The organism is Streptococcus sp. 544 (genome assembly GCF_013277385.1).
In the GTDB taxonomy this organism is placed as follows: domain Bacteria; phylum Bacillota; class Bacilli; order Lactobacillales; family Streptococcaceae; genus Streptococcus; species Streptococcus mitis_BA.
Window position 1 is genome coordinate 1 of the sequence record NZ_VMMU01000016.1, and the last position, 57671, is coordinate 57671.

At 40.2% G+C, this 57671-nt stretch carries 51 protein-coding genes (1 of these 51 running past the window's edge); 40 read left to right on the forward strand and 11 right to left on the reverse strand.

Annotated elements, in window-relative coordinates:
- Nucleotides 1-461: 461 nt before the first annotated feature.
- From HT728_RS07400 to HT728_RS07475, 17 genes are all read left to right on the forward strand, one after another.
- The gene (locus tag HT728_RS07400; RefSeq protein WP_173234597.1) at nucleotides 462-914 is read left to right on the forward strand and encodes a YhcH/YjgK/YiaL family protein; all 453 of its coding nucleotides are present in this window, start codon (nucleotides 462-464) and stop codon (nucleotides 912-914) included.
- A gap of 18 nt (nucleotides 915-932) precedes the next feature.
- Entirely contained in the window at nucleotides 933-2270 is a 1338-nt protein-coding gene (locus HT728_RS07405) for a sugar ABC transporter substrate-binding protein (protein ID WP_000738775.1), read from the forward strand.
- Between the two features lie 78 nt (nucleotides 2271-2348).
- The gene (locus HT728_RS07410; RefSeq protein WP_000237985.1) at nucleotides 2349-3233 is read left to right on the forward strand and encodes a sugar ABC transporter permease; all 885 of its coding nucleotides are present in this window, start codon (nucleotides 2349-2351) and stop codon (nucleotides 3231-3233) included.
- Entirely contained in the window at nucleotides 3233-4066 is an 834-nt protein-coding gene (locus tag HT728_RS07415) for a carbohydrate ABC transporter permease (RefSeq protein WP_000730331.1), read from the forward strand. The genes HT728_RS07410 and HT728_RS07415 overlap by 1 nt, the downstream gene beginning before the upstream one ends.
- Nucleotides 4067-4139: 73 nt before the next feature.
- Nucleotides 4140-4412: a hypothetical protein gene (locus HT728_RS07420; protein WP_173234593.1), complete on the forward strand. Its 273-nt coding sequence runs from the start codon at nucleotides 4140-4142 to the stop codon at nucleotides 4410-4412.
- On the forward strand, nucleotides 4364-5467 hold the full coding sequence (locus HT728_RS07425) for a Gfo/Idh/MocA family oxidoreductase (RefSeq protein ID WP_173234598.1): 1104 nt from the start codon (nucleotides 4364-4366) through the stop codon (nucleotides 5465-5467). Before HT728_RS07420 ends, HT728_RS07425 begins: the two co-directional genes overlap by 49 nt.
- A gap of 179 nt (nucleotides 5468-5646) precedes the next feature.
- Nucleotides 5647-6345, forward strand: coding sequence for an N-acetylmannosamine-6-phosphate 2-epimerase (locus tag HT728_RS07430; RefSeq protein WP_001135655.1), 699 nt, complete (start codon nucleotides 5647-5649; stop codon nucleotides 6343-6345).
- A gap of 20 nt (nucleotides 6346-6365) precedes the next feature.
- Nucleotides 6366-7883 carry a PTS transporter subunit EIIC gene (locus HT728_RS07435; protein ID WP_025172073.1) on the forward strand — a complete coding sequence of 506 codons (1518 nt, stop codon included), beginning with the start codon at nucleotides 6366-6368 and terminating at the stop codon, nucleotides 7881-7883.
- A gap of 124 nt (nucleotides 7884-8007) precedes the next feature.
- Nucleotides 8008-9336 carry an ABC transporter substrate-binding protein gene (locus HT728_RS07440; RefSeq protein WP_173234600.1) on the forward strand — a complete coding sequence of 443 codons (1329 nt, stop codon included), beginning with the start codon at nucleotides 8008-8010 and terminating at the stop codon, nucleotides 9334-9336.
- A 253-nt stretch (nucleotides 9337-9589) separates the two neighbouring features.
- On the forward strand, nucleotides 9590-10456 hold the full coding sequence (locus HT728_RS07445) for a sugar ABC transporter permease (protein WP_162278974.1): 867 nt from the start codon (nucleotides 9590-9592) through the stop codon (nucleotides 10454-10456).
- Between the two features lie 15 nt (nucleotides 10457-10471).
- Nucleotides 10472-11311, forward strand: a complete 840-nt coding sequence (locus tag HT728_RS07450; protein ID WP_001192006.1) for a carbohydrate ABC transporter permease — start codon at nucleotides 10472-10474, stop codon at nucleotides 11309-11311.
- Nucleotides 11312-11538: 227 nt separating this feature from the next.
- The gene (locus HT728_RS07455) at nucleotides 11539-11991 is read left to right on the forward strand and encodes a YhcH/YjgK/YiaL family protein (RefSeq protein WP_173225697.1); all 453 of its coding nucleotides are present in this window, start codon (nucleotides 11539-11541) and stop codon (nucleotides 11989-11991) included.
- A gap of 85 nt (nucleotides 11992-12076) precedes the next feature.
- Nucleotides 12077-12241 (forward strand): hypothetical protein, encoded by a 165-nt coding sequence (locus HT728_RS07460; protein WP_173234595.1) that lies wholly within the window; start codon nucleotides 12077-12079, stop codon nucleotides 12239-12241.
- Between the two features lie 9 nt (nucleotides 12242-12250).
- A complete protein-coding gene (locus HT728_RS10685) occupies nucleotides 12251-12445 on the forward strand; it encodes a hypothetical protein (protein WP_001810112.1) in 195 nt (64 codons plus the stop codon).
- An 82-nt stretch (nucleotides 12446-12527) separates the two neighbouring features.
- A complete protein-coding gene (locus HT728_RS07465; RefSeq protein WP_173234602.1) occupies nucleotides 12528-13172 on the forward strand; it encodes a YesL family protein in 645 nt (214 codons plus the stop codon).
- Between the two features lie 173 nt (nucleotides 13173-13345).
- Nucleotides 13346-14263: a dihydrodipicolinate synthase family protein gene (locus tag HT728_RS07470; RefSeq protein ID WP_173234604.1), complete on the forward strand. Its 918-nt coding sequence runs from the start codon at nucleotides 13346-13348 to the stop codon at nucleotides 14261-14263.
- 17 nt (nucleotides 14264-14280) lie between these two features.
- Nucleotides 14281-15165, forward strand: a complete 885-nt coding sequence (locus tag HT728_RS07475; protein WP_173234606.1) for an ROK family protein — start codon at nucleotides 14281-14283, stop codon at nucleotides 15163-15165.
- A 15-nt stretch (nucleotides 15166-15180) separates the two neighbouring features.
- Here the strand turns inward: HT728_RS07475 and HT728_RS07480 are convergent, their stop codons facing one another.
- Nucleotides 15181-16032, reverse strand: a complete 852-nt coding sequence (locus tag HT728_RS07480) for a MurR/RpiR family transcriptional regulator (RefSeq protein WP_173234608.1) — start codon at nucleotides 16030-16032, stop codon at nucleotides 15181-15183.
- Between the two features lie 193 nt (nucleotides 16033-16225).
- Between HT728_RS07480 and pbp2b the strand changes: the two genes are divergently transcribed.
- The 18 genes from pbp2b to HT728_RS07570 all read left to right on the forward strand — a co-directional run bounded on the left by pbp2b (nucleotide 16226) and on the right by HT728_RS07570 (nucleotide 44512).
- Nucleotides 16226-18283 (forward strand): penicillin-binding protein 2B, encoded by a 2058-nt coding sequence (gene pbp2b, locus HT728_RS07485; RefSeq protein WP_173234610.1) that lies wholly within the window; start codon nucleotides 16226-16228, stop codon nucleotides 18281-18283.
- 10 nt (nucleotides 18284-18293) lie between these two features.
- Nucleotides 18294-18890: a recombination mediator RecR gene (recR, locus tag HT728_RS07490; protein ID WP_000966762.1), complete on the forward strand. Its 597-nt coding sequence runs from the start codon at nucleotides 18294-18296 to the stop codon at nucleotides 18888-18890.
- A gap of 176 nt (nucleotides 18891-19066) precedes the next feature.
- On the forward strand, nucleotides 19067-20110 hold the full coding sequence (locus tag HT728_RS07495) for a D-alanine--D-alanine ligase (protein ID WP_173234612.1): 1044 nt from the start codon (nucleotides 19067-19069) through the stop codon (nucleotides 20108-20110).
- A gap of 84 nt (nucleotides 20111-20194) precedes the next feature.
- The gene (gene murF / locus HT728_RS07500) at nucleotides 20195-21565 is read left to right on the forward strand and encodes a UDP-N-acetylmuramoyl-tripeptide--D-alanyl-D-alanine ligase (RefSeq protein ID WP_173234614.1); all 1371 of its coding nucleotides are present in this window, start codon (nucleotides 20195-20197) and stop codon (nucleotides 21563-21565) included.
- A gap of 97 nt (nucleotides 21566-21662) precedes the next feature.
- On the forward strand, nucleotides 21663-22367 hold the full coding sequence (locus tag HT728_RS07505) for a TIGR02206 family membrane protein (RefSeq protein ID WP_173220112.1): 705 nt from the start codon (nucleotides 21663-21665) through the stop codon (nucleotides 22365-22367).
- Nucleotides 22368-22585: 218 nt separating this feature from the next.
- Nucleotides 22586-23959, forward strand: a complete 1374-nt coding sequence (gene ftsA, locus HT728_RS07510) for a cell division protein FtsA (protein ID WP_000090393.1) — start codon at nucleotides 22586-22588, stop codon at nucleotides 23957-23959.
- A 16-nt stretch (nucleotides 23960-23975) separates the two neighbouring features.
- Nucleotides 23976-25235, forward strand: coding sequence for a cell division protein FtsZ (gene ftsZ, locus HT728_RS07515; RefSeq protein ID WP_173234616.1), 1260 nt, complete (start codon nucleotides 23976-23978; stop codon nucleotides 25233-25235).
- A gap of 4 nt (nucleotides 25236-25239) precedes the next feature.
- Nucleotides 25240-25911 carry a YggS family pyridoxal phosphate-dependent enzyme gene (locus HT728_RS07520; RefSeq protein ID WP_173234618.1) on the forward strand — a complete coding sequence of 224 codons (672 nt, stop codon included), beginning with the start codon at nucleotides 25240-25242 and terminating at the stop codon, nucleotides 25909-25911.
- 9 nt (nucleotides 25912-25920) lie between these two features.
- A complete protein-coding gene (locus HT728_RS07525; RefSeq protein ID WP_173234620.1) occupies nucleotides 25921-26460 on the forward strand; it encodes a cell division protein SepF in 540 nt (179 codons plus the stop codon).
- Nucleotides 26460-26723, forward strand: a complete 264-nt coding sequence (locus tag HT728_RS07530; RefSeq protein WP_101776779.1) for a YggT family protein — start codon at nucleotides 26460-26462, stop codon at nucleotides 26721-26723. Before HT728_RS07525 ends, HT728_RS07530 begins: the two co-directional genes overlap by 1 nt.
- Before the next feature lie 4 nt (nucleotides 26724-26727).
- Nucleotides 26728-27513, forward strand: coding sequence for an RNA-binding protein (locus tag HT728_RS07535; protein WP_173234622.1), 786 nt, complete (start codon nucleotides 26728-26730; stop codon nucleotides 27511-27513).
- 8 nt (nucleotides 27514-27521) lie between these two features.
- Nucleotides 27522-28403, forward strand: a complete 882-nt coding sequence (locus tag HT728_RS07540; protein WP_345789491.1) for a DivIVA domain-containing protein — start codon at nucleotides 27522-27524, stop codon at nucleotides 28401-28403.
- A gap of 252 nt (nucleotides 28404-28655) precedes the next feature.
- Nucleotides 28656-31448: an isoleucine--tRNA ligase gene (gene ileS / locus HT728_RS07545; protein WP_173234624.1), complete on the forward strand. Its 2793-nt coding sequence runs from the start codon at nucleotides 28656-28658 to the stop codon at nucleotides 31446-31448.
- 183 nt (nucleotides 31449-31631) lie between these two features.
- A complete protein-coding gene (locus HT728_RS07550) occupies nucleotides 31632-37670 on the forward strand; it encodes a ZmpA/ZmpB/ZmpC family metallo-endopeptidase (RefSeq protein ID WP_173234626.1) in 6039 nt (2012 codons plus the stop codon).
- Nucleotides 37671-37814: 144 nt separating this feature from the next.
- Entirely contained in the window at nucleotides 37815-38507 is a 693-nt protein-coding gene (locus HT728_RS07555) for a phosphoglycerate mutase (protein WP_000240129.1), read from the forward strand.
- A 52-nt stretch (nucleotides 38508-38559) separates the two neighbouring features.
- Nucleotides 38560-40971 carry a glycoside hydrolase family 95 protein gene (locus HT728_RS07560; RefSeq protein ID WP_173234628.1) on the forward strand — a complete coding sequence of 804 codons (2412 nt, stop codon included), beginning with the start codon at nucleotides 38560-38562 and terminating at the stop codon, nucleotides 40969-40971.
- A 129-nt stretch (nucleotides 40972-41100) separates the two neighbouring features.
- The gene (locus HT728_RS07565) at nucleotides 41101-41802 is read left to right on the forward strand and encodes an ABC transporter ATP-binding protein (protein WP_173234630.1); all 702 of its coding nucleotides are present in this window, start codon (nucleotides 41101-41103) and stop codon (nucleotides 41800-41802) included.
- 1 nt (nucleotide 41803) lies between these two features.
- Entirely contained in the window at nucleotides 41804-44512 is a 2709-nt protein-coding gene (locus HT728_RS07570; RefSeq protein ID WP_173234632.1) for an FtsX-like permease family protein, read from the forward strand.
- Nucleotides 44513-44721: 209 nt separating this feature from the next.
- Here HT728_RS07570 and tpx read toward each other — a convergent pair whose 3' ends face one another.
- The 4 genes from tpx to HT728_RS07590 all read right to left on the reverse strand — a co-directional run bounded on the left by tpx (nucleotide 44722) and on the right by HT728_RS07590 (nucleotide 47864).
- Complete coding sequence (gene tpx, locus HT728_RS07575) at nucleotides 44722-45213, reverse strand: thiol peroxidase (protein WP_061366224.1); 492 nt, start codon at nucleotides 45211-45213, stop codon at nucleotides 44722-44724.
- 122 nt (nucleotides 45214-45335) lie between these two features.
- Entirely contained in the window at nucleotides 45336-46265 is a 930-nt protein-coding gene (gene psaA, locus HT728_RS07580; RefSeq protein WP_023933209.1) for a metal ABC transporter substrate-binding lipoprotein/adhesin PsaA, read from the reverse strand.
- 31 nt (nucleotides 46266-46296) lie between these two features.
- Entirely contained in the window at nucleotides 46297-47145 is an 849-nt protein-coding gene (locus HT728_RS07585; RefSeq protein WP_000559787.1) for a metal ABC transporter permease, read from the reverse strand.
- Entirely contained in the window at nucleotides 47142-47864 is a 723-nt protein-coding gene (locus HT728_RS07590; protein ID WP_000619152.1) for a metal ABC transporter ATP-binding protein, read from the reverse strand. Before HT728_RS07590 ends, HT728_RS07585 begins: the two co-directional genes overlap by 4 nt.
- A gap of 177 nt (nucleotides 47865-48041) precedes the next feature.
- Between HT728_RS07590 and pepO the strand changes: the two genes are divergently transcribed.
- On the forward strand, nucleotides 48042-49934 hold the full coding sequence (gene pepO, locus HT728_RS07595; protein ID WP_173234634.1) for an endopeptidase PepO: 1893 nt from the start codon (nucleotides 48042-48044) through the stop codon (nucleotides 49932-49934).
- Between the two features lie 129 nt (nucleotides 49935-50063).
- On the opposite strand, the gene HT728_RS07600 is transcribed toward pepO, so the two are convergent.
- The 3 genes from HT728_RS07600 to HT728_RS07610 all read right to left on the reverse strand — a co-directional run bounded on the left by HT728_RS07600 (nucleotide 50064) and on the right by HT728_RS07610 (nucleotide 51444).
- Nucleotides 50064-50693, reverse strand: coding sequence for an MBL fold metallo-hydrolase (locus tag HT728_RS07600; protein ID WP_173234636.1), 630 nt, complete (start codon nucleotides 50691-50693; stop codon nucleotides 50064-50066).
- A 126-nt stretch (nucleotides 50694-50819) separates the two neighbouring features.
- Nucleotides 50820-51044 (reverse strand): hypothetical protein, encoded by a 225-nt coding sequence (locus tag HT728_RS07605; protein WP_308410031.1) that lies wholly within the window; start codon nucleotides 51042-51044, stop codon nucleotides 50820-50822.
- Between the two features lie 85 nt (nucleotides 51045-51129).
- Nucleotides 51130-51444: a hypothetical protein gene (locus HT728_RS07610; RefSeq protein ID WP_016397434.1), complete on the reverse strand. Its 315-nt coding sequence runs from the start codon at nucleotides 51442-51444 to the stop codon at nucleotides 51130-51132.
- A 279-nt stretch (nucleotides 51445-51723) separates the two neighbouring features.
- Here HT728_RS07610 and HT728_RS07615 point away from each other — a divergent pair, with 279 nt between their 5' ends.
- Entirely contained in the window at nucleotides 51724-53946 is a 2223-nt protein-coding gene (locus HT728_RS07615; RefSeq protein ID WP_016397433.1) for a bifunctional (p)ppGpp synthetase/guanosine-3',5'-bis(diphosphate) 3'-pyrophosphohydrolase, read from the forward strand.
- A 29-nt stretch (nucleotides 53947-53975) separates the two neighbouring features.
- The gene (dtd, locus tag HT728_RS07620) at nucleotides 53976-54419 is read left to right on the forward strand and encodes a D-aminoacyl-tRNA deacylase (RefSeq protein ID WP_016397432.1); all 444 of its coding nucleotides are present in this window, start codon (nucleotides 53976-53978) and stop codon (nucleotides 54417-54419) included.
- A 38-nt stretch (nucleotides 54420-54457) separates the two neighbouring features.
- On the opposite strand, the gene HT728_RS07625 is transcribed toward dtd, so the two are convergent.
- Nucleotides 54458-54871, reverse strand: a complete 414-nt coding sequence (locus HT728_RS07625) for a hypothetical protein (RefSeq protein WP_078465556.1) — start codon at nucleotides 54869-54871, stop codon at nucleotides 54458-54460.
- 163 nt (nucleotides 54872-55034) lie between these two features.
- On the reverse strand, nucleotides 55035-55685 hold the full coding sequence (locus HT728_RS07630) for a metal-dependent transcriptional regulator (RefSeq protein ID WP_000188509.1): 651 nt from the start codon (nucleotides 55683-55685) through the stop codon (nucleotides 55035-55037).
- A gap of 111 nt (nucleotides 55686-55796) precedes the next feature.
- Here HT728_RS07630 and HT728_RS07635 point away from each other — a divergent pair, with 111 nt between their 5' ends.
- Together HT728_RS07635 and HT728_RS07640 are read left to right on the forward strand one after the other, a co-directional pair.
- Entirely contained in the window at nucleotides 55797-56639 is an 843-nt protein-coding gene (locus HT728_RS07635; RefSeq protein WP_173234638.1) for a metallophosphoesterase family protein, read from the forward strand.
- A 75-nt stretch (nucleotides 56640-56714) separates the two neighbouring features.
- Nucleotides 56715-57152: an Rrf2 family transcriptional regulator gene (locus tag HT728_RS07640; protein WP_173234640.1), complete on the forward strand. Its 438-nt coding sequence runs from the start codon at nucleotides 56715-56717 to the stop codon at nucleotides 57150-57152.
- Between the two features lie 55 nt (nucleotides 57153-57207).
- On the opposite strand, the gene HT728_RS07645 is transcribed toward HT728_RS07640, so the two are convergent.
- On the reverse strand, nucleotides 57208-57671 hold the end of the coding sequence (locus HT728_RS07645) for a DUF2974 domain-containing protein (RefSeq protein WP_173234642.1). 610 nt of this gene lie beyond the right edge of the window; 464 of the gene's 1074 nt are visible here — the last part of the coding sequence; its start codon lies off the right edge, out of view; the stop codon is at nucleotides 57208-57210.

The following is a 57671-nucleotide window of genomic DNA, read 5'->3' on the forward strand; positions in this document are numbered from 1 at the left end:
GACGTTGACGCAGTTTGAAGAGATTTTCGAAGAGTATAAGTGAGCAGCTTATAAATTCAATTCCCCAAATAGATTCATACTAGTATCTTTTGCAAAAAATAAAGGGCGACTTTCTTCATGAGTATCAATTTCATCTATAAGGAAGGTAGCTAATTGAACTAATTTATTTGTTCTGTTTGTCGCTAGAAAAATCAGACCTCCTTGTGAAGATTGAGGAGATACTGAATGAAAATCAAAGAAGAAACTAGCAAGCTAGTAGCAGATTGCCCAAAATACCGCTTTAAGGTTGTAGATAAGACTGACCTATATAATCCAAGGTGAAGCGACTGTGGTTTGAAGAGATTTTCAAAGAGTATAGGCTAGAGAGTGTTGTGTTTTTATGTCCTTCTAGTAGAAAATGCTAGACAGAAGAATGGGGAACTTGGATAGGAAAAATAGATTGAGAAAGGAGGTTAGAAGAGATGATTATTACAAAAATTAGTCGTTTAGGAACTTATGTGGGAGTAAATCCACATTTTGCAACATTGATAGATTTTCTAGAAAAAACAGGACTAGAAAATTTAACAGAAGGTCCGATTGCTATCGATGGTAATCGATTGTTTGGGAGTTGCTTTACTTATCTAGCAGATGGTCAAGCAGGAGCCTTCTTTGAAACCCACCAAAAATATTTGGATATTCATTTAGTTTTGGAAAACGAAGAAGCCATGGCTGTTACGTCGCCAGAAAATGTAAGCGTTACCCAAGAGTATGATGAAGAGAAGGATATTGAATTATACACAGGGAAAGTGGAACAGTTGGTTCATTTGAGAGCTGGCGAATGTCTCATCACTTTTCCAGAAGATTTACATCAACCCAAGGTTCGTATAAATGATGAACCTGTGAAAAAAGTTGTCTTTAAAGTTGCGATTTCTTAATGTAGAAAGGGAAGAACGATGAAAAAAATGAGAAAGTTTTTATGTCTAGCTGGAGTTGCGCTAGCAGCTGTTGCCTTGGTAGCTTGTTCAGGAAAAAAAGAAGCTACAACTAGTACTGAACCACCGACAGAATTATCTGGTGAGATTACAATGTGGCACTCCTTTACTCAAGGACCCCGTTTAGAAAGTATTCAAAAATCAGCAGATGCTTTCATGCAAAAGCATCCGAAAACGAAAATCAAGATTGAAACATTCTCTTGGAATGACTTCTATACTAAATGGACTACAGGTTTAGCAAATGGGAATGTGCCAGATATCAGTACAGCTCTTCCTAACCAAGTAATGGAAATGGTCAACTCAGATGCTTTGGTTCCGCTAAATGATTCTATCAAGCGTATTGGACAGGATAAATTTAACGAAACTGCCTTAAATGAAGCAAAAATCGGAGATGATTACTACTCTGTTCCTCTTTATTCACATGCACAAGTTATGTGGGTTAGAACTGATTTGTTAAAAGAACATAATATTGAGGTTCCTAAAACTTGGGATCAACTCTATGAAGCTTCTAAAAAATTGAAAGAAGCTGGAGTTTATGGCTTGTCTGTTCCGTTTGGAACAAATGACTTAATGGCAACACGTTTCTTGAACTTCTACGTACGTAGTGGTGGTGGAAGCCTCTTAACAAAAGATCTTAAAGCAGACTTGACAAGCCAACTTGCTCAAGATGGTATTAAATACTGGGTTAAAATGTATAAAGAAATTTCACCTCAAGATTCTTTGAACTTTAATGTCCTTCAACAAGCTACCTTGTTCTATCAAGGAAAAACAGCATTTGACTTTAACTCTGGCTTCCATATTGGAGGAATCAATGCCAACAGTCCTCAATTGATTGATTCGATTGATGCTTATCCTATTCCAAAAATCAAAGAATCTGATAAGGACCAAGGAATTGAAACCTCAAACATTCCAATGGTTGTTTGGAAAAATTCAAAACACCCAGAAGTTGCTAAAGCATTCTTAGAATCACTTTATAATGAAGAAGACTACGTTAAATTCCTTGATTCAACTCCAGTAGGTATGTTGCCAACTATTAAGGGGATTAGCGATTCTGCAGCCTATAAAGAAAATGAAACTCGTAAGAAATTTAAACATGCTGAAGAAGTGATTACTGAAGCTGTTAAAAAAGGTACTGCTATTGGTTATGAAAATGGACCAAGTGTACAAGCTGGTATGTTGACTAACCAACACATTATTGAACAAATGTTCCAAGATATCATTACAAATGGAACAGATCCTATGAAAGCAGCAAAAGAAGCAGAAAAACAATTAAACGATTTATTTGAGGCTGTTCAGTAGGTGTAAAAGACTAGAAAATAGGTGGGCTAGTGAGCTGAAAAGCCCTAGCCCAATCTTGTAAAAGAAGGGAGAAGGAGAATGGTTAAAGAACGTAATTTAACTCGCTGGATATTTGTTTTGCCAGCTATGATTATCGTAGGATTACTCTTTGTTTATCCGTTTTTCTCGAGTATTTTTTATAGCTTTACCAATAAGCATTTGATTATGCCCAATTATAAATTTGTTGGTTTAGCTAACTATAAAGCTGTGCTATCAGATCCCAACTTCTTTAATGCGTTCTTTAATTCAATTAAGTGGACCATTTTCTCATTAGTTGGTCAAGTTTTAGTAGGGTTTGTATTGGCTTTAGCTCTTCACAGAGTACGCCACTTCAAGAAATTATATAGGACCTTATTGATTGTTCCTTGGGCATTTCCTACAATCGTTATTGCCTTCTCTTGGCAATGGATTCTAAACGGGGTTTATGGCTATTTACCTAATCTAATCGTAAAATTAGGTTTAATGGAACATACGCCTGCATTTTTGACAGATAGTACATGGGCATTCCTATGTTTGGTGTTTATCAACATTTGGTTTGGAGCGCCGATGATTATGGTTAATGTACTTTCAGCTTTGCAAACAGTACCCGAAGAACAATTTGAGGCTGCTAAGATAGATGGTGCTTCAAGTTGGCAAGTGTTCAAATTTATCGTCTTTCCACATATTAAAGTGGTTGTAGGGCTTCTAGTTGTTTTGAGAACTGTATGGATCTTTAATAACTTTGACATTATCTACCTAATTACAGGTGGTGGACCAGCCAATGCTACAACGACGCTTCCAATTTTTGCCTACAACCTAGGTTGGGGAACTAAATTGTTGGGTCGTGCTTCAGCAGTTACAGTATTGCTCTTTATCTTCTTGGTGGCAATTTGCTTTATCTACTTTGCTATCATCAGTAAGTGGGAAAAGGAGGGTAGAAAATAATGAAGAAGAAATCCGGTATTTATTTAGATATTCTCTCACATGTACTCTTGATTGGTGCGACCATTGTTGCAATTTTCCCATTGGTATGGATTATCATATCTTCTGTCAAAGGGAAAGGGGAATTAACTCAGTATCCAACACGATTTTGGCCTGAACAGTTTACATTGGATTATTTCACTCATGTTATCAACGATTTGCACTTTATTGATAACATTCGAAACAGTTTAATCATTGCCTTAGCTACAACCCTTATTGCGATTATTATTTCTGCTATGGCAGCCTATGGTATTGTTCGATTCTTCCCTAAATTGGGAGCAATCATGTCGAGACTACTCGTCATTACCTATATTTTCCCACCAATTCTGTTAGCAATTCCCTATTCAATTGCCATTGCTAAAGTTGGATTAACAAATAGTTTATTTGGCTTGATGATGGTTTATCTATCTTTTAGTGTTCCATATGCAGTTTGGCTCTTAGTTGGATTTTTCCAAACAGTTCCAATTGGAATTGAAGAAGCAGCTCGAATTGATGGTGCAAATAAATTTGTTACGTTTTATAAAGTTGTACTACCGATTGTAGCACCAGGTATTGTAGCAACAGCTATTTATACATTTATCAATGCTTGGAATGAATTCTTGTATGCTTTGATTTTGATTAACAATACAGGAAAGATGACAGTAGCAGTAGCCCTTCGTTCGCTTAATGGTTCAGAAATACTAGACTGGGGAGATATGATGGCAGCATCTGTTATTGTAGTTCTTCCATCAATCATTTTCTTCTCTATCATCCAAAATAAAATTGCAAGTGGATTGTCAGAAGGATCTGTGAAGTAATACTCAATGAAAATCAAAGAGCAAACTAGGAAACTAGCCGCAGGCTGCTCAAAGTACAGCTTTGAGGTTGCAGATGAAACTGACGAAGTCAGCTCAAAACATGTTTTTGAGGTTGCAGATAAAACTGACGAAGTCAGCTCAAAACACGTTTTTGAGGGTTGTAGATGAAGCTGACGAAGTTAGCTCAAAACATGTTTTTGAGGCTGTAGATGAAGCGACGTTGACGCGGTTTGAAGAGATTTTCGAAGAGTATAAGTTAAAATTAGAAAGTTTATTCAATAATAAAGGAGAAAAAACATGGTTAAATATGGTGTTGTTGGAACAGGATATTTTGGAGCTGAGTTAGCTCGTTATATGCAAAAGAATGATGGAGCAGAGATTACTCTTCTCTATGACCCAGATAATGCAGAGGCAATTGCAGAAGAATTGGGAGCGAAAGTAGCAAGTTCCTTAGATGAGTTGGTTTCTAGCGATGAAGTAGATTGTGTTATTGTCGCAACTCCAAATAATCTTCATAAGGAACCAGTTATTAAGGCTGCACAGCATGGTAAAAATGTTTTCTGTGAAAAACCAATTGCGCTTTCTTATCAAGATTGTCGCGAGATGGTCGATGCATGTAAAGAAAACAATGTAACCTTTATGGCAGGACATATTATGAATTTCTTTAATGGTGTTCATCATGCAAAAGAACTCATTAATCAAGGAGTTATCGGAGACGTTCTATATTGTCACACTGCTCGTAATGGTTGGGAAGAACAACAACCGTCCGTATCATGGAAAAAAATTCGTGAAAAATCAGGTGGTCACTTGTATCACCACATCCATGAGTTGGATTGTGTTCAATTCCTTATGGGTGGCATGCCTGAAACTGTAACTATGACAGGTGGAAATGTAGCCCATGAAGGTGAACATTTCGGTGATGAAGATGATATGATTTTTGTCAATATGGAATTTTCTAGTAAGCGTTTTGCCTTGTTAGAATGGGGTTCAGCTTATCGTTGGGGTGAACATTATGTCTTAATCCAAGGAACCAAAGGTGCCATTCGCTTAGACTTATTCAACTGTAAAGGAACTCTTAAGCTAGATGGACAAGAAAGTTATTTCTTGATTCACGAATCGCAAGAAGAAGATGATGATCGGACTCGTATCTATCATAGTACAGAGATGGATGGAGCAATTGCTTATGGTAAACCAGGTAAACGTACTCCATTATGGCTATCATCTGTCATTGATAAAGAAATGCGCTATCTGCATGAGATTATGCAAGGAGCTCCAGTATCAGAAGAATTTGCAAAACTTTTGACAGGTGAAGCTGCCCTAGAAGCAATTGCTACTGCAGATGCTTGTACCCAGTCTATGTTTGAAGATCGCAAAGTAAAATTGTCAGAAATTGTAAACTAAATTTTGGTATTCTCCTATTATAGGTCGACTTGCTCCTCTGAAAGTACTTTTAGAGGAGCTGTTTGACTTGGCTAGTTTTTGAAACTGAAATCTATTATACTACAAACTCTTGAAAGCGTTTTAATTTTAAGGTATAATAATCTCATAGAAATAAAGAAAAAAGAAAGGGAGGAAAGAAGATGCCACAGATTAGTAAAGAAGCCTTGATTGAACAAATCAAAGATGGAATCATCGTTTCTTGTCAGGCTCTTCCTCATGAACCGCTTTATACAGAAGCGGGAGGGGTGATTCCCTTGCTGGTCAAAGCGGCTGAGCAAGGTGGAGCAGTCGGTATCCGAGCCAATAGTGTTCGCGATATCAAGGAAATTAAGGAAGTCACCAAACTTCCGATTATTGGGATAATCAAACGAGATTATCCGCCACAAGAACCCTTCATCACGGCTACTATGAAAGAAGTTGATGAATTGGCAGAACTGGACATCGAGGTGATTGCTCTGGATTGTACCAAGCGTGAACGCTACGATGGTTTGGAAATTCAAGAGTTCATTCGTCAGGTCAAGGAGAAATATCCTAACCAGCTCTTGATGGCGGACACCAGTACTTTTGAAGAAGGATTGGCAGCGGTCGAAGCAGGAATTGACTTTGTCGGAACAACCTTATCAGGCTACACATCCTACAGTCCAAAAGTGGATGGTCCAGATTTTGAACTCATCAAAAAACTCTGTGATGCCGGTGTAGATGTCATTGCAGAAGGAAAAATTCATACACCAGAACAAGCCAAACAAATCCTTGAATACGGAGTGCGAGGCATCGTTGTTGGTGGCGCTATTACTAGACCAAAAGAGATTACAGAACGCTTCGTTGCTGGTCTTAAATAAGATGTGAGGGGGGGAGTTTTATATTTAAAGTTTTACAAAAAGTTGGAAAAGCTTTTATGTTACCTATAGCTATACTTCCTGCAGCAGGTCTACTTTTGGGGATTGGTGGTGCACTTTCAAACCCAACCACGATAGCAACTTATCCAATACTAGACAATAGTATTTTTCAATCGATATTCCAAGTAATGAGCTCTGCAGGAGAGGTTGTATTCAGTAACTTGTCACTACTTCTCTGTGTGGGATTATGTATTGGCTTAGCGAAACGAGATAAAGGAACCGCTGCGTTAGCAGGAGTAACTGGTTACTTAGTTATGACTGCAACGATCAAAGCTCTGGTAAAACTTTTTATGGCAGAAGGATCTGCAATTGATACTGGAGTTATTGGAGCATTAGTTGTCGGAATAGTTGCCGTATATTTGCACAACCGATATAGCAATATTCAATTACCTTCCGCTTTAGGATTCTTTGGAGGTTCACGCTTCGTTCCTATTGTTACATCGTTCTCTTCTATCTTAATTGGCTTTGTCTTCTTTGTTATTTGGCCACCTTTCCAACAACTTCTTGTTTCTACAGGTGGATATATTTCTCAGGCAGGTCCAATTGGAACTTTTCTATATGGATTTTTAATGAGACTTTCTGGAGCAGTAGGCTTACATCATATGATTTATCCTATGTTTTGGTATACTGAACTTGGTGGTGTTGAAACTGTTGCAGGACAAACAGTGGTTGGAGCTCAAAAAATATTTTTTGCTCAATTAGCCGATCCGGCTCATTCTGGATTATTTACAGAAGGAACAAGGTTTTTTGCAGGTCGTTTCTCAACAATGATGTTCGGTTTACCGGCTGCCTGTTTAGCGATGTACCATAGTGTTCCTAAGAATCGTCGTAAAAAATACGCGGGTTTGTTTTTTGGAGTTGCTTTAACATCTTTTATTACCGGTATTACAGAACCAATTGAATTTATGTTTCTATTCGTCAGTCCGGTTCTATATGTTGTTCACGCATTCCTTGATGGTGTCAGCTTCTTTATTGCAGACATCTTAAATATTTCAATAGGAAACACATTTTCAGGAGGTGTAATCGATTTCACTTTATTTGGAATTTTGCAGGGGAACGCTAAGACGAATTGGGTTCTTCAGATTCCATTTGGACTTATTTGGAGTGTTTTGTATTATATTATTTTTAGATGGTTCATTACTCAATTCAACGTTCTAACGCTAGGAAGAGGAGAAGAAGTAGATTCTAAAGAAGTTTCTGAATCCGCAGATTCAACTTCAAATACTGCGGATCATTTAAAACAGGATAGCCTACAAATTATCAGAGCCTTGGGTGGATCAAATAATATAGAAGATGTAGATGCTTGTGTGACACGTTTACGTGTAGCTGTAAAAGAAGTTAATCAAGTTGATAAAGCACTTTTAAAACAAATTGGTGCAGTTGATGTCTTAGAAGTGAAGGGTGGCATTCAAGCAATCTATGGAGCAAAAGCAATCTTATATAAAAATAGTATTAATGAAATTTTAGGTGTAGATGATTAAGTACTTACTGACTTAATAAAAAATAGAGGAGAGTGATTGATGAGTAGGATGGAATGAAATCGCATACAAGGAATAAAGAACTCATTATCCAAGTTGGATACGCTTATAAAATAGGAGAATACAAATGAAATTTAGAAAATTAGCTTGTACAGTACTTGCAAGTGCTGCGGTTCTTGGTCTTGCTGCTTGTGGCAATTCTGGCGGAAGTAAAGAAGCTGCCAAATCAGGTGGTGACGGTGCCAAAACAGAAATCACTTGGTGGGCATTCCCAGTATTTACCCAAGAAAAAACTGGTGACGGTGTTGGAACTTATGAAAAATCAATCATCGAAGCGTTTGAAAAGGCCAATCCAGATGTAAAAGTGAAATTGGAAACCATTGACTTCAAGTCAGGTCCTGAAAAAATCACAACAGCTATCGAAGCTGGAACAGCTCCAGACGTACTCTTTGATGCACCAGGACGTATCATCCAATACGGTAAAAACGGTAAATTGGCTGAGTTGAACGACCTCTTCACAGATGACTTTGTTAAAGATGTCAACAATGAAAACATCGTACAAGCAAGTAAAGCTGGAGACAAGGCTTATATGTATCCAATTAGTTCTGCCCCATTCTACATGGCAATGAACAAGAAAATGTTAGAAGATGCTGGAGTTGCAAACCTTGTAAAAGAAGGTTGGACAACTGATGATTTTGAAAAAGTATTGAAAGCACTCAAAGACAAGGGTTACACACCAGGTTCATTGTTCAGTTCTGGTCAAGGGGGAGACCAAGGAACACGTGCCTTTATCTCTAACCTTTATAGCGGTTCTGTAACAGATGAAAAAGTTAGCAAATATACAACTGATGATCCTAAATTCGTCAAAGGTCTTGAAAAAGCAACTGGCTGGATTAAAGACAATTTGCTCAATAATGGTTCACAATTTGACGGTGGAGCAGATATCCAAAACTTTGCCAATGGTCAAACATCTTACACAATCCTTTGGGCACCAGCTCAAAATGGTATCCAAGCTAAACTGTTAGAAGCAAGTAAGGTAGAAGTGGTAGAAGTACCATTCCCATCAGACGAAGGTAAACCAGCTCTTGAATACCTCGTAAACGGATTTGCAGTATTCAACAATAAAGACGACAAGAAAGTTGCAGCATCTAAGAAATTCGTTCAATTTATCGCGGATGACAAAGAATGGGGTCCAAAAGACGTTGTTCGTACAGGTGCCTTCCCAGTTCGTACATCATTTGGAAAACTTTATGATGACAAACGTATGGAAACAATCAGCGGCTGGACTCAATACTACTCACCATACTACAACACTATTGATGGATTTGCTGAAATGAGAACACTTTGGTTCCCAATGTTGCAATCTGTATCAAATGGTGACGAAAAACCAGCGGACGCTTTGAAAGCCTTCACTGAAAAAGCGAACGAAACAATCAAAAAAGCTATGAAACAATAGTCCTTAGTTATTCTATGAAAAAGTAGTTTTTTAAAGAACCTAAGAGTGTATACCCCCCTTTCCCCTTTACACAGATAGTGTAAGAAAAGGGGGGCTTTTGTTTAAAATGTAAGAAATTGTCACGAAATTAAAATGAAGTTCTTACATAAGCGAATCATAAAAAATTTCATTTTGATTTTAAAACAGTTCAAGAAAGTCAAAAAATATTCTATTTGAAAGAGAGGTGCCTACTGTGAAAGTCAATAAAATCCGTATGAGGGAAACAGTGATTTCCTATGCTTTCCTAGCACCAGTGTTGTTCTTCTTTATTATCTTTGTTTTAGTACCAATGATTATGGGCTTCATCACAAGTTTCTTTAACTACTCTATGACTAGTTTTGAATTTGTGGGCTTAGATAACTATGTCCGTATGTTTAAAGATCCTGTCTTTACAAAATCTCTGATTAACACAGTTATTTTGGTTGTTGGCTCTGTACCGATTGTTGTTCTCTTTTCGCTCTTTGTAGCGTCACAGACCTACCATCAAAATGCTATTGCCAGATCTTTTTACCGTTTCGTCTTCTTCCTTCCAGTTGTAACAGGTAGTGTTGCCGTAACGGTTGTATGGAAATGGATTTATGATCCGCTATCAGGTATCTTAAACTTTGTTTTGAAATCTAGTCATATCATCACTCAAAATATTTCATGGCTGGGCGACAAGCACTGGGCATTGCTGGCGATTATGATTATCCTCTTGACAACGTCTGTTGGTCAACCGATTATCCTCTACATCGCAGCTATGGGGAATATTGACAATTCATTGGTTGAAGCAGCTCGTGTTGACGGTGCAACTGAATTTCAAGTTTTCTGGAAGATTAAATGGCCAAGCCTTCTTCCAACAACTCTTTATATCGCAATCATCACGACAATCAACTCCTTCCAAGTTTTCGCCTTGATTCAATTGTTGACATCTGGTGGGCCAAACTACTCTACAAGTACCTTAATGTACTACCTGTACGAAAAAGCCTTCCAATTGACAGAATACGGATATGCCAACACCATCGGTGTCTTCTTGGCAGTCATGATTGCGATCGTAAGCTTTGTTCAATTTAAGGCGCTCGGAAACGACGTAGAATACTAAAGAAAGGAGACAGCTATGCAATCTACAGAAAAAAAACCATTAACAGCCTTTACTGTTATTTCAACAATCATTTTGCTCTTGTTGACTGTGCTGTTCATCTTTCCATTCTACTGGATTTTGACAGGGGCATTCAAATCACAACCTGATACCATTATGATTCCGCCACAATGGTTCCCTAAAATGCCAACCATGGAAAACTTCCAACAACTTATGGTGCAGAACCCTGCCTTGCAATGGATGTGGAACTCAGTATTTATCTCATTGGTAACCATGTTCTTAGTTTGTGCAACCTCATCTCTAGCAGGTTATGTATTGGCTAAAAAACGTTTCTATGGTCAACGCATTCTCTTCGCTATCTTCATCGCTGCTATGGCGCTTCCAAAACAAGTTGTCCTTGTACCATTGGTACGTATCGTCAACTTCATGGGAATTCATGACACTCTTTGGGCAGTTATTTTGCCTTTGATTGGATGGCCATTTGGTGTCTTCCTTATGAAACAATTCAGCGAAAATATCCCTACAGAGTTGCTCGAATCAGCTAAGATTGACGGTTGTGGTGAGATTCGTACCTTCTGGAGCGTAGCCTTCCCAATTGTAAAACCAGGGTTTGCGGCTCTTGCAATCTTTACCTTCATCAATACTTGGAATGACTACTTCATGCAATTGGTTATGTTGACTTCACGTAACAATTTGACTATTTCACTTGGGGTTGCGACCATGCAGGCTGAAATGGCAACCAACTATGGTTTAATTATGGCAGGAGCAGCCCTTGCTGCTGTGCCAATCGTAACAGTCTTCCTAGTCTTCCAAAAATCCTTCACACAGGGTATTACTATGGGAGCGGTCAAAGGATAATACTCTGCGAAAATCGAATGCAAACTACGTCAGCGTCACCTTGCCATACTTAAGTATTGCCTGCGGTTAGCTTCCTAGTTTGTTCTTCAATTTTCATTGAGTATAAGAGAATATAGAGTTATAAGTGTCTACAAAATGGAGGGTATGCAGTTACTTTATGAAGTTTTGTCAGACACTTATCAACTTAAGAATGGTTTTAGTTAACTATCAGAAACGAAGGAAAGAGTATGATTTTTGACGATTTGAAAAACATCACCTTTTACAAAGGGATTCATCCTAATTTAGACAAGGCTATCGACTATCTCTACCAACATCGTAAAGATTCTTTCGAATTAGGAAAGTATGAGATTGATGGAGATAAAGTCTTTCTAGTTGTTCAGGAAAATGTCCTCAATCAAGTTGAGAATAATCAATTTGAGTATCATAAGAACTATGCAGATTTGCATTTGTTGGTAGAAGGGCATGAATATTCGAGCTACGGTTCACGTATCAAAGATGAAGCAGTAGCATTTGACGAAGCGAGTGACATTGGCTTTGTTCATTGTCATGAACACTACCCACTCTTGTTGGGTTATCACAATTTTGCGATTTTCTTCCCAGGAGAGCCACATCAACCAAATGGTTATGCAGGTATGGAAGATCAAGTTCGCAAATATCTCTTTAAAATTTTGATTGATTAAAAATAGGATGAATTGTCTTTTTGTAAATCTTTGACAATAATCTACCATGAAATTGGTCTTTTTGAGGTAGAGAAATGAGGTCTTATTGTCAGTATCTTTATTCAGAAATACTATTGGTATGGCAGGATTGAAGTTCAGCAAAGTCTTTATGGCTGCGGGAGCAAGAGTAGGATTACTGACCAAGATTTCTGGAAGGATTTTACAAATAGCTGTGAATCTAGTTGATGTATATGGTTGTATAAACTTTTAAAACGAGAGAATGAAAGCACTTTGTATTTTTTTATTGAATATGTTAGCTTGGACAGTGCTTGCAATGATAATCCGTGGAGGGCTAGATGGATTTAATGAGCATACTTGGAGTACTATTTTAATTGCTTCGCTGTCCGGGATATATATAGATTATATGTCCATAGATAAAAGTAGAAAAAAGTCCAAAAGAAAAAAGAAAAAATAGCTTTGTTCATGGTAGGGACTTATGAAAGCTTTACTGACAAAAAAGAAAACAGTTTACAAAGAAAAATGATGGAGGAGCAAAGATGTCACAAAAAGGAAGAAGTCTCATCAAGGCTGCATTTGATACAGATAATTTTCTAATGCGAATTAGTGAGAAGGTTTTAGATATTGTAACAGTCAATCTTCTCTTTGTAGTAACTTGTTTGCCAATCGTAACGATTGGAGTAGCCAAAATTAGTCTCTACGAGACCATGTTTGAGATTAAGAAGAGCAGACGGGTGCCTGTATTTAGAATCTACCTAAGAGCTTTCAAGCAAAATCTGAAATTGGGGTTTCAGCTGGGTTTAATGGAGTTAGGAATTGTGTTTCTTACCCTTTCAGATCTCTATCTTTTCTGGGGTCAAACAGCTCTGCCCTTCCAATTGGTGAAAGCTATTTGTCTAGGTATTCTGATTTTTCTTACTATTGTGATGTTGGCTAGCTATCCAATCGCTGCGCGCTATGACCTATCTTGGAAAGAAATTCTCCAAAAAGGATTGATGTTGGCTAGTTTTAATGCTCCTTGGTTTATCTTGATGATTGCAATTATCTTTTTGATTTTGATGATTCTATATCTATCAGCCTTTACCGTTCTATTGGGAGGATCAGCTTTTATTCTCTTTGGTTTTGGACTTCTTGTTTTTTTACAAGTGGGAGTGATGGAAAAGCTATTTGCTAAGTATGAGTAAGGGGTGCAATTATTTCTGAAACTACTTTCAAACGCTCCAAGCGCTATTCTATAAGCGAGAAACTAAAATCTAAGTGTCTATAAGATATTGAAAGCCTTTTCGGTAAAGTGTATACTAAAGAAGTAAAGAAAGAATCTGCTTTAGCAGAAAATAAAAATAATAGGAGAAAATCTATGTCAGATTTGAAAAAATACGAAGGTGTCATTCCAGCCTTCTACGCATGTTATGATGATCAAGGAGAAGTAAGTCCAGAGCGTACGCGTGCCCTGGTTCAATACTTCATTGATAAAGGTGTTCAAGGCCTCTATGTTAATGGTTCTTCTGGTGAATGTATCTACCAAAGTATTGAAGATCGCAAGTTGATTTTGGAAGAAGTGATGGCAGTTGCCGAAGGGAAATTAACCATCATTGCTCACGTAGCTTGCAACAATACCAAGGATAGTATGGAACTTGCTCGCCATGCAGAAAGCTTGGGTGTAGATGCCATTGCAACAATTCCGCCGATTTATTTCCGCTTACCAGAATACTCAGTTGCTAAATATTGGAACGATATCAGTTCTGCAGCTCCAAACACAGACTATGTTATCTACAACATTCCTCAATTGGCAGGTGTTGCTTTGACTCCAAGCCTTTACACTGAAATGTTGAAAAATCCACGTGTTATCGGTGTTAAGAACTCTTCTATGCCAGTTCAAGATATCCAAACCTTTGTGAGCCTTGGTGGAGAAGACCATATCGTCTTTAACGGTCCAGATGAGCAGTTCTTAGGTGGCCGTCTCATGGGTGCCAAAGCTGGTATCGGTGGTACTTATGGTGCTATGCCAGAACTCTTCTTGAAACTCAATGAGTTGATTGCTGACAAAGACTTGGAAACAGCGCGTGAATTACAGTACGCTATCAATGCAATCATTGGCAAATTGACTGCTGCACATGGTAATATGTATGGTGTCATTAAAGAAGTCTTGAAGATCAATGAAGGCTTGAATATTGGTTCTGTTCGTTCACCATTGACACCAGTGACTGAAGACGATCGTCCAGTTGTAGAAGCAGCTGCAGCCTTGATTCGTGAAACCAAGGAGCGCTTCCTCTAATCTCAAAGGAGGTATTTATGACATACTACGTTGCAATTGATATCGGTGGAACTAACATCAAGTATGGTTTGGTTGATCAAGAGGGTCAACTTCTTGAATCGCATGAAATGCCAACTGAGGCGCATAAGGGTGGACCTCATATCTTACAAAAGACCAAAGATATCGTAGCCAGCTATTTAGAAAAAGGCCCAGTAGCAGGTGTTGCCATTTCTTCTGCAGGGATGGTAGACCCTGATAAGGGAGAAATTTTCTATGCTGGGCCTCAAATCCCTAACTATGCAGGAACCCAGTTCAAGAAGGAAATCGAGACTAGCTTTGCTATTCCTTGTGAGATTGAAAATGATGTCAACTGTGCAGGTCTGGCTGAGGCAGTATCTGGTTCAGGTAAGGGAGCAAGTGTCACCCTTTGCTTGACCATTGGAACAGGTATCGGTGGTTGCTTGATTATGGATGGGAAAGTCTTCCATGGTTTTAGCAATTCGGCCTGTGAAGTCGGGTATATGCATATGCAAGATGGAGTTTTTCAGGATCTCGCTTCTACCACAGCTTTGGTTGAGTATGTAGCAACATCTCATGGAGAAGATGTTGATCAGTGGAATGGCCGACGCATTTTCAAGGAAGCCACTGAAGGCAATAAACTCTGCATGGAAGGTATTGACCGCATGGTAGACTATCTAGGAAAAGGTCTGGCAAATATTTGCTACGTTGCCAATCCAGAAGTGGTTATTCTTGGTGGTGGTATCATGGGGCAAGAGGCTATCCTCAAACCTAAGATCCGCACAGCCTTGAAAGAGGCTTTGGTACCAAGTCTGACTGAAAAAACACGATTAGAATTTGCCCATCACCAAAATACAGCAGGTATGTTGGGTGCCTATTATCATTTTAAGACAAAACAATCCTAGTTTGGTTAAACCAAACTAGGATTTTCTGATACGTTTTTGTCGACGATAGCCGTTGAGTTTTTTATTTTCCCAGTAGCTATTAAAGATTTTCTCCTTACTTTCACGATTGATTTCCAAAAAGTAGGCGTAAATCAAATCAATAAAGAAGAGCATAGGAAGTTGAGCGGATATTCGTTGGATATAGGAAGGCTGGCTGTGGGTGGCTACAAGAACAGTCTCTGTATAGGCCTGGCTATCTTTATTGGGAACACTTGAAAAGAGTACAGTCTTTGCCCCCATCTCCTTAGCGTCTAATAAACTGTCTAAAATAGAAGGTGTTGTGCCAGAGAGTGAAAAACCGAGCACTAGACAATTTTCATCCATGATGCTGGTTGTCCAGGCAAAGCCGTCTTGGTCTGTCAAAGCTTCGCAGACCACACCCAGACGCATGAAGCGCAATTTCATTTCACGAGCTACGAGGCCAGAACTCCCTGTTCCGAAGAAGTAGATACGCTCAGCATCTTCGATTAGCTGGGCAATTCGTTCTAGTTGGACTTCGTCAATCAAGTCTTGTGTTTGTTCCCTCATGTTGCTATAACTTCTGAGGACTCGTTTGGTCAGTGGACTGTGCTTGGAGACTTGGTTGGCTTGATTTTCTGCCTCATGTTGGTATTGGAAAATAAATTCTCGGTAGCCAGTAAAGCCACACTTTTTAGCAAAGCGAGTTAGTGCAGCCTGAGAGATATGTAATTTTTGAGTGACTTGTTGAGAAGATAAATCATCTGTAATCGTTTCTGCTTGTAAAAAATAGCGAGCGATTTCTTGCTCTAGGTCTGTCATTTCTTCAAAATGTGAATCAATGACAGTTGCGATATCTGGTTTGTCCATAGGGAAGGCTCCTTTAAATGAGTCGTGTTGGAAAAAGACTAGATTATTGAACTTTTACATTCATTATAACATATAATATAGGGATGGATAAATAAAAACGTATCTTACTGTAAAAACGAAAAAAAGCTTCTTTCTTTTCCATAATTTTCTGCTCAAATTGTGGTACAATTAAGAGTAAGATTTTAAGTTAGAAATGAGACTGATTTGTATGAGAAAATTTAACAGCCATTCGATTCCGATTCGGCTTAATTTATTGTTTTCAATCGTCATTTTACTCTTTATGACCATTATTGGTCGTTTGTTGTATATGCAGGTTTTGAACAAGGATTTTTACGAAAAAAAGCTAGCCTCAGCTAGTCAGACCAAGGTCACAACCAGTTCTGCCCGTGGGGAAATTTATGATGCTAGTGGGAAACCTTTGGTAGAAAATACGTTAAAGCAGGTTGTTTCCTTTACGCGTAGTAATAAAATGACTGCTAAAGATCTAAAAGAAATCGCTAGTCAGTTGCTGGGATATGTGAGCATCAGTTCGCCAAATTTGACAGAACGCCAGCTGGCTGATTACTATTTGGCTGATCCTGAAATCTATAAAAAAACAGTGGAAGCTCTCCCAAGTGAGAAACGCTTGGATTCAGATGGCAATCGTCTATCCGAATCAGAACTGTATAACAATGCGGTCGATAGTGTCCCAACAAGTCAACTAAACTATACAGAGGATGAAAAGAAAGAAATCTATCTTTTTAGTCAGTTAAATGCTGTTGGAAACTTTGCGACAGGAACCATTGCGACAGATCCTCTAAATGATTCTCAGGTAGCTGTTATTGCCTCTATTTCAAAGGAGATGCCTGGCATTAGTATTTCTACTTCTTGGGATCGAAAGATTTTGGAAACTTCCCTTTCTTCTATAGTAGGGAGTGTATCCAGTGAAAAAGCTGGTCTCCCAGCGGAAGAAGCAGAAGCCTATCTTAAAAAAGGCTATTCTCTAAATGATCGGGTTGGAACCTCCTATTTGGAAAAGCAATATGAAGAGACCTTACAAGGAAAACGATCGGTAAAAGAAATCCATCTGGATAAATATGGCAATATGGAAAGCGTGGATACAATTGAGGAAGGTAGTAAGGGAAACAATATCAAACTGACCATTGATTTGGCCTTCCAAGATAGCGTGGATGCCTTGCTGAAAAGTTATTTCAATTCAGAGTTGGGAAATGGTGGAGCCAAGTATTCTGAAGGTGTCTATGCAGTCGCACTTAACCCAAAAACAGGTGCTGTTTTGTCTATGTCAGGGATTAAACATGACTTGAAAACGGGAGAGTTGACGCCTGATTCCTTGGGAACGGTAACCAATGTCTTTGTTCCAGGTTCGGTTGTCAAGGCGGCGACCATCAGCTCAGGTTGGGAAAATGGAGTCTTGTCGGGAAATCAGACCTTGACAGACCAGTCCATTGTCTTCCAAGGTTCAGCTCCAATTAATTCTTGGTATACTGCCTTTTCTAGGCCAATGCCGATTACGGCGGTTCAAGCTCTGGAGTATTCATCCAATGCCTATATGGTCCAAACAGCCTTAGGTCTTATGGGGCAGACCTATCAACCTAATATGTTTGTCGGTACCAGCAATCTAGAGTCTGCTATGGGGAAACTGCGTTCAACCTTTGGCGAATATGGCTTGGGATCTGCGACTGGGATTGACCTACCAGATGAATCTACTGGATTTATTCCCAAAGACTATAACTTTGCCAATTTCATTACCAATGCCTTTGGGCAGTTTGATAACTATACCCCAATGCAATTAGCTCAGTATGTGGCAACGATTGCAAATGATGGTGTTCGTGTGGCTCCTCGTATTGTGGAAGGCATTTATGGCAATAATGATAAGGGGGGACTGGGCGACTTGATTCAGCAACTGCAACCGACAGAGATGAATAAGGTCAATATATCCGACTCCGATATGAGTATCTTGCACCAAGGTTTTTATCAGGTTGCTCATGGGACTAGCGGATTGACAACTGGACGTGCCTTTTCAAATGGTGCCTTGGTATCTATTAGTGGAAAAACGGGTACAGCCGAAAGCTATGTGGCAGATGGTCAGCAAGCAACTAATACCAATGCGGTGGCCTATGCCCCATCTGATAATCCCCAAATCGCTGTGGCAGTGGTCTTTCCTCATAATACCAATCTAACAAATGGTGTAGGACCTTCCATTGCGCGTGATATTATCAATCTGTATCAAAAATACCATCCAATGAATTAGAAAGGAAATTATGCTTTATCCAACACCCATTGCCAAGCTGATTGACAGTTATTCTAAGTTACCAGGTATCGGGATTAAGACGGCCACGCGTCTGGCCTTTTATACGATTGGGATGTCTGATGACGATGTCAATGAGTTTGCCAAAAATCTCCTTTCTGCTAAGAGAGAATTGACCTACTGTTCCGTTTGTGGACGTTTGACAGACGATGATCCCTGCTCCATCTGTACCGATCCGACTCGTGACCAGACAACGATTTTGGTGCTAGAGGATAGTCGGGATGTGGCGGCTATGGAAAATATCCAAGAATACCATGGACTCTATCATGTCCTGCATGGCCTTATTTCCCCTATGAATGGTATCAGTCCAGACGATATCAATCTCAAGAGTCTCATGACTCGTCTGATGGATAGTGAGGTTTCAGAAGTAATCGTAGCAACCAATGCCACAGCAGATGGGGAAGCGACTTCCATGTATCTTTCACGCTTGCTCAAGCCAGCTGGGATCAAGGTTACGCGTCTGGCACGAGGCCTCGCTGTCGGAGCAGATATCGAGTATGCGGACGAAGTGACCCTCTTACGGGCTATTGAAAATCGGACAGAGTTGTAAGTGTAGACAAATTTACGAACTCCATTCATTTATAAAAAAATCAAGGAGGCTGAAAATCGTTCCTATCGGCCTCTTTTTGCATAGTATGATGAGTAGTGTCAGGTTCAAGTTTTAAAAAAATAAGCAAATATGATATACTAAAGAGCGAGTATTCTAGTAGAATTAGGACAAATAATATGAAACAAACGATTATTCTTTTATATGGTGGACGGAGTGCGGAACGCGAAGTCTCTGTCCTTTCAGCTGAAAGTGTCATGCGTGCGGTCAATTATGATCGTTTCACAGTTAAGACTTTCTTTATCAGTCAGTCAGGTGATTTTATTAAAACGCAGGAATTTAGTCAGACTCCAGGTCAAGAGGACCGTCTCATGACCAATGAAACCATTGATTGGGATAAGAAAGTTGCACCAAGTGCTATCTATGAAGAAGGGGCAGTGGTCTTTCCAGTTCTTCATGGTCCGATGGGAGAAGATGGCTCTGTTCAAGGATTCCTTGAAGTTTTGAAATTGCCTTATGTCGGTTGCAATATCTTGTCATCCAGTCTTGCCATGGATAAAATCACGACTAAGCGTGTGTTAGAATCTGCTGGCATTGCACAAGTTCCCTATGTGGCTATCGTTGAAGGGGATGATGTGACTGCTAAAATCGCTGAAGTGGAAGAAAAATTGACTTATCCAGTCTTCACTAAGCCGTCAAACATGGGTTCTAGTGTCGGTATTTCTAAGTCTGAAAATCAAGAAGAACTTCGTCAAGCTTTGGAACTTGCCTTTCAATATGACAGCCGTGTCTTGGTAGAGCAAGGGGTCAATGCCCGTGAAATCGAGGTTGGTCTCTTGGGAAACTACGATGTCAAAAGCACGCTACCAGGAGAAGTAGTCAAGGATGTTGCCTTTTATGACTACGATGCCAAGTATATTGATAACAAGATTACCATGGACATCCCAGCCAAAATCAGTGATGATGTGGTAGCTGTCATGCGTCAAAATGCAGAGACGGCCTTCCGTGCCATTGGAGGCCTCGGTCTCTCTCGTTGCGATTTCTTCTATACAGATAAGGGAGAGATTTTCCTAAACGAGCTAAATACCATGCCAGGTTTCACCCAGTGGTCTATGTACCCACTACTTTGGGATAACATGGGAATCAGCTACCCAGAACTAATCGAGCGTTTGGTTGATCTTGCCAAGGAAAGTTTTGACAAGCGCGAAGCGCATTTGCTATAAAAATGAAAGAGAGGGTAGAAGCCAGAACCATCACTGCAAGGTGATCAGAGTTCGCGGACTTCGACCCTTTTTAAGGGAGTAGAAATGAAATTAACAATCCATGAAGTGGCCCAAGTTGTCGGAGCCAAAAATGATGTCAGCATCTTTGAGGACACCCAGTTAGAGAAAGCTGAGTTTGACAGTCGTTTGATTGCGACAGGAGATTTATTTGTGCCTCTCAAAGGTGCGCGTGACGGTCATGACTTTATCGAAACAGCCTTTGAAAATGGCGCTGCTGTAACCCTCTCTGAGAAAGAGCTTGCAAATCATCCTTATATTCTAGTAGACGATGTGTTGACTGCCTTTCAACAACTAGCTGCCTATTATCTTGGAAAAACGGCTGTTGATGTCTTTGCAGTTACAGGTTCAAATGGCAAGACAACGACCAAGGATATGTTGGCGCACTTGCTATCAACAACCTACAAAACCTACAAAACACAAGGCAATTACAATAACGAGATTGGACTTCCTTACACCGTTCTCCATATGCCTGAAGGGACAGAAAAGTTGGTCTTGGAGATGGGGCAGGATCACTTGGGAGATATTCATCTCTTGTCTGAATTGGCTCGTCCAAAAACAGCCATCGTAACCTTGGTTGGAGAAGCCCATTTGGCCTTTTTCAAAGACCGTTCTGAGATTGCTAAAGGGAAAATGCAAATTGCAGATGGCATGGCTTCGAATTCCTTGCTCTTGGCGCCAGCTGACCCGATTGTAGAGGACTACTTGCCAACTGATAAAAAGGTGGTCCGTTTTGGGCAAGGAGCAGAGCTGGAAATCACAGACTTGGTTGAGCGTAAGGACAGTCTGACCTTTAAGGCTAATTTCTTGGAACAAGCCCTCGATTTGCCAGTGACTGGTAAGTACAATGCCACTAATGCCATGATTGCGTCTTATGTTGCCCTACAAGAAGGGGTTTCAGAGGAGCAAATTCATAAGGCCTTCCAAAATCTTGAATTGACGCGTAACCGTACCGAGTGGAAGAAAGCAGCCAATGGAGCAGATATTCTGTCAGATGTTTATAATGCAAATCCAACTGCTATGAAGCTGATTTTAGAGACTTTCTCTGCCATTCCAGCCAATGAAGGCGGCAAAAAAATCGCTGTTCTAGCGGATATGAAGGAGCTTGGTGACCAGTCTATTCAACTCCATAATCAGATGATTTTGAGCCTTTCTCCAGATGTGCTTGATACCGTTATTTTCTATGGAGAAGACATTGCTGAATTAGCCCAATTGGCCAGTCAAATGTTCCCAATTGGCCACGTTTACTACTTCAAGAAAACAGAAGACCAAGACCAATTTGAAGACCTAGTCAAGCAGGTTAAGGAAAGTCTAGGAGCTAATGATCAAATCTTGCTCAAAGGCTCTAACTCCATGAATCTAGTCAAGTTGGTAGAATGTTTAGAAAATGAATGCTAGTGATTTTGCCAAACATTTACGTATTTCTAAATCCATTTTTGACAAATAGCATGGTATAATAAAATGCAGGAAAATTTTGAAACATGAGGAAGACTAGATGAATTTATGGGATATTTTCTTTACGACCCAAGCAACCGAACCACCTAAATTTGACCTTTTTTGGTATGTCAGTATATTTACACTCTTGGCTTTGATCTTTTATACAGCCTATCGTTATCGTGAAAAGAAGGTTTACCAACGATTTTTCCAGATTTTACAGGCCGTTCAGTTAATCCTACTTTATGGTTGGTACTGGGTCAATCATATGCCACTATCAGAAAGCTTACCCTTTTACCATTGCCGTATGGCCATGTTTGTGGTACTTTTGCTTCCTGGTCAGTCCAAATATAGGCAGTATTTTGCATTACTAGGAACATTTGGGACATTAGCAGCCTTTGTTTATCCAGTGTCAGATGCCTATCCTTTCCCCCATATCACCATTTTATCCTTTATTTTTGGGCATTTAGCACTCTTGGGGAACTCTCTGGTTTATCTCTTGAGACAGTATAATGCGCGATTGCTGGATGTGAAGGGGATTTTTCTCATGACCTTTGCATTAAATGCTTTGATTTTTATGGTCAATTTGGTAACAGGTGGAGATTACGGATTCTTGACAAAACCGCCATTGGTTGGAGATCACGGCTTAGTGGCTAATTATTTAATCGTTTCTCTGGCCCTGTCAGCAGCGATTACGTTGACAAAGAAAATTTTAGAACTATTTTTAGAACAAGAAGCAGAAAAAATGATTGCAAAGAAAGCTTAACACAGAGCTTTCTTTTTTTGTCTTAGAGAGTTTTTACAAGCAGCTTACAAAATAAGAATTTCTGAACATAGAAACTCAAAAAATGGCTGGGAAATTTAGGAAAAAAGCAAGCACGATTAAATTTTTTGTGTTATAATATTCTGTGAATAGCTATGCCTATGTTTAGCTATGGAATAATACGAAGTGCGAAACTTGGAAGATAGAGAGGATGCGATGTAATGGCTAGAGAAGGCTTTTTTACAGGTCTAGATATTGGAACAAGCTCTGTCAAGGTGCTTGTAGCCGAGCAGAGAAATGGTGAATTAAATGTAATTGGCGTGAGTAATGCCAAAAGTAAAGGTGTAAAGGATGGAATTATTGTTGATATTGATGCAGCAGCAACTGCTATCAAATCAGCTATTTCCCAAGCGGAAGAAAAGGCAGGCATTTCGATTAAATCAGTGAATGTCGGCTTGCCTGGTAATCTTTTGCAGGTAGAACCAACTCAAGGGATGATTCCAGTAACATCTGATACCAAGGAAATTACGGATCAAGATGTTGAAAATGTTGTCAAATCAGCTTTGACAAAGAGTATGACACCTGACCGTGAAGTCATTACCTTTATTCCTGAAGAATTTATTGTGGATGGTTTCCAAGGAATTCGTGACCCACGTGGCATGATGGGGGTTCGCCTTGAAATGCGTGGTTTGCTTTATACAGGCCCTCGTACTATCTTGCACAATTTGCGTAAGACAGTTGAACGTGCAGGTGTCCAGGTTGAAAATATTATCATTTCACCACTAGCAATGGTTCAATCAGTTTTGAACGAAGGTGAACGTGAATTTGGTGCTACAGTGATTGATATGGGGGCAGGTCAAACGACTGTCGCTACAATCCGTAACCAAGAACTTCAGTTCACCAATATTCTCCAAGAAGGTGGAGATTATGTAACTAAGGATATCTCTAAAGTCTTGAAAACTTCTCAGAAGTTGGCTGAAGGTTTGAAATTAAACTATGGAGAGGCTTACCCTCCTCTTGCAAGCAAAGAAACCTTCCAAGTAGAAGTTATTGGAGAAGTAGAAGCAGTCGAAGTGACGGAAGCCTACTTGTCAGAAATTATTTCTGCACGAATCAAGCACATCCTTGAACAAATTAAGCAAGAATTAGATAGAAGACGTCTATTGGAGCTCCCTGGTGGCATTGTCTTAATCGGTGGAAATGCCATTTTACCGGGTATGGTAGAATTGGCTCAAGAAGTCTTTGGCGTTCGTGTCAAACTCTATGTTCCAAACCAAGTTGGTATTCGCAATCCAGCCTTTGCGCATGTGATTAGTCTATCGGAATTCGCTGGACAATTGACAGAAGTCAATCTTTTGGCTCAACGAGCAGTCAAGGGTGAAGTTGCTCTGACTCATCAACCAATTAGTTTTGGGGGAATGATTCAGAAAACAGCTCAGTTTGTACAATCAACGCCTGTTCAACCAGCTCCTGCTCCAGAAGTAGAGCCGGTGGCGCCTACAGAACCAATGGCGGATTTCCAACAAGCTTCACAAAATAAACCGAAATTAGCAGATCGTTTCCGTGGCTTGATCGGAAGCATGTTTGACGAATAAAGAGGAAAAATAAATTATGACATTTTCATTTGATACAGCTGCTGCTCAAGGTGCAGTGATTAAGGTAATTGGTGTCGGTGGAGGTGGTGGCAATGCCATCAACCGTATGGTCGACGAAGGTGTTACAGGCGTAGAATTTATCGCAGCAAACACAGATGTACAAGCATTGAGTAGTACAAAAGCTGAGACTGTTATTCAGTTAGGTCCTAAATTGACTCGTGGTTTGGGTGCAGGAGGTCAACCTGAGGTTGGTCGTAAAGCTGCTGAAGAAAGCGAAGAAACACTGACGGAAGCTATCAGTGGCGCAGATATGGTCTTCATCACTGCTGGTATGGGAGGAGGCTCTGGAACTGGAGCTGCTCCTGTTATTGCTCGTATCGCCAAAGATTTAGGTGCTCTTACAGTTGGTGTTGTAACACGTCCGTTTGGTTTTGAAGGAAGCAAACGTGGACAATTTGCTGTAGAAGGAATCAACCAACTTCGGGAGCATGTAGATACTCTATTGATTATTTCAAACAACAACTTGCTTGAAATTGTTGATAAGAAAACTCCCCTTCTTGAAGCTCTTAGCGAAGCGGATAATGTACTTCGTCAAGGTGTTCAAGGAATTACCGATTTGATTACCAATCCAGGATTGATTAACCTTGACTTTGCCGATGTGAAAACAGTTATGGCAAACAAAGGGAACGCCCTCATGGGCATTGGTATCGGTAGTGGAGAAGAACGTGTGGTAGAAGCAGCTCGTAAAGCAATCTACTCTCCACTTCTTGAAACAACAATTGATGGAGCAGAAGATGTAATTGTCAACGTTACTGGTGGTCTTGACTTAACCTTGATTGAGGCAGAAGAGGCGTCACAAATTGTGAATCAAGCAGCTGGTCAAGGAGTGAACATCTGGCTCGGAACATCTATTGATGAAAGCATGCGTGATGAAATTCGTGTAACAGTTGTCGCAACAGGTGTTCGTCAAGATCGCGTAGAGAAGGTAGTAGCTCCACAAGCTAGACCGACTACTAACTACCGTGAGACAGTGAAACCAGCTCATTCACATGGCTTTGATCGTCATTTTGATATGGCAGAAACAGCTGAATTGCCAAAACAAAATCCACGTCGCTCGGAACAAGCTCAAGGATCTGCTTTTGGTGATTGGGATTTACGTCGCGAGACAATTGTTCGTCCGACTGATTCAGTAGTGTCACCGGTAGAACGCTTTGAAGCCCCAATTTCACAAGATGAAGATGAATTGGATACACCTCCATTTTTCAAAAATCGTTAAGTAAATGAATGTAAAAGAAAATACAGAACTTGTTTTTCGAGAAGTTGCAGAGGCGAGTCTGAATGCTCATCGCGAGAGTGGTTCAGTCTCTGTCATTGCAGTCACCAAGTATGTAGATGTACCGACAGCGGAAGCCTTGCTTCCGCTAGGTGTTCATCATATCGGTGAAAATCGTGTCGATAAGTTTCTAGAGAAATATCAAGCTTTAAAAGATCGAGATGTGACTTGGCATTTGATTGGTACCTTGCAAAGACGTAAGGTGAAAGATGTCATTCAATACGTTGATTATTTCCATGCCTTGGATTCCGTCAAGCTAGCAGAGGAAATACAAAAAAGAAGTGACCGAGTCATCAAGTGCTTCCTTCAAGTAAATATTTCTAAAGAAGAAAGCAAACACGGTTTTTCGAGAGAGGAACTGCTGGAAATCTTGCCAGAGTTAGCCAAACTAGATAAGATTGAATGTGTTGGTTTAATGACGATGGCACCTTTTGAGGCTAGCAGTGAGCAGTTGAAAGAGATTTTCAAGGCAACCCAAGATTTACAAAAAGAAATCCAAGAAAAACAAATTCCAAATATGCCTATGACCGAGTTAAGTATGGGAATGAGTCGTGATTATAAAGAAGCGATTCAATTCGGTTCCACCTTTGTTCGTATAGGTACAGCATTTTTTAAGTAGGAGAGAACCATGTCTTTAAAAGATAGATTCGATAGATTTATAGATTATTTTACGGAGGATGAGGATTCAAGTCTCCCTTATGAAAAAAGAGATGAGCCTGTGTTTACTCCAGTAAATTCTTCACAGGAACCGGCTCTCCCAATGAATCTACCTTCACAGTCTGCTGGTGCAAAAGATAGCAATATCACCAGACTTCATGCAAGACAACAGGAATTGGCAAATCAGAGTCAGCGTGCAACGGATAAGGTCATTATAGATGTTCGTTATCCTAGAAAATATGAAGACGCAACAGAAATTGTTGATTTATTGGCAGGAAACGAAAGTATCTTGATTGATTTTCAATATATGACAGAAGTGCAAGCTCGTCGTTGTTTGGACTATTTGGATGGAGCTTGTCATGTTTTAGCTGGAAATTTGAAAAAGGTAGCTTCTACCATGTATCTGTTGACACCAGTGAATGTTATTGTGAATGTAGAAGATATTCGTTTACCAGATGAAGAACAAAATGGTGAGTTTGGCTTTGATATGAAGCGAAATAGAGTACGATAATGATTTTTTTAATTCGTCTGATTTATAATGCAGTGGATATTTACTCCCTGATTTTGGTAGCCTTTGCTGTCATGTCTTGGTTTCCAGGCGCCTACGAATCAAGTTTGGGTCGTTGGATTGTAGCATTGGTAAAACCAGTGCTTGCTCCTTTGCAACGCCTGCCTTTACAGATAGCAGGTCTTGATTTATCTGTTTGGGTTGCGATTGTTTTGATTCGATTTTTAGGAGAAAACCTAGTCCGTTTTCTGGCGATGATAGGATGATAGGATGAATAAAGGGATTTACCAGCATTTCTCCATAGAAGATCGTCCATTTCTTGACAAGGGAATGGAATGGATAAAGAAGGTAGAAGATAGCTATGCTCCTTTTTTAACTCCTTTTATCAATCCTCATCAGGAGAAACTATTAAAGATTTTGGCCAAAACTTATGGTCTTGCTTGTAGCAGTAGTGGGGAATTCGTCTCGAGTGAGTATGTTCGAGTTTTATTATACCCAGATTATTTCCAGCCAGAGTTTTCAGATTTTGAAATATCTCTCCAAGAAATTGTGTATTCCAATAAATTTGAACACTTAACGCATGCTAAGATTTTAGGGACAGTCATCAATCAATTAGGGATTGAACGGAAACTTTTTGGAGATATCCTAGTAGATGAAGAACGGGCGCAGATTATGATTAATCAGCAGTTTCTTCTTCTATTTCAAGATGGATTAAAGAAAATTGGCCGTATACCCGTTTCGCTGGAGGAACGTCCTTTCACCGATAAAATAGATAAGCTAGAACAGTATCGAGAGCTGGATTTATGTGTGTCTAGCTTTAGATTAGATGTTCTTTTATCAAATGTTTTGAAACTATCTAGGAATCAAGCAAACCAGTTGATTGAAAAGAAACTTGTCCAAGTAAATTATCATGTGGTAGACAAATCAGATTATATTGTTCAAGTTGGAGACTTGATTAGTGTAAGAAAATTTGGGCGCTTGAGATTGCTTCAAGATAAGGGACAAACAAAAAAAGAGAAGAAAAAAATAACCGTCCAGTTATTATTAAGTAAGTGAGGAATAGAATGCCAATTACATCATTAGAAATAAAGGACAAAACCTTTGGAACTCGATTCAGAGGTTTTGATCCAGAAGAAGTCGATGAATTTTTAGATATTGTGGTTCGTGATTACGAAGATCTTGTTCGTGCGAATCATGATAAAGATTTGCGTATTAAGAGTTTAGAAGAGCGTTTGTCTTACTTTGACGAAATGAAAGATTCATTGAGCCAGTCTGTATTGATTGCCCAAGATACAGCTGAGCGAGTGAAACAGGCGGCGCATGAACGTTCAAACAATATCATTCATCAAGCAGAGCAGGATGCGCAACGCTTGTTGGAAGAAGCTAAATATAAGGCAAACGAGATTCTTCGTCAAGCAACTGATAATGCTAAGAAAGTTGCTGTTGAAACCGAAGAATTGAAGAACAAGAGTCGTGTCTTCCACCAACGTCTTAAATCTACAATTGAGAGCCAGTTAGCTATTGTTGAATCTTCAGATTGGGAAGATATTCTCCGTCCAACAGCTACTTATCTTCAAACCAGTGATGAAGCCTTTAAAGAAGTTGTTAGTGAAGTACTTGGAGAACCGATTCCAGCTCCAATTGAGGAAGAACCAATTGATATGACACGTCAGTTCTCTCAAGCAGAAATGGCAGAGTTACAAGCTCGTATTGAGGCAGCCAATAAAGAATTGGCTGAATTTGAAGCTCAGGCTAAACAGGGAGTGGAAAATCCAACTCCTGTAGTGAGTCCTCAAATTGAAGAAGAGCCTGCTCATCCAGTTGGTCCAATGTATGAAGAGCCAGAAGTAGCTCCAGTACATCCTTCGGCTCCAACACCAGCTACAGAAACATTTGATTCAGCACCAGGATTTGAAGCACCGCAAGAATCCGTTACAATTTTATAAGAAATATTCTGAGAACAATATCTTATCCTTATATTTCCAGCGAGCAGGAGATGGTGTGAGTCCTGTAATCCCTATTGATAAGATTATCCTCTCAAAAACTCAAGTCTGAAGCTAGTAAGATTTGACGTTTCCCACGTTACGGGATAAGAGGGAGAAAGACTAAATCTTTTTCCGAATAAAGGTGGTACCACGATTTTCGTCCTTTTTGGCAGTCGTGGTTTTTAATTTGTTATTATTTATAAAGGAGATACCATGAAACTCAAAGATACCCTTAATCTTGGGAAAACAGCTTTCCCAATGCGTGCAGGTCTTCCTACCAAAGAACCAGTTTGGCAAAAGGAATGGGAAGATGCAAAACTTTATCAACGTCGTCAAGAATTGAACCAAGGAAAACCTCATTTCACCTTGCATGATGGCCCTCCATACGCGAACGGAAATATCCACGTTGGACACGCTATGAATAAGATTTCAAAAGATATCATTGTTCGTTCAAAATCAATGTCAGGTTTTTACGCACCATTTATCCCGGGTTGGGACACTCATGGTCTGCCAATCGAGCAAGTTTTGGCAAAACAAGGTGTCAAACGTAAAGAAATGGACTTGGTTGAGTACTTGAAACTTTGCCGCGAATACGCTCTTTCTCAAGTAGATAAACAACGTGAAGACTTTAAACGTTTGGGTGTTTCTGGTGACTGGGAAAATCCATATGTAACTTTGACTCCTGACTATGAAGCAGCCCAAATCCGTGTCTTCGGTGAGATGGCTAATAAAGGTTATATCTACCGTGGTGCCAAGCCAGTTTACTGGTCATGGTCATCTGAGTCAGCCCTTGCTGAAGCAGAGATTGAATACCATGACTTGATTTCAACTTCCCTTTACTATGCCAACAAGGTTAAGGACGGAAAAGGTATCCTAGATACAGATACTTATATCGTTGTTTGGACAACTACTCCATTCACCATCACAGCTTCTCGTGGCTTGACTGTTGGAGCGGATATTGATTACGTCTTGGTTCAACCTGCTGCTGAACCTCGTAAGTTTGTGGTTGCTGCAGAATTATTGACTAGCTTGTCTGAAAAATTTGGCTGGGTTGATGTTCAAGTCTTGGCAACTTACCGTGGTCAAGAACTCAACCACATCGTAACAGAACACCCATGGGATACAGCTGTAGATGAGCTCGTTATCCTTGGTGACCACGTTACAACTGACTCTGGTACAGGTATTGTCCATACAGCCCCTGGTTTTGGTGAGGACGACTACAATGTTGGTATTGCTAATGGTCTTGAAGTCGCAGTGACTGTTGACGAACGTGGTATCATGATGAAGAATGCTGGTCCTGAGTTTGAAGGTCAATTCTATGAAAAGGTAGTTCCAACTGTTATCGAGAAACTTGGTAACCTCCTTCTTGCCCAAGAAGAAATCTCTCACTCATACCCATTTGACTGGCGTACTAAGAAACCAATCATCTGGCGTGCAGTACCACAATGGTTTGCCTCAGTTTCTAAATTCCGCCAAGAAATCTTGGATGAAATTGAAAAAGTGAAATTCCACTCAGAATGGGGTAAAGTCCGTCTTTACAATATGATTCGTGACCGTGGTGACTGGGTCATCTCTCGTCAACGTGCTTGGGGTGTTCCACTTCCAATTTTCTACGCTGAAGATGGTACAGCGATCATGACTGCTGAAACGATTGAACATGTAGCTCAACTCTTTGAAGTACATGGTTCAAGCATTTGGTGGGAACGCGATGCCAAGGACCTCTTGCCAGAAGGATATACTCACCCAGGTTCTCCAAATGGTGAATTCAAGAAAGAAACAGATATCATGGACGTTTGGTTTGACTCAGGTTCATCATGGAATGGAGTGGTAGTAAACCGTCCTGAGTTGACTTACCCAGCAGACCTTTACCTAGAAGGTTCTGACCAATACCGTGGTTGGTTCAACTCTTCACTCATCACATCTGTTGCCAACCATGGTGTAGCACCTTACAAACAAATCTTGTCACAAGGTTTTGCCCTTGATGGTAAAGGTGAGAAGATGTCTAAATCTCTTGGAAATACCATTGCTCCAAGTGATGTTGAAAAACAATTTGGTGCAGAAATCTTGCGTCTCTGGGTAACAAGTGTTGACTCAAGCAATGACGTACGTATCTCTATGGATATCTTGAGCCAAGTCTCTGAAACTTACCGTAAGATTCGTAACACTCTTCGTTTCTTGATTGCCAATACATCTGACTTTAACCCAGCTCAAGACGCAGTAGCCTACGATGAGCTTCGTTCAGTTGATAAGTACATGACCATTCGCTTTAACCAGCTTGTCAAGACCATTCGTGATGCTTACGCAAACTTTGAATTCTTGACAATCTACAAGGCCTTGGTAAACTTTATCAACGTTGATTTGTCAGCCTTCTACCTTGATTTTGCCAAAGATGTTGTTTATATCGAAGGTGCCAAATCACTCGAACGCCGTCAAATGCAGACTGTCTTCTATGACATTCTTGTGAAAATCACCAAACTCTTGACTCCAATCCTTCCTCACACAGCAGAGGAAATCTGGTCATATCTTGAGTTTGAAGCAGAAGACTTCGTTCAATTGTCAGAATTACCAGAAGCGGAAACTTTTGCTAATCAAGAAGAAATCTTGGATACATGGGCTGCCTTCATGGACTTCCGTGGACAAGCTCAAAAAGCCTTGGAAGAAGCTCGTAATGCAAAAGTAATCGGTAAATCACTTGAAGCACACTTGACAGTTTATCCAAATGAAGTTGTGAAAACTCTACTCGAAGCAGTAAACAGCAATGTAGCTCAACTTTTGATCGTGTCAGACTTGACCATCGCAGAAGAATCAGCTCCAGAAGCTGCGGTTAGCTTCGAAGATGTATCCTTCACAGTTGAACGTGCTGCAGGCCAAGTATGTGACCGTTGCCGTCGTATCGACCCAACAACAGCAGAACGCAGCTACCAGGCAGTCATCTGTGACCACTGTGCAAGTATCGTAGAAGAAAACTTTGCGGACGCAGTCGCAGAAGGATTTGAAGAGAAATAAGGTTGAAAAGTTTCTATGCGTCTAGTATATAAAAATCAGTTATTCCAAGTTTATAATCTCTCTTGTGAGATGCTAAAGTTTGATGAGAATTGGTTTTGCTAATACTAGGAGAAAGTAAGTATGATAAAATCGCAAGATTGTTTTTCTTGCGATTTCTTAAACTAGTGAGGAGAAATAAACATTATGAGACAAACAAATGTTAGAGGAAGCTTGTCCCTCCGTGGCTTTAGAAAATTAAGAACTGGTGCAATTGTTGCGACAGGTGTGATTTTGCTAGGTCTGGGCTTTTTAGCTCCAACTGTATCAGCCAGTGAACAAGATGGTGTCTGGGTAGCCAGAACAGTTGAGGAAGTGAAAGCTGACCTTCAAAAAGAAGGTGATTTATTTAAGTATGTCATTAAGTGGGGAGATACATTAAGTGTTATCAGCGAAGCAAGCAATATCCCTGTAGATGTACTCCAAGAAATGAATCAAGCTTCAGGCAAGAATTTATTCTTACCACACAATGAATTGTACTTTACTGAAGCTGAAACAGTTTCAGATACAGTCACAAAACACAAGATTGTCATCAAAGAAAGTGGTGCCAGTGGCGAAGTTCGCACTTACGAAGTCTTGCTCAAGAAAGATCAGGAAACAAAAGCTATTACCTTTGAATTAACAGATGTCACTGAGACAGTTGAAAAAATGACTGTGAACTATAGCCCAGTCTATCAGCCTGTCCCAGTAGCACCAGCTGTGACCAGCCCAGAAGTTAAAGAGGAAACAGAAGCTCCAGAAGCACCAAAGGTAGAAGACGCAGCGACTACACCAGCACAAAAAGAAACAGCACCAGAGGTGGTAACCCCAGCTGAACCAAAAGTAGAAGTTTCAGAAACACCATCAGAAAATACACCAGCACCGTCAAAACCAGAAACCCCAGCTTCAACAGAAGAAGTGGCAACTGAACCAAAAGTAACAGAGTCAGAGGCAGCGAAACCAGCTGTACCAAAAGCAGCAGAGTCAGAGGTAGCGAAACCAGCTGAATCAAACGCAGAAGCACCGACAACTCCGGAAAATAAAGAAGAACAACCAGTTGAGCCTAAAGAAGCAAAGTCAACAACTGAAGGAACAGCAGAATTGGTACCAGCTTCACCAAAACTAGAAGCACCAGCAGACTCAACAGCTCCAAAAGCGGAAGTTTCAGAAGCACCAGTGGTAGAGGCTACAACTTCAGGAGAACAAAGTCAACCAGCAGAAGAAACTCCAGCACCATCAAAACCAGAAACCCCAGCTTCAACAGAAGCAGCGGCAAATGGAGCTGAAGGAGGAACTGTAGGAGTAGACCAACCTGTAACTTCGACATCTAATTCTGATGATTCATCAGTAAAAGCAGAAGAAACAGGTTCAGAAGGAGCGACAGGAACAGTGGACTCATCAGCGCCGACTCCGAAAGAAGGGGATTCAACTTCAGAAGAAACAGGAATAACAGCAGAAGCAAACCCAGCACCAAAAGAAAATGTAACAGAAGGAACAGAAGCGAAGGAAACTGAAAAAACAGGAGCAGAAGCAAACTCAGCTGAGCCAAAAGCAGAAGACGCAGCGACTATTCCAGCACCAAAAGAAACCGCACCAGAGGTGGTAACCCCAGCTGAACCAAAAGCAGAAACTCCAGCGCCGAAAGCAGAAGTTTCAGAGGCACCAGTGGTAGCAGGTACAACTTCGGAAAATAAAGAAGAACAACCAGTTTCAACAGAAGCAACGGAACCAGAAGTAACAGAGTCAGAGGCAGCGAAACCAGCTGAACCAAAAGAAGCAGATTCAACTTCAAAAAAAGAAACTGAAGAAGCAGGAACAGAAGTAAAACCAGCACCAAAAGAAACAGGAGAAGAAGGTAAAGCGGAGGATTCAGTTTCTTCAACTGAATCTTCATCAACTGCCTTTGAAGGTGGATCACCAGCTACGCAACCGACTGGAGAAGAAGGTAAATCTGAAAAAGAAACCCCAGCACCCTCAAAACCAGCTACACCATCTTCAACAGAAGAAGTGGCAACTGAACCAAAAGGAACAGAGTCAGAGGTAGCCAAACCAGCTACACCAGAAGAAGAAGGAACAACAGCAGAATCAGGAACAGAAGTAAAACCAACTGCAAAAGAAGCGAAAGAAACTGAAGAATCAGAAGCCAACCCAACACCTAAAGAAAATGCAACAGAAGGAGCAGGTTCAGAAGGAGAAGCAGGAACAGTGGATTCAGCGCCGGCTCCGAAAGAAGGGGATTCAATTTCAGGAACAGAAACGTCAAGAACGATAGATACAGAAACGACTTCAGAAAAATCAGAAACACCGTCTCCAGCAGAAGAAGAATCTTCTAAAGAAGAAAAAGAAGTCGACAAGAAACTAGAACTTAGAAATATATCTTCTGTTGAACTATATTCTAAAGAAGGTGATAAGTATCGTCATGTAACTTCACTTGCTACCTTACCAAGTAATCCAGATACTTACTTTATGAAAGTCAAATCAGAGAACTTTAAAGATGTGATGTTACCTGTTTCAAGTATTACAAGTGTTACAAGAGATAGTCAAGAAGTATACAAAATTGTAGGACAAGCTAATGATTTAATTCAACACGAAAACAATAGTACTTTAGACAATTACACTTACTACCTACCTAAGATGGTGAGAAGTGAAAATGGTGTTTATACATCATTCAAAAATTTAGTCGAAGCAATGAATAGTAATCCTTCTGGAGAGTTTCGTTTAGGTGCAACTATGGATGCTCGTGAAGTAGAACTTCAAGATGGTCAAGAAAGCTATGTTAGTAATGAGTTTACAGGTACATTAATTGGTAAAAATAATGATAAGTACTACGCTATATATAATCTGAAAAAACCGTTATTTAACGTTTTAAATCATGCTACTATTCAAGATCTTTCAATTAAAGAAGCAAATGTTTCTTCTAAAGAAGATGCAGCTACAATAGCGAAAACAGCGAATAATGGTACTACAATTACTAATGTTCATTCATCTGGTGTAATTGCTGGTGAACATAGCATTGGTGGTTTAGTTTCACAAGTTACAGATTCTAAAATCTTGAATAGTAGTTATACTGGTAGAATAACTAATACTTATGACACAACGGCTACTTATCAAATAGGTGGTTTAGTTGGTAAACTTTCAGGTGATAATGCTTTAATAGAAAAATCAATTTCATCTATTGATATGGCGACAAATGCTAATCAAGGTGACCAAACAGTTGGTGGTATAGCTGGGGTTGTTGATAGAAGTGCTAGAATTAGTAATAGTTACGTTGAAGGAAATCTTAACAATGTGAAGCATTTTGGTAAAGTAGGAGGAGTTGTAGGTAATCTTTGGGATGCTATATCAGGTGAAGAGAAATCTGGGCAACTATCTAATGTCTTAAGTGATGTTAATGTTACAAACGGTAATGCTATAGCTGGTTATGATTTTACAGGAATAAAAGCAACTAATACCTATAGTAATAAAAATAACAAGGTGGTTAGTGTAGTTCAAGTAGATGATGAACTTGTGACTAAAGATTCAGAAAAACAAAGAGGTACTGTATTAGAAGCGGATAAAGTGAATGCTAAAAAAGTAGAGTTGGTTTCTAAACATAGTACTAAAGTAGAAGATTTTGATTTTACTTCGAGATACACTACTAGCTACACAGAAGTAACAGACTATCAGCAGTCAAGAGAACAAGTGTATAAAAATATTGAAAAATTACTTCCTTTCTATAATAGAGAAACAATAATTAAGTATGGTAATTTAGTAGAGAATAACAGTGATTTATTTACTGAAAAGCTACTATCAGTTGTTCCTATGAAAAATAATGAAGTAATAACTGATATTAATAAAAATAAACGCGAAATCAATAAATTATTGTTACATTTTGAAGGTAATAAATCACAAGTATTAAATATTACATATAAAGATGATTTCTCTAAAGTAGCAGAATATGAAATCACTAATACAAAACTAATGTACACGCCTAATACATTATTGCATGATTATAATAATATTGTAAAATCTGTCTTAAATGATTTGAATTCTGTTCAATATAATTCAGATGCTATTAGAAAAGTATTAGATATTTCTAGTAATATAAAATTAACAGAATTATATTTAGATGAACAATTTACGAAAACAAAAGCAAAAATTGAAGATAGTTTATCAAAACTTCTTTCTGCTGATGCGGCAATAGCTGAAAATAGTAATAAGATAATAGATAATTATGTAATAGAAAAAATTAAGAATAATAAAGAAGCGTTACTTCTAGGTTTAACTTATCTAGAACGTTGGTATAATTTTAAATATGATAATGCAAGTGCAAAAGATTTAGTATTATATCATTTAGATTTCTTTGGTAAATCAAATAGTTCAGCTCTAGATAATGTTATTGAATTAGGTAAATCTGGCTTTAACAATTTACTAGCGAAAAATAATGTAATTACTTACAATGTATTATTATCTAAAAATTATGGAACTGAAAGTTTATTTAAAGCATTAGAAGGATATAGAAAAGTATTCTTACCAAAAACTTCTAACAATGAGTGGTTTAAAACTCAAACTAAAGCACATATTGTAGAAGAAAAATCTACAATTGAAGAGGTAAGTAAAAAACAATCAGAACAAGGAACTAAGTATTCTATAGGTGTCTATGATAGATTAACTAGTCCATCATGGAAATATCAAAGTATGGTCTTACCGTTATTAACTTTACCAGAAGAAAAAATGATATTTATGATTGCCAATATTTCAACTATAGGATTTGGTGCTTATGATAGATATAGAAGTTCTGAATATCCTGAGGGAGAAAAATTAAACAAATTTGTAGAAGATAATGCACAAGAAGCGGCTAAACGATTTAGAGATCATTATGATTATTGGTACAAAATACTAGATACGAAAGAAAAAGATAAATTGTTTAGAAGTATTTTGGTATATGATTCTTTTAGATTTGGTAATGATAAAGATAAAAATACTAGTCAAGCAGATTTTGAAACTGATCATCCAGCAATAAAACATTTCTTCGGTCCTGCGGGGAATAATGTTGTTCATAATGGACACGGAGCATATGCTACGGGAGATGCGTTCTACTATATGGCTTATCGTATGCTTGATAAATCTGGTGCGGTAACATATACTCATGAAATGACACATAATTCTGATAGAGAGATTTATCTTGGAGGATATGGAAGAAGAAATGGGCTTGGACCAGAGTTTTATGCAAAAGGATTATTGCAAGCTCCTGATCATCCAAATGATGCAACAATCACGATAAACTCTGTGTTGAAATATAATGAAGCGGAAAATGCTGATAGACTACAAGTAAAAGATCCAACTCAACGATTTAATAATGCAGAAGATTTACGTAAATATATGCACAATTTATTTGATTTAGTTTATACACTTGAGATGTTAGAAGGAGAAGCAGTAGCTAAGTTAGATAGCAATCAAAAATATGATCTGTTGAGAAAAGTTGAGAATAAATTTAAACCTGATCCTGATGGAAATGAGGTTTACGCAACAAATGTTGTTCGTAGATTAAAACTAGATGAGCTTAATAAATTAACTTCTTTCAATAGTTTAATAGAAAACGATATAATCACAAGAAGAGGGTATATTGATGAAGGTGAGTATAAACGAAATGGATACTACACAATCAATCTTTTCTCGCCAATATATTCTGCCTTAAGTAGTGATAAAGGGACTCCGGGTGATTTAATGGCTCGTCGTATGGCATTTGAACTATTAGCTGCAAAAGGATATAAAGAAGGTATGGTACCATATATTTCTAACCAATATGAAAATGAAGCGAAAGCTAATGGAAGTAAAATTAATTCATACGGTAAAGAAGTAGGATTGGTAACTGATAAATTAGTGCTTAATAAGATATTTAATAACCAGTATTCATCTTGGGCTGATTTTAAAAAAGCAATGTATAAAGAACGAGAAAGTAAATTTAATAAATTAACAAATATTAACTTTATAGATCCAACTAATTGGAGACGTCAAGAGACGGTAACTATTGATAATATTAGTAAGTTAAAAACATTGATTGAAAAAGCGGTGCAAGAAGATGCTACTAATTATGCTTCAATATTATATCCAAAAGAAAGTAGTAAAGTTTACAAACTTAAAAAAGCTATTTTCAAAGCTTATCTAGATCAAACTGATGATTTTAGAACTTCAATATTTGATGAGGAAAATAAATTTACTAATTAGGGTAGCACATGAAGATAGGTTTCGTTTCTTCATGTGTGAAACTCTTTCCTTTTTGGTTATGACTAGCTTTTTTGTGAAAAATTGTGTAAAATAGAATAGATAAACGAGGGGAAACCTCGGAAAATTTAAAGGAGAATCCATCTAATGGTAAAATTGGTTTTTGCTCGCCACGGTGAGTCTGAATGGAACAAAGCTAACCTTTTCACTGGTTGGGCTGATGTTGATTTGTCTGAAAAAGGTACACAACAAGCGATTGACGCTGGTAAATTGATCAAAGAAGCTGGTATCGAATTTGACCAAGCTTACACTTCAGTATTGAAACGTGCGATCAAAACAACTAACTTGGCTCTTGAAGCTTCTGACCAATTGTGGGTTCCAGTTGAAAAATCATGGCGTTTGAACGAACGTCACTACGGTGGTTTGACTGGTAAAAACAAAGCTGAAGCTGCTGAACAATTTGGTGATGAGCAAGTTCACATCTGGCGTCGTTCATACGATGTATTGCCTCCAAACATGGACCGTGATGATGAGCACTCAGCTCACACAGACCGTCGTTACGCTTCACTTGATGATTCAGTTATTCCAGATGCTGAAAACTTGAAAGTGACTTTGGAACGTGCCCTTCCTTTCTGGGAAGATAAAATCGCTCCAGCTCTTAAAGATGGTAAAAACGTATTCGTAGGAGCTCACGGTAACTCAATCCGTGCCCTTGTAAAACACATCAAAGGTTTGTCAGATGACGAAATCATGGACGTGGAAATCCCTAACTTCCCACCATTGGTATTCGAATTCGATGAAAAATTGAACGTAGTTTCTGAATACTACCTTGGAAAATAAAAAATTGTAAGTCTAGAATTGATTTCTAGGCTTTTTATGTTAGTATGGTAGTATGATAAGGAATAAAAAACAAGATTATGTATTGGCCTACAAGCAACCAGCGTCAACAACATATAAGGGCTGGGAAGAAGAGGCCTTACCGATAGGCAATGGTTCTTTAGGGGCAAAAATATTTGGGCTTATAGGGGTTGAACGGATTCAATTTAATGAAAAAAGTCTCTGGTCTGGAGGTCCACTTCCTGATAGTTCAGATTATCAAGGTGGAAATCTTCAGGATCAGTATGTTTTTTTAGCTGAGATTCGCCAGGCTTTGGAGAAGAGAGATTACAATCGGGCTAAGGAACTGGCTGAACAGCACCTAGTCGGGCCAAAAACAAGTCAATATGGGACCTATCTGTCATTTGGAGATATTTTCATTGAGTTCAGCCAGCAAGGCACGATTTTGTCTCAGGTGACGGATTATCAGAGACAGCTGAATATCAGTAAGGCACTTGCGACGACTTCTTATGCCTATAAGGGAACGCGATTTGAACGTGAAGCCTTTGCCAGTTTTCCAGATGATCTCTTGGTTCAGCGCTTTACTAAGGAAGGGTTGGAAACTCTAGATTTTACTATAGAACTGTCGCTAAGTCGTGATTTGGCTTCTGATGGAAAGTATGAGCAGGAAAAATCGGATTACAAAGAGTGCCAGCTGAATATAACTGATTCTCATATCTTGATGAAGGGGCGGGTTAAGGATAATGATCTGCGGTTTGCTAGCTGTTTAGCTTGGGAAACGGATGGAGACATTAGAGTCTGGTCGGATAAGGTTCAGATATCAGGAGCCAGTTATGCCAATCTTTTCTTGGCAGCTAAGACGGATTTTGCCCAAAATCCTGCTAGCAATTATCGCAAGAAACTAGATTTAGAGCAACAGGTGATAGACTTGGTGGACACAGCTAAAGAAAAGGGCCATGCCAAATTGAAATCAAGGCATATTCAGGACTACCAAGCCTTATTCCAACGTGTTCAATTGGATTTGGGGTCTGATGTTGACGCATCCACTACAGATGAGTTGTTAAAAAATTATAAGCCACAAGAGGGGCAGGCTTTGGAGGAACTGTTCTTCCAGTATGGACGGTATTTATTGATTAGTTCTTCCAGAGATTGTCCAGATGCTCTACCAGCTAACCTACAAGGGGTCTGGAATGCGGTCGATAATCCTCCTTGGAATTCGGACTATCACTTAAATGTCAATCTGCAGATGAATTATTGGCCAGCCTATGTTACCAATCTCCTAGAGACGGCCTTTCCGGTCATCAACTATGTAGATGATTTGCGTGTCTATGGTCGCATAGCGGCTGCAAGGTATGCAGGAATCGTCTCTCAGGAAGGGGAGGAAAATGGTTGGTTGGTTCATACTCAAGCGACTCCCTTTGGTTGGACAGCACCTGGTTGGGATTACTATTGGGGTTGGTCACCAGCTGCCAATGCGTGGATGATGCAAACCGTTTATGAAGCCTATTCATTTTACAGGGACCAAGACTATCTCAGGGAGAAAATTTATCCCATGTTGAGGGAAACGGTTCGTTTTTGGAATGCCTTTTTACATAAGGATCAGCAGGCGCAGCGTTGGGTCTCTTCTCCGTCTTATTCTCCAGAACATGGGCCGATTTCGATTGGCAATACCTATGACCAATCTCTTATTTGGCAGTTATTTCATGATTTTATTCAGGCTGCTCAGGAATTGAGTCTGGATGAGGACTTGTTGACTGAGGTCAAGGAAAAGTTTGACTTGCTTAATCCTCTTCAAATCACTCAATCTGGTCGAATCAGGGAGTGGTATGAGGAGGAAGAGCAGCATTTTCAAAATGAGAAAGTGGAGGCCCAGCATCGGCACGCTTCCCATCTGGTGGGACTCTATCCTGGAACTCTCTTTAGCTATAAGGGAAAAGAGTATCTTGAAGCGGCGCGTGCTAGCCTCAATGATCGTGGAGATGGCGGCACAGGTTGGTCTAAGGCCAATAAGATCAATCTCTGGGCGCGTTTGGGAGATGGCGATCGAGCCTATAAATTATTATCAGAGCAGTTAAAGTCATCCACCTTGCCAAATCTTTGGTGTAGCCATCCTCCTTTTCAGATAGATGGTAATTTTGGTGCTAGCAGTGGCATGGCAGAAATGTTACTCCAGTCTCATGCAGCTTATCTGGTACCTCTAGCTGCCCTACCTGATGCATGGTCAAGAGGTTCCGTTTCAGGCTTAATGGCACGTGGACATTTTGAAGTGAGCATGAGGTGGGAGGATAAAAAACTCTTACAGTTGACCATTTTATCAAGGAGTGGAGGAGATTTGCGAATCTCTTATCCAGATATTGAAAAAAGTGTGATTGAAGTGAATCAAGAAAAAGCAAAAGTGAAATGCAAAGAGAAAGATTGTATTTCGGTGGCAACAGCAAAAGGTGATCTGGTTCAATTTTATTTTTAAGAAGATGTTATAAGGCAGTAATTTGAAACTGCCTTTTTGAAGGATTTGAGAATGTAAGCAGTTTCCAACTAGTTGAAAAAGCGTTATAATGGTAGTAGGAAGTAATTTGTTTGAGAGAGGGTGGGTCTGATGGCTTATATTGAGATGAAACACTGTTACAAGCGGTATCAGGTTGGGGACACGGAGATTGTGGCCAATCGTGATGTGAATTTTGAGATTGAGAAGGGTGAATTGGTTATTATCCTTGGTGCATCTGGTGCAGGTAAGTCAACAGTTCTCAATCTCCTAGGGGGAATGGATACCAATGATGAGGGGGAAATCTGGATTGATGGTGCCAATATTGCAGACTATAGTTCCCACCAGCGAACCAATTACCGCCGCAATGATGTCGGATTTGTTTTTCAGTTTTATAATCTAGTTTCCAATCTAACAGCTAAGGAAAATGTGGAGTTGGCTTCAGAAATCGTGACAGATGCCTTGAATCCTGAGCAGGTCTTGACAGATGTAGGTCTGGTTCATCGTCTCAATAACTTTCCAGCCCAGCTTTCTGGAGGGGAGCAACAGCGAGTCTCCATTGCACGCGCGGTAGCTAAAAATCCTAAAATTCTCCTTTGTGATGAACCGACTGGAGCCTTGGATTATCAGACAGGTAAGCAGGTTTTGAAAATTCTCCAAGACATGTCTCGTCAAAAGGGAGCGACGGTGATCATCGTGACTCATAATGGAGCTTTGGCGCCCATTGCTGATCGCGTGATTCATATGCACGATGCCAGTGTCAAGGATGTGGTGATGAACCAGCATCCTCAGGATATCGACAGTTTGGAGTACTAGCATGATCAAGCGAAAAACCTATTGGAAGGACTTAATTCAGTCCTTCACAGGCTCCAAGGGGCGTTTTTTATCCATCTTAACCTTGATGATGTTAGGATCTCTAGCCTTAGTAGGTCTCAAAGTGACTAGCCCCAACATGGAGGCGACAGCTAATGCTTATTTAACAACTGCTCAAACCTTGGATTTAGCAGTTATGTCTAATTATGGTTTGGATCAAGCAGATCAAGAAGAACTAGAACAGATAGAGGGCGCAGAGGTTGAGTTTGGCTATTTGACAGATGTGACTATGGAAAATGGGCAGGATGCTATTCGGCTGTACTCCAAACCAGAGCGAATTTCAACCTTTCAGCTAAGAGAGGGACGACTTCCTCAGTCAGACAAGGAAATCGCTTTGGCCACTCATTTGCAAGGCCAATATAGCGTGGGACAGGAGATTAGTATTAAAGAAAAAGAAGAGGGTCATTCCTCTTTAAAAGACCATACTTATACCATTACTGGTTTTGTGGATTCAGCTGAAATCCTCTCCCAGCGAGATATGGGCTACGCAGGAAGTGGAAGTGGGACTTTGACCGCTTACGGAGTGATTTTACCTAGTCAGTTTAATCAGAAAGTCTACAATATCGCTCGTTTGAAATATCAAGATTTAGCAGGCTTAAATGCTTTTTCATCAGCCTATGAAGAAAAATCCAAGCAACATCAGGAAGACCTTGAACAAGCTCTATCAGATAATGGTAAGGCACGTTTGCAAGTCTTGAAAAAAGAAGGCCAAGAGTCTCTAGACAAAGGGCAAGAGACCCTTAATAAGACTCAGACTAATCTGCAGGAAGGCAAGCGTCGTTTAGCAGCTGCTCAAGCTCGTTTACAGGCGCAGGAAAGTCAACTAGCCTTGCTACCTCAAGCTCAGAGAGAGCAAGCTAATGCTCAACTTATCCAAGCCAAGCAGGAATTGGACAAGGAAGAAGATAAACTAAAGCAAGCTGAACAAAGTCTAGCTCAAGAAAAGGAAAAATTAGAAAAACATCAGAAAGTCTTGGATGATTTGGCTGATCCCAAGTATCAGGTTTATAATCGTCAGACCATGCCAGGTGGTCAGGGCTACCTCATGTACAGCAATGCTTCAGCCAGTATTCGGGCAGTGGGCAATATCTTTCCTGTAGTGCTTTATGCCGTAGCAGCTATGGTGACCTTTACAACCATGACTCGCTTTGTGGACGAAGAGCGAACTCATGCAGGGATTTTTAAGGCCTTGGGCTATCGCAGTAAGGACATTATCGCCAAATTTCTCCTTTACGGTCTGGTAGCTGGGACTGTCGGCACAGCTCTAGGCAGCGTGCTTGGCCATTATTTACTAGCTAGTGTAATTTCAAGTGTCATTACAAAAGGCATGGTGGTAGGAGAAACCCAGATTCAGTTCTATTGGAACTATAGTTTACTAGCTCTTGTTTTGAGTTGGTTGGCGAGTGTGTTACCAGCCTATCTGGTGGCTCGGAAGGAACTGCACGATGAAGCAGCCCAGCTTTTACTGCCTAAACCACCTGTTAAAGGAGCTAAAATCTTACTGGAGCGCATCGGTTTTATTTGGCGTCGTCTCAGTTTCACCCATAAGGTAACAGCTCGTAATATCTTTCGTTATAAACAACGGATGTTGATGACAATCTTTGGTGTGGCAGGTTCTGTAGCTCTGCTCTTTGCAGGCTTGGGAATCCAATCCTCTGTGGCAGGAGTTCCGTCTAGGCAGTTTCAACAAATCCAACAGTATCAAATGATTGTCTCTGAAAATCCTAGTGCGACCAATCAAGACAAGGCAAATCTAGAAGAAGTGTTGAAAGGGCAGGATATTCAAGCCTACCAGAAAATTTATTCTAAGACGCTAGACAAGGATTTCAAAGGCAAGTCTGGTCTTCAGACCATTACTCTTATGATGACAGAGAAGGAAGATTTGACTCCCTTTATTCATCTGCAACATCATCAGCAAGAGCTGACATTAAAAGATGGCGTCGTTATTACAGCTAAACTCGCCCAGCTGGCAGGTGTTAAGGTTGGACAGACTTTAGAAATTGAAGGTAAGGAGCTAAAGGTAGCCGCTATTACTGAGAACTATGTTGGTCACTTTATTTATATGAACCAAGCCAATTATGAGCAACTTTATGGTCATCTACCCCAAGCCAACACTTATTTGGTCTCGTTAAGAGATACCAGTGCTACTAGTATCGAAAGACAGGCCGGCTTACTTATGAATCAAGCTGCGGTGTCCAGCGTTGTCCAAAATGCTTCAGCCATTCGACTCTTTGACTCTGTTGCTAGCTCACTCAATCAGACCATGACTATCTTAGTTATCGTGTCGGTTCTATTGGCTATTGTTATCCTCTACAATCTGACTAACATCAACGTGGCTGAGAGAATCCGTGAACTCTCTACTATCAAGGTGCTCGGTTTTCATAATAAAGAAGTCACTCTTTACATTTATCGTGAGACGATTGTCTTGTCCCTTGTGGGAATCGTACTTGGTCTGGTATCAGGTTTCTATTTACACCAATTTCTGATTCAAATGATTTCGCCTGCGACTATTCTCTTTTATCCGCAGGTAGGCTGGGAGGTCTATGTAATCCCAGGGGCAGCAGTAAGCATCATCTTGACCCTGCTTGGTTTCTTTGTCAATCATCATCTGAGAAAGGTTGACATGCTTGAAGCTTTGAAATCTGTAGAGTAATACTCAATGAAAATCAAAGAGCAAACTAGGAAGCAAGCCGTAGGTTGCTCAAAGCACCGCTTTGAGGTTGCAGATAAAGCTGACGTGGTTTGAAGAGATTTTCGAAGAGTATAAGGTAGTTGTTCTTATCTGATTGAACTGGTATTTACTCGTAAACAAAAATCCTCCGTTTCAAAGAGCAGGAAACTCTTTGTGACAGAGGATTTTTTCTATAGTTCTTTAGCAGCTGCAATTGCGGCTTCGAAGTTTGGCTCAGAATTGATATTGTCCACGTATTCAACGTAGCGAATAGTATTGTCAGTATCAAGGACAAAGACCGCGCGTGCCAATAGGTGCCACTCATTGATTAAGAGGGCGTAATCACGTCCAAAGGAATGGTCGAAATAGTCTGAGAGCATGATGGCATTTTCAATTCCCTCAGCACCACACCAACGTTTTTGGGCAAAGGGGAGGTCCATTGAAACAGTCAAGACAACCGTATTATCCAGTCCAGCCAGTTCTTCATTAAAACGACGCGTTTGAGTTGAGCAGATGCCTGTATCGATAGAAGGTACGACACTCAAGACTTTTTTCTTTCCATCAAAATCAGCCAGAGATTTTTTAGAAAGGTCTGTTGTAGTGAGTGAAAAATCAAGCGCCTTGTCGCCGACTTGTAGTTGTTTACCTGTAAAGCTCACAGGATTTCCGAGAAAAGTTACCATAGGATACTCCAATCTTTTTTCTTCCATTGTAGCTGAAACGGTCAGAATTTTCCAATGATTTGACCGGAAATGTGTGCATAGAAAAAACGCCAGCTCATATGAGAATGACGTTTTTCAGAGGCTTATTTTGCCAATCCTTCAGCAATCTTGTCAAGGTTGTATTTCATCATGCTGTAGTAGCTGTCGCCTTCTTTACCTTGTTCTGCGATAGAGTCAGTAAAGATTTGTGCATAGATTGGGATGTTTGTGTCTTGTGAAACAGTCTTCATTGGACGGTCATCCACACTTGATTCTACAAAGAGTGATGGAACTTTTGTTTGGCGAAGTTTTTCAACCAAGGTCTTGATTTGTTCAGGTGTTCCTTCTTCTTCAGTATTGATTTCCCAGATGTAGGCACTTGGGACACCATAGGCTTTAGAGAAGTATTTGAATGCTCCTTCGCTGGTTACAATGAGTTTCTTTTCAGCAGGGATGTTATTAAATTTATCCTTACTTTCTTTATCAAGTTTGTCTAACTTATCAGTATATTCTTTGAGATTTTTTTCGTAGAATTCCTTGTTGTTAGGATCTTTGGCGCTCAATTGTTTAGCGATATTTTTAGCAAAGATAATCCCATTTTCAAGGTTGAGCCAAGCGTGTGGGTCTTCTTTACCTTTTTCATTTTTTCCTTCAAGGTAGATAACTTCAACCCCTTCGCTGACTGCAAAGTAGTCTTTGTTTTCAGTTTTCTTGGCATTTTCTACCAATTTGGTAAACCAAGCATTGCCACCTGTTTCAAGGTTGATACCGTTATAGAAAATGAGGTCTGCCTCAGAAGTTTTCTTAACATCTTCAGGAAGTGGTTCGTATTCGTGTGGGTCTTGCCCAATCGGAACGATACTATGAAGATCAATTTTGTCACCAGCAATATTTTTAGTAATATCAGCGATGATTGAGTTTGTAGCAACAACTTTTAGTTTTTGACCAGAAGCTGCATCTTTTTTTCCGCTAGCACATGCTACAAGAGCAATAACGGAAAGAAAGAGAACGAGTAATGTACCTAATTTTTTCATTAGATCCTCCAATTTATTGGGGCTTTGCCCCTTATTTTAACAAATGTTTATTTTTTAGTTTCAAATATCGTTGTTTTGGAGCGATAAAGAAGCTAATGAGAAAGAAACTAGCAGCTGTGAGCACGATACTAGAACCTGCCGCAACATTAAAACTATAGCCAATAAAGAGTCCCAAAACTGAAGCAGTAGCTCCAAAGGTTGAGGAAAGGAAAATCATGCTTTTCAGGCTATTAGCATACAGATAAGCAGTCGCGGCTGGGGTAATCAGCATGGCTACAATCAGGATAGTTCCGACACTTTGCATGGCTGTCACAGACACGAGAGTCAAGAGTACCATGAGAAGGTAGTGATAGAAATTGACAGGCATTCCCATGGCTTTAGCCAAGAGTTCATCAAAGGATGTTATCAAGAGTTGCTTGAAGAAAATCCAGATTAACAAGAGAATGACTGCTCCCACACCCATAGTAATAAACATATCCGTATCTTGGACGGCTAGGATATTACCAAAAAGGATATGGAAAAGGTCAGTTGAACTTTTAGCGACACTAATCAAGATGATACCGAGGGCTAAGAAAGAAGAAAAGGTAATGCCGATGGCGGTATCGCTTTTGATAATCGAGTTTCCCTTGATGTAGGTAATGATGATGGCAGCTAGCAGTCCAAAGACAATGGCTCCGATAAAGAAGTCAAGGCCCAAGATGAAGGAGAGGGCTACACCTGGTAAGACAGCATGTGAAATGGCATCTCCCATGAGTGACATCCCGCGTAGAATGATGAAACATCCTACAGCTCCAGCTACGACCCCTACGACAATGGCTGTTATCAAGGCATTTTGTAAGAAATGGAATTTTTGCAATCCATCGATAAATTCTGCAATCATAGGTCACCTCCATTGAAAAAGAGTCGATTACCGTAAGCTTCTTTGAGATTGGCTTCGGTAAAGGTTTCTTTGGTTGGACCAAAGGCAATCACTTCTCGATTGACAAGCAAGACTTGATCGAAGTAGTGGGGAACCTTGCTGAGGTCGTGGTGGACGATGAGAACCGTCTTCCCAGCTTTTTTCAGATCTCTCAGCGTATTCATGATGATTTCCTCACTGACAGAGTCAATCCCAACAAAGGGTTCATCCAAGAGGATATAGTCGGCTTCCTGTACCAAACATCTGGCAATCAAGACCCGCTGGAATTGACCTCCAGACAGTTGACTGATTTGCCGTTCAGCGTAGTCAGCTAGACCGACGATTTCAAGGGCTTCTTTCACTTTCTTCCAATGTTTAGCCTTTAAACTTCGAAAGAGAGGGATAGAGGGAAAGAGTCCTAACGAGACGCATTCCTTGACCTTGATGGGAAAGTTGTAGTCGATATTGATTTTTTGTTCGACATAGGCAATTCGGTGTAAGGATTTTTTAACTTCCTTGTTATCGAGAAATGCCTGACCTTGATGTGGGATAATTCCCAGCATCCCTTTTAATAATGTTGATTTTCCAGCACCGTTTGGGCCAATGATACCTGTAATTGTCGGTCCATGGAGCACTAGTGAAATATCCTTAAGTGCCAACGTTTCTTTGTAGGAGACACTGAGGTTTTCGATACGTATCATAAACTTATATTCCTCCTGTCTCTTAATATACATTAAAAAAAAAATTAAGTCAAGTTAATTTTTGAAAAAATTAAAATAATAACTGAAAAACAATGGGAAACATCCGTTCATTTTTAATTGCATTCCCAAGCAATTTTTGTTAAGCTAAAAACAAGTACAAATGAAAGCGAGAACAAGATGACACGTTATCAAGATGATTTTTATGATGCTATCAATGGGGAATGGCAACAGACAGCTGAAATTCCAGCAGATAAGTCTCAAACAGGTGGTTTTGTTGATTTAGACCAGGAAATTGAAGACCTGATGCTGGCGACAACAGACAAGTGGTTGGCAGATGAAGAGGTGCCTGAGGATGCTATTTTAGCAAACTTTGTCAAATACCACCGCCTAGTTCGTGATTTTGACAAGAGAGAAGCTGACGGTATCAAACCTGTCTTACCACTCCTTAAAGAATTCCAAGAATTGGAGACTTTTGCAGATTTTACAGCTAAACTAGCAGAGTTTGAGCTTGCAGGAAAACCAAACTTCCTTCCTTTTGGTGTATCGCCAGACTTTATGGATGCCAGAATCAACGTTTTATGGGCTAGCGCTCCAAGCACGATCCTGCCAGATACGACCTACTATGCAGAAGACCATCCTCAGCGCGAAGAACTCTTGACTCTTTGGAAAGAAACCAGTGCAAATCTCCTCAAGGCTTATGATTTCTCTGATGAAGAAATTGAAGACTTGCTAGAGAAAAGACTAGAATTGGACCGCCGAGTTGCAGCAGTGGTGCTCTCTAATGAAGAAAGTTCAGAATATGCCAAACTCTACCATCCATATGCTTATGAAGATTTCAAGAAATTCGCGCCTGCCTTACCTCTGGATGACTTCTTCCAAGCCGTTCTTGGACAAGTACCAGACAAGGTTATTGTAGACGAGGAACGTTTCTGGCAAGCAGCAGACCAATTCTACAGTGAAGAGGCCTGGCCTCTCCTTAAAGCAACCTTGATTTTGAGTGTTGTTAATCTTTCAACCAGCTATTTAACAGAAGAAATCCGTGTCTTGTCAGGTGCCTATAGCCGTGCGCTTTCAGGAGTTCCAGAAGCTAAAGACAAGGTCAAGGCAGCTTATCAACTAGCACAAGGTCCTTTCAAACAAGCCTTGGGTCTTTGGTATGCCCATGAAAAATTCTCTCCAGAAGCTAAGGCAGACGTAGAGAAAAAAGTAGCAACTATGATTGATGTCTATAAGGAACGCTTGGCTAAAAATGACTGGCTGACTCCTGAAACTCGTGACAAGGCCATCGTCAAACTCAATGTCATCAAGCCTTATATCGGTTACCCAGAAGAATTGCCAGCACGCTACAAAGACAAGGTAGTGGATGAGACTGCTAGTCTTTTTGACAATGCTCTAGCCTTTGCGCGTGTGGAAATTAAGCACAGTTGGAGCAAATGGAATCAGCCTGTAGACTATAAGGAGTGGGGCATGCCTGCTCATATGGTCAATGCCTACTACAATCCACAGAAGAATCTGATTGTCTTTCCAGCAGCTATTTTACAGGCACCTTTCTATGATTTGCATCAGTCATCTTCTGCTAACTACGGGGGTATCGGGGCGGTTATTGCCCATGAAATTTCTCACGCCTTTGATACCAACGGAGCTTCCTTTGATGAAAATGGTAGTCTCAAAGATTGGTGGACTGAGAGTGACTATGCTGCCTTCAAGGAGAAAACACAAAAAGTCATTGACCAATTTGATGGACAGAATTCTTATGGTGCAACTATCAACGGTAAATTGACTGTGTCAGAAAACGTGGCTGACTTGGGAGGAATCGCTGCAGCGCTTGAAGCAGCTAAAAGAGAACCAGACTTCTCAGCAGAAGAATTCTTCTACAACTTCGGTCGCATCTGGCGCATGAAAGGTCGTCCAGAATTTATGAAACTTTTGGCCAGCGTTGATGTACACGCACCAGCCAAACTCCGTGTCAATGTGCAAGTACCAAACTTCGATGATTTCTTTACAACCTATGATGTCAAAGAAGGCGACGGTATGTGGCGTTCACCAGAAGAGCGCGTGATTATTTGGTAATGTAAAAAATCTAGTCATCAGAAAAAAAGGCATCCAATCAGGTGTGAAAACCTTGATAGGATGCCTTTTATAATGGAAAGATTTGCTGGATAGTTTACTTAAATTGCGATATACATTATCATCATCTTGCTAGAAAAAAGGATTGAAGGTCTTTTCATGGGCGATGGTCGTAGCTGGACCGTGTCCTGGATAGACGTCGTAGTTTGGTAGGGTGAAAAGTTGGGTCTGGATACTATGAAGGAGTTGCTCCATGCTACCAGTCGGAAGATCCGTCCGTCCGATTGTTTCACGGAACAGGGCATCACCTGTCAAGACTAGGTGAGCATCAGGAAAGACTAGGGAAACACCACCGATAGAGTGACCTGGTGTTGGCAAGACAGTGAAACGAAATTCCTCTAGTTGGTATTCTTCGTGAAAGATAAAAGTGTGTTCTGCAGGTTTTGTGACCACATCTGCCATATCATCGTGGCGGGGAAGTCCAGAGAGATTGTCGACAGGAGTGTAGAGCCAGCTGGCTTCGCTCTCTGCGATATAGACAGGAGGATTGCCAAAAGTCTCGCGAACCAAGTCCAGACTCATGATATGGTCATAATGGGCATGGGTCAGGAGAATAGCGCATATAGGTTTATTGATGTTCTTTATTGTCTGACGAATAGCTTCCCAATGGCTGCCAGGATCGACGACGATGAGGTGTTTTTCACCCTCCAGGTAATAGGTGTTTTCATAGGCAACAGGATTCACGGTTTTATGGATTTTCATATTGGCTCCAATCTCAAAGAATGTACTAAATTAAGTATAGCACAGTTAGGGAGAATAGGTAAGGATTTAGAATGAACTTAAAAACCAGCATGACTAGAGGAAGACAGGCTGGTTATCAATTTATCACTATTGGAGAGGTGTCAATTGCCCTTCATAGGTTGCATAAACTCCGTCATTAGCTTGTTTGATAGATGTGATATTTAGAGTGCCACCGTAGTTGGCTTCTCGTTTATCGCTATATTCACTATAAGTTATCCTATTGGGTAGGTTCTGGTCGTTAGCATAGTATTGAACGACTGTTTTTTTATAGCTTTGCTGGCTGAATAGAAACAGGCAGCTAACTCCTAACACTAGGAGAGCAAAGATAGAAATAGCAGTTTTTTTCATAGGTGTTCTCCTTATAAACTAAAGGATAAAAGAAAGCATCTTGAGGATTTTAATTCCAAAATCCAGTCAAGGTACCAGTGTATGTGACACGAGTCCCACCGTTTGATCTTCGTACACTGTCTATTTCAAGTGTTCCTTTGAAGGTTGAATGGAAACTATCATTATATTCTGAATAGTAGATAGTTGGTGGGATGTAACCATCATCGTTATAGTATTTTGTTACTGTTTTACTATAACGATGAGAATATATACGCTCATAACGAGGACCTTCAAAGTTATTTGTTGTACTAGTTTCAGCAGCAGTGATTGGAACGGTAATAGATAGAGCAGTAGCTCCTAATAGTGTTAGTACAGTTTTTTTCATAGAATACTCCTTTGTAAAACGACGTCATTCAACTATATTGACTTGAATGAAAAGGTGATAAGGATAGGGAGTTAAATTATATTTAGGTTACAATATGGTTTCCGTTCTTCTATCTCTCCTTCTATCACCTAAATAGAAAATCTAACTGTACAATGTATTATAAAAAAATATTTCAGAATTGTCAAGCAATTCTGAAATATTTTTTTCCTATTCTGTTCCAATCTAGTTTTCATATTCTTAAAAAAGTGATAAAATGGTAGGAAGAATTGGAGAGTAGAGATGCCAAAAGAAGTGAATTTAACAGGCGAAGAAGTTGTCGCCTTAACCAAAGAATATTTAACAGAAGAGGATGTCCATTTTGTCCATAAGGCCTTGGTCTATGCGGTGGAATGCCATAGTGGTCAATATCGCAAATCAGGTGAGCCTTATATCATTCATCCTATCCAAGTGGCAGGTATTTTAGCCAAACTCAAACTAGATGCTGTAACAGTAGCTTGTGGTTTCTTGCATGATGTGGTAGAAGATACTGATGCGACCTTGGACGATTTGGAAAGAGAGTTTGGTCCTGATGTGCGGGTAATCGTCGATGGGGTTACCAAGCTTGGTAAGGTCGAGTACAAATCTATCGAGGAGCAATTAGCGGAAAATCATCGTAAGATGCTCATGGCCATGTCTGAGGACATCCGTGTTATCTTGGTCAAACTGTCTGACCGCTTGCACAATATGCGGACCCTGAAACATCTTCGAAAAGACAAGCAGGAGCGCATTTCCAAAGAAACCATGGAAATCTATGCTCCACTTGCCCATCGTTTGGGAATTTCCAGTGTCAAATGGGAGTTGGAAGACCTATCTTTCCGTTATCTCAATCCAACGGAGTTTTACAAGATTACCCATATGATGAAGGAAAAGCGCAGGGAGCGTGAAGCCTTGGTGGATGAGGTGGTCACAAAATTAGAGGAATATACGACAGATCGTCACCTAAAAGGGAAAATCTATGGTCGTCCCAAGCATATTTACTCGATTTTCCGCAAAATGCAGGATAAGAGAAAACGGTTTGAGGAAATCTATGACCTGATTGCCATTCGTTGTATTTTGGATACCCAAAGTGATGTTTATGCCATGCTTGGTTATGTGCATGAGCTTTGGAAACCCATGCCTGGTCGTTTCAAAGACTATATTGCTAACCGCAAGGCCAATGGTTACCAGTCTATCCATACGACAGTTTATGGGCCAAAAGGGCCCATTGAGTTCCAGATTCGAACTAAAGCCATGCACGAGGTTGCTGAGTACGGGGTTGCGGCTCACTGGGCTTATAAGAAAGGCGTTAAGGGGCAGGTTAACAGCAAGGAATCGGCTATTGGGATGAACTGGATCAAGGAGATGATGGAGCTTCAAGATCAAGCTGATGATGCCAAGGAATTTGTGGACTCTGTTAAGGAAAACTATCTGGCTGAGGAGATTTACGTCTTTACACCAGATGGAGCTGTCCGTTCTCTTCCCAAAGATTCAGGACCGATTGACTTTGCCTACGAAATTCATACCAAAGTCGGTGAAAAAGCGACGGGTGCCAAGGTCAATGGCCGTATGGTTCCACTGACAACCAAGCTCAAGACAGGGGATCAGGTTGAAATTGTCACCAACCCTAACTCCTTTGGACCGAGCCGTGATTGGCTCAATATGGTCAAGACCAGCAAGGCTCGTAACAAGATTCGTCAGTTCTTTAAAAATCAAGATAAGGAATTGTCTGTCAACAAGGGTCGTGAAATGCTGATGGCTCAGTTCCAAGAAAATGGCTATGTGGCCAATAAATTCATGGACAAGCGCCACATGGACCAAGTTCTACAAAAGACTAGCTACAAGACAGAAGAATCCCTCTTTGCGGCCATCGGTTTTGGAGAAATCGGTGCTATTACCGTCTTTAACCGTCTGACTGAAAAGGAACGCCGTGAAGAAGAGCGTGCCAAGGCTAAGGCGGAAGCAGAAGAACTTGTCAAAGGTGGCGAGATCAAGGTTGAAAACAAAGAAACCCTCAAGGTCAAGCATGAGGGTGGTGTGGTCATTGAAGGAGCCTCTGGTCTCCTAGTGCGGATTGCCAAGTGTTGTAATCCTGTTCCGGGTGACGATATTGTTGGCTACATTACCAAGGGGCGTGGTGTGGCTATTCACCGTGTGGACTGTATGAACCTGCGTGCCCAAGAAAACTATGAGCAACGTCTCCTTGATGTGGAATGGGAAGACCAGTACTCTAGCTCAAATAAGGAGTATATGGCCCATATCGATATTTACGGCCTCAACCGTACAGGATTATTGAACGATGTACTGCAAGTTCTTTCAAACACAACCAAGAATATTTCAACGGTCAACGCCCAACCAACCAAGGATATGAAATTTGCTAATATCCATGTGTCCTTCGGCATTGCCAACCTCTCTACACTGACTACTGTCGTAGATAAGATTAAGAGTGTGCCAGAAGTCTATTCTGTCAAACGGACTAACGGTTAATTGCCCTAGCTCTTACTAGAAAGGCTATTATGAAAATCATTATCCAACGGGTTACAAAAGCCCAAGTAAGTATCGAAGGTCAGGTGCAGGGGAAAATCAACCAAGGCCTCTTATTGCTGGTTGGTGTTGGACCAGAGGACCAAGAGGAAGATTTGGACTATGCTGTGAGAAAGCTTGTCAATATGCGGATTTTTTCAGACGCAGAAGGCAAGATGAACCTGTCTGTCAAAGATATTGAAGGAGAACTCCTTTCTATTTCTCAGTTTACCCTCTTTGCGGATACTAAGAAAGGCAATCGTCCAGCCTTTACAGGTGCAGCCAAGCCTGATATGGCATCAGACTTCTATGACGCTTTCAATCAAAAATTAGCGCAAGAAGTACCCGTTCAGACAGGTATCTTTGGAGCGGATATGCAAGTTGAGCTGGTCAATGACGGACCAGTTACCATTATCCTAGATACTAAAAATAGATAAGAAAGACCAAGCCCAGTCGGCTTGGTTTTTCTCATCTATCATAAAATACTCCAAAATGAAATCGTTTCTTGATAGGCTTTTGGGAAGTCTCTTTTCAGTCTTTGGCTTATGCGATAGGAAGAGATGAGATGTCCTAGGATTAGGAGAGTTCCCTGAAGGAGAAGTGGCACACCACTCAAACATATCAAGGAGAGAATCATCAGGCTATCCCATAGAAGGATTTGTAAGGCAAAATGCCAGAATTTTGGTCTAATCTGGGAATAGAGGTGACTAAAGTGGTCACAAAGCTGGTTTGAAAGATAGGCCAATAGCACAGGGTGAAAGAAAATGAGCCAACCACTATAAATTAAAATCCAATCCCAAGTGAGCCCCTCTTTAAATGTCAAAAATGCCAGCATAATTCCATCGATGGCAAGGAGCTCAATGGTTTTGATGAAGATGATTTTTTTCATGCTAAAACCTCCTTTTTTCATCTGTTAGTGACGTAATATTGAATATAATTATTATACAATATTTAGTTGGAGTGTGAAAGCGTTTACTATCTTTTTTGATATAAAAAATAGATAAGAAAACCCTGAAAATCAAACTTTCAGGGTTGGTAGGGGATTGGAGAAATTAGTTGATTTTCTCGACATAGAGTTGTTTTGCAATGTCCATACTTACTTGTAAGTCCTCGTCTTTACTAAGGATAGTGAAGGTGTTGCTGAAGCCATCAAACTGCTTGACTTGGAGCTGATCACCGATGTGAAGTGAGTGCTTGTCCAGATAATGGAGAATGTCAAAACTATCATGCACCCGAGTCAGGCGGTAGGAGCCAGCTTCCTTGATGTCAGCTAGTGGGAGGTTATTGATTTCAACTAGGAGTTCTCCCTTGGCAGGAATGGTTCCTCCGTGAGGGCAGGTCTTGGGAAATCCAAGCAATTTATCCAGTCTTTCCACGAAGAGGTCAGAGACAGTATGTTCCAATACCTCAGCTTCCTCGTGAATCTGGTCACTCGTATAGTCTAAATGATGAACTAGAAAAACTTCAATCAAGCGATGTTTACGGTAGAGCTCAGAGACCAGTTTGAGGCCGAGGTCAGTCAGTAGATAGCCACATTCCTTGTCCTTGAGGATGAGATTTTCACTCTTCATCCGTTTAATCATTTCAGTTACGGCAGGGGGAGAGACTTGCATGCGGGCAGCAATTTCCTTGTTGGTAATTTTATGCAGGTCTATGCCGATTTCATAAATACATTTTAGATAGTCTTCTTTATTCGGGGTCATTCGCTTCCTCTTGTCTAATATCTTTATCTAGTATATCAAAAAAAGCTAGATTTCTCTAGCTGTGACTTTTTATGTTATACTTATTGCAAGAGAAAAAACGAGGAGATGGATATGACGAAAATAGCTCTTCTTTCAGATATTCATGGAAATACCACCGCCTTGGAGGCTGTTTTGGCAGATGCTCGGCAGCTAGGAGTGGATGAATACTGGCTTTTGGGAGACATTCTCATGCCAGGGACAGGGCGTAGAAGGATTTTGGACTTGTTGGCTCAACTACCGATTACAGCTAGAGTTTTGGGAAACTGGGAAGATAGTTTGTGGCATGGTGTCCGTAAGGAATTGGATAGTACTCGTCCCAGTCAACGCTATCTCTTGCGCCAGTGCCAGTATGTTTTAGAGGAAATTTCCCTAGAAGAAATTGAACTGCTCCACAATCAACCTCTCCAGCTTCATCGTCAGTTTGGGGATTTGACGGTGGGAATTAGCCACCATCTTCCTGATAAGAACTGGGGGCGAGAGTTGATTCATACTGGAGCGCAAGAGGATTTTGACCGCTTGGTGACCAATCCCCCTTGTGATATTGCTGTTTATGGCCATATTCACCAGCAGTTGCTTCGTTACGGGACTGGTGGACAATTGATTGTCAATCCAGGTTCGATTGGGCAGCCTTTCTTTCTAGATGCTCAGTTGCGGAAGGACTTGCGGGCCCAGTATATGATTTTGGAGTTTGATGACAAGGGCTTGGTAGATATGGACTTCCGACGGGTAGATTACGATGTGGCAACTGAATTGCAGCTAGCTAAAGACCTGAAACTTCCCTATTTTGAGGTTTATTATGAAAGTCTGGTCAATGGTATTCACCATACTCATCATCAGGAATTTTTGAGAGAATTGGCCCAGAAAGAGGGCTATGATAGGGAATTAGATGCTTGGTTGAAAAGTGGTAACGATTGACATTACAACTAAAAAGGGTATAATAAAAGAAAAAGAAGAGTAGAGGTAGGGATGCCTCGTAAAAAGGAGAAGAGTATGCAAATTCCAAGTAGATTTACCATTGCGACTCATATGCTGATTATTATCGCTCTCAAGGGGAAGGAAAGCAAGGTGACCAGTGATTTTCTGGCTGCTAGTGTCGGGGTCAATCCTGTCATTATCAGAAAGACCTTGTCCCAGTTGAAGAAGGCAGAGCTGATTTCAGTAGCGCGTGGAACAGGGGGAACAGAGATTGTCAAGGATCTCAAGGAGATTAGTCTTTTAGATGTTTATCAAGCGGTCGAGTGTCTTGGTAAGACAGGTCAACTCTTTAGTTTCCATGACAATCCAAATCCAAATTGCCCAGTCGGAGCTCATATTCATGAGGTTTTGGATCAAAAATTGGAGAGAATCCAGCTAGCTATGGAGGCGGAGCTTGGTCAGACTAGTTTAGAACAAGTCGTGGCCGATGCAGAGAGTCAGATGAAGGATTGAATTTTCTTTAAAACAAGAAAGCTTATGAAAAGGCAAAAACCTTATCATAAGCTTTTTATCTATTCTTCCATGCTTGGTAACGGGTATCAATCAATAACTGGGTAAGGCGTCCCATGGTTTCTCTTTCTTCTGGAGTGAGGGATTGAGCTTGGACAAAGAGATGATGAATGTGTTCGATAGCCTTGAAGGAAGATAAGTCATTGATGGAGCTAATTCCAGCATCAAGAATAGTGCCAAAGAAGAGGTCGAAGTAGAGCTGGAGTTCTTCATCAGGGACTGTCGCTACCCATTCTTTAAAGGTTGTGTCTACTTGTTGGCTATCACTGTTGGTCTTATTCAGTTGGACGAAGTGCTTGTCCTCAATCTGCCAACTAAAGGTATCGTGCTGGGCGATGCCACCCAAGGCAGTACTCTGAACGATGATTTGGTGGGCAGGAATTTCTAGCATCCTACCGATAATGGAACCTTGTGGAATGAAGACCTTGGTTCTATCCATTATCCTTTGATAACCCTCGGTCT

Bases quoted from the DNA above. Each gene is read 5' to 3' on its own strand.
- HT728_RS07400 (WP_173234597.1), top strand. From the start codon at position 462: ATGATTATTACAAAAATTAGTCGTTTAGGAACTTATGTGGGAGTAAAT.
- HT728_RS07405 (WP_000738775.1), top strand. From the start codon at position 933: ATGAAAAAAATGAGAAAGTTTTTATGTCTAGCTGGAGTTGCGCTAGCA.
- HT728_RS07410 (WP_000237985.1), top strand. From the start codon at position 2,349: ATGGTTAAAGAACGTAATTTAACTCGCTGGATATTTGTTTTGCCAGCT.
- HT728_RS07415 (WP_000730331.1), top strand. From the start codon at position 3,233: ATGAAGAAGAAATCCGGTATTTATTTAGATATTCTCTCACATGTACTC.
- HT728_RS07420 (WP_173234593.1), top strand. From the start codon at position 4,140: ATGAAACTGACGAAGTCAGCTCAAAACATGTTTTTGAGGTTGCAGATA.
- HT728_RS07425 (WP_173234598.1), top strand. From the start codon at position 4,364: ATGGTTAAATATGGTGTTGTTGGAACAGGATATTTTGGAGCTGAGTTA.
- HT728_RS07430 (WP_001135655.1), top strand. From the start codon at position 5,647: ATGCCACAGATTAGTAAAGAAGCCTTGATTGAACAAATCAAAGATGGA.
- HT728_RS07440 (WP_173234600.1), top strand. From the start codon at position 8,008: ATGAAATTTAGAAAATTAGCTTGTACAGTACTTGCAAGTGCTGCGGTT.
- HT728_RS07445 (WP_162278974.1), top strand. From the start codon at position 9,590: ATGAGGGAAACAGTGATTTCCTATGCTTTCCTAGCACCAGTGTTGTTC.
- HT728_RS07450 (WP_001192006.1), top strand. From the start codon at position 10,472: ATGCAATCTACAGAAAAAAAACCATTAACAGCCTTTACTGTTATTTCA.
- HT728_RS07455 (WP_173225697.1), top strand. From the start codon at position 11,539: ATGATTTTTGACGATTTGAAAAACATCACCTTTTACAAAGGGATTCAT.
- HT728_RS10685 (WP_001810112.1), top strand. From the start codon at position 12,251: ATGAAAGCACTTTGTATTTTTTTATTGAATATGTTAGCTTGGACAGTG.
- HT728_RS07465 (WP_173234602.1), top strand. From the start codon at position 12,528: ATGTCACAAAAAGGAAGAAGTCTCATCAAGGCTGCATTTGATACAGAT.
- HT728_RS07470 (WP_173234604.1), top strand. From the start codon at position 13,346: ATGTCAGATTTGAAAAAATACGAAGGTGTCATTCCAGCCTTCTACGCA.
- HT728_RS07475 (WP_173234606.1), top strand. From the start codon at position 14,281: ATGACATACTACGTTGCAATTGATATCGGTGGAACTAACATCAAGTAT.
- HT728_RS07480 (WP_173234608.1), bottom strand. From the start codon at position 16,032: ATGGACAAACCAGATATCGCAACTGTCATTGATTCACATTTTGAAGAA.
- pbp2b (WP_173234610.1), top strand. From the start codon at position 16,226: ATGAGACTGATTTGTATGAGAAAATTTAACAGCCATTCGATTCCGATT.
- recR (WP_000966762.1), top strand. From the start codon at position 18,294: ATGCTTTATCCAACACCCATTGCCAAGCTGATTGACAGTTATTCTAAG.
- HT728_RS07495 (WP_173234612.1), top strand. From the start codon at position 19,067: ATGAAACAAACGATTATTCTTTTATATGGTGGACGGAGTGCGGAACGC.
- murF (WP_173234614.1), top strand. From the start codon at position 20,195: ATGAAATTAACAATCCATGAAGTGGCCCAAGTTGTCGGAGCCAAAAAT.
- HT728_RS07505 (WP_173220112.1), top strand. From the start codon at position 21,663: ATGAATTTATGGGATATTTTCTTTACGACCCAAGCAACCGAACCACCT.
- ftsA (WP_000090393.1), top strand. From the start codon at position 22,586: ATGGCTAGAGAAGGCTTTTTTACAGGTCTAGATATTGGAACAAGCTCT.
- ftsZ (WP_173234616.1), top strand. From the start codon at position 23,976: ATGACATTTTCATTTGATACAGCTGCTGCTCAAGGTGCAGTGATTAAG.
- HT728_RS07520 (WP_173234618.1), top strand. From the start codon at position 25,240: ATGAATGTAAAAGAAAATACAGAACTTGTTTTTCGAGAAGTTGCAGAG.
- HT728_RS07525 (WP_173234620.1), top strand. From the start codon at position 25,921: ATGTCTTTAAAAGATAGATTCGATAGATTTATAGATTATTTTACGGAG.
- HT728_RS07530 (WP_101776779.1), top strand. From the start codon at position 26,460: ATGATTTTTTTAATTCGTCTGATTTATAATGCAGTGGATATTTACTCC.
- HT728_RS07535 (WP_173234622.1), top strand. From the start codon at position 26,728: ATGAATAAAGGGATTTACCAGCATTTCTCCATAGAAGATCGTCCATTT.
- HT728_RS07540 (WP_345789491.1), top strand. From the start codon at position 27,522: ATGCCAATTACATCATTAGAAATAAAGGACAAAACCTTTGGAACTCGA.
- ileS (WP_173234624.1), top strand. From the start codon at position 28,656: ATGAAACTCAAAGATACCCTTAATCTTGGGAAAACAGCTTTCCCAATG.
- HT728_RS07550 (WP_173234626.1), top strand. From the start codon at position 31,632: ATGAGACAAACAAATGTTAGAGGAAGCTTGTCCCTCCGTGGCTTTAGA.
- HT728_RS07555 (WP_000240129.1), top strand. From the start codon at position 37,815: ATGGTAAAATTGGTTTTTGCTCGCCACGGTGAGTCTGAATGGAACAAA.
- HT728_RS07560 (WP_173234628.1), top strand. From the start codon at position 38,560: ATGATAAGGAATAAAAAACAAGATTATGTATTGGCCTACAAGCAACCA.
- HT728_RS07565 (WP_173234630.1), top strand. From the start codon at position 41,101: ATGGCTTATATTGAGATGAAACACTGTTACAAGCGGTATCAGGTTGGG.
- HT728_RS07570 (WP_173234632.1), top strand. From the start codon at position 41,804: ATGATCAAGCGAAAAACCTATTGGAAGGACTTAATTCAGTCCTTCACA.
- tpx (WP_061366224.1), bottom strand. From the start codon at position 45,213: ATGGTAACTTTTCTCGGAAATCCTGTGAGCTTTACAGGTAAACAACTA.
- psaA (WP_023933209.1), bottom strand. From the start codon at position 46,265: ATGAAAAAATTAGGTACATTACTCGTTCTCTTTCTTTCCGTTATTGCT.
- HT728_RS07585 (WP_000559787.1), bottom strand. From the start codon at position 47,145: ATGATTGCAGAATTTATCGATGGATTGCAAAAATTCCATTTCTTACAA.
- HT728_RS07590 (WP_000619152.1), bottom strand. From the start codon at position 47,864: ATGATACGTATCGAAAACCTCAGTGTCTCCTACAAAGAAACGTTGGCA.
- pepO (WP_173234634.1), top strand. From the start codon at position 48,042: ATGACACGTTATCAAGATGATTTTTATGATGCTATCAATGGGGAATGG.
- HT728_RS07600 (WP_173234636.1), bottom strand. From the start codon at position 50,693: ATGAAAATCCATAAAACCGTGAATCCTGTTGCCTATGAAAACACCTAT.
- HT728_RS07610 (WP_016397434.1), bottom strand. From the start codon at position 51,444: ATGAAAAAAACTGTACTAACACTATTAGGAGCTACTGCTCTATCTATT.
- HT728_RS07615 (WP_016397433.1), top strand. From the start codon at position 51,724: ATGCCAAAAGAAGTGAATTTAACAGGCGAAGAAGTTGTCGCCTTAACC.
- dtd (WP_016397432.1), top strand. From the start codon at position 53,976: ATGAAAATCATTATCCAACGGGTTACAAAAGCCCAAGTAAGTATCGAA.
- HT728_RS07625 (WP_078465556.1), bottom strand. From the start codon at position 54,871: ATGAAAAAAATCATCTTCATCAAAACCATTGAGCTCCTTGCCATCGAT.
- HT728_RS07630 (WP_000188509.1), bottom strand. From the start codon at position 55,685: ATGACCCCGAATAAAGAAGACTATCTAAAATGTATTTATGAAATCGGC.
- HT728_RS07635 (WP_173234638.1), top strand. From the start codon at position 55,797: ATGACGAAAATAGCTCTTCTTTCAGATATTCATGGAAATACCACCGCC.
- HT728_RS07640 (WP_173234640.1), top strand. From the start codon at position 56,715: ATGCAAATTCCAAGTAGATTTACCATTGCGACTCATATGCTGATTATT.